At 51.4% G+C, this 56,174-nt stretch carries 63 protein-coding genes (2 of these 63 only partly in view); 17 read left to right on the top strand and 46 right to left on the bottom strand.

All coding sequences use genetic code 11. The features are described from left to right. The 3 genes in view from BO53_RS0106240 to BO53_RS0106230 are tightly spaced (at most 45 nt apart) and all read right to left on the bottom strand, a layout consistent with a single transcriptional unit that may run on beyond the window. Positions 1–257: the 5' portion of an ATP-dependent nuclease gene (locus BO53_RS0106240; RefSeq protein ID WP_031546627.1), read on the bottom strand. It extends 1,561 nt beyond the left edge of the window; 257 of the gene's 1,818 nt are visible here — the first part of the coding sequence; its start codon is at positions 255–257; its stop codon lies off the left edge, out of view. A gap of 45 nt (positions 258–302) precedes the next feature. Next, on the bottom strand, positions 303–1,667 hold the full coding sequence (rlmD, locus tag BO53_RS0106235) for a 23S rRNA (uracil(1939)-C(5))-methyltransferase RlmD (protein WP_031546625.1): 1,365 nt from the start codon (positions 1,665–1,667) through the stop codon (positions 303–305). After that, positions 1,645–3,462 carry a 5'-nucleotidase C-terminal domain-containing protein gene (locus BO53_RS0106230; protein WP_169738732.1) on the bottom strand — a complete coding sequence of 606 codons (1,818 nt, stop codon included), beginning with the start codon at positions 3,460–3,462 and terminating at the stop codon, positions 1,645–1,647. Before BO53_RS0106230 ends, rlmD begins: the two co-directional genes overlap by 23 nt. A 117-nt stretch (positions 3,463–3,579) precedes the next feature. Here BO53_RS0106230 and BO53_RS0106225 point away from each other — a divergent pair, with 117 nt between their 5' ends. Beyond that, positions 3,580–4,371, top strand: a complete 792-nt coding sequence (locus BO53_RS0106225; RefSeq protein ID WP_031546623.1) for a glucose 1-dehydrogenase — start codon at positions 3,580–3,582, stop codon at positions 4,369–4,371. Between the two features lie 39 nt (positions 4,372–4,410). On the opposite strand, the gene BO53_RS0106220 is transcribed toward BO53_RS0106225, so the two are convergent. The 4 genes from BO53_RS0106220 to BO53_RS0106205 form a co-directional block, all read right to left on the bottom strand. Further along, positions 4,411–5,076: a hypothetical protein gene (locus tag BO53_RS0106220; protein ID WP_037341841.1), complete on the bottom strand. Its 666-nt coding sequence runs from the start codon at positions 5,074–5,076 to the stop codon at positions 4,411–4,413. A 125-nt stretch (positions 5,077–5,201) separates the two neighbouring features. Next, positions 5,202–6,125 (bottom strand): diacylglycerol kinase, encoded by a 924-nt coding sequence (locus tag BO53_RS0106215; protein WP_031546620.1) that lies wholly within the window; start codon positions 6,123–6,125, stop codon positions 5,202–5,204. Further along, positions 6,122–6,289: a hypothetical protein gene (locus BO53_RS14050; RefSeq protein ID WP_169738731.1), complete on the bottom strand. Its 168-nt coding sequence runs from the start codon at positions 6,287–6,289 to the stop codon at positions 6,122–6,124. Before BO53_RS14050 ends, BO53_RS0106215 begins: the two co-directional genes overlap by 4 nt. Further along, positions 6,282–6,788: a GrpB family protein gene (locus tag BO53_RS0106205; protein ID WP_031546619.1), complete on the bottom strand. Its 507-nt coding sequence runs from the start codon at positions 6,786–6,788 to the stop codon at positions 6,282–6,284. Before BO53_RS0106205 ends, BO53_RS14050 begins: the two co-directional genes overlap by 8 nt. 122 nt (positions 6,789–6,910) lie before the next feature. Between BO53_RS0106205 and BO53_RS0106200 the strand changes: the two genes are divergently transcribed. Beyond that, on the top strand, positions 6,911–7,666 hold the full coding sequence (locus BO53_RS0106200) for a hypothetical protein (protein ID WP_031546618.1): 756 nt from the start codon (positions 6,911–6,913) through the stop codon (positions 7,664–7,666). Positions 7,667–7,720: 54 nt separating this feature from the next. On the opposite strand, the gene gatB is transcribed toward BO53_RS0106200, so the two are convergent. Genes gatB through gatC form a run of 3 tightly spaced genes read right to left on the bottom strand, consistent with a single transcriptional unit; the run spans position 7,721 to position 10,928 of the window. Further along, positions 7,721–9,151, bottom strand: coding sequence for an Asp-tRNA(Asn)/Glu-tRNA(Gln) amidotransferase subunit GatB (gatB, locus tag BO53_RS0106195; RefSeq protein ID WP_031546617.1), 1,431 nt, complete (start codon positions 9,149–9,151; stop codon positions 7,721–7,723). Then, positions 9,151–10,626: an Asp-tRNA(Asn)/Glu-tRNA(Gln) amidotransferase subunit GatA gene (gatA, locus tag BO53_RS0106190; protein ID WP_031546616.1), complete on the bottom strand. Its 1,476-nt coding sequence runs from the start codon at positions 10,624–10,626 to the stop codon at positions 9,151–9,153. Before gatA ends, gatB begins: the two co-directional genes overlap by 1 nt. An 11-nt stretch (positions 10,627–10,637) precedes the next feature. Beyond that, positions 10,638–10,928: an Asp-tRNA(Asn)/Glu-tRNA(Gln) amidotransferase subunit GatC gene (gene gatC / locus BO53_RS0106185; RefSeq protein ID WP_031546615.1), complete on the bottom strand. Its 291-nt coding sequence runs from the start codon at positions 10,926–10,928 to the stop codon at positions 10,638–10,640. A gap of 307 nt (positions 10,929–11,235) precedes the next feature. On the opposite strand from gatC, the gene putP reads away from it, so the two are divergent. Beyond that, complete coding sequence (putP, locus tag BO53_RS0106180) at positions 11,236–12,795, top strand: sodium/proline symporter PutP (protein ID WP_031546614.1); 1,560 nt, start codon at positions 11,236–11,238, stop codon at positions 12,793–12,795. A 51-nt stretch (positions 12,796–12,846) separates the two neighbouring features. Here putP and BO53_RS0106175 read toward each other — a convergent pair whose 3' ends face one another. The 10 genes from BO53_RS0106175 to BO53_RS0106130 all read right to left on the bottom strand — a co-directional run bounded on the left by BO53_RS0106175 (position 12,847) and on the right by BO53_RS0106130 (position 24,361). Further along, entirely contained in the window at positions 12,847–14,055 is a 1,209-nt protein-coding gene (locus BO53_RS0106175) for a CamS family sex pheromone protein (RefSeq protein WP_031546612.1), read from the bottom strand. 2 nt (positions 14,056–14,057) lie between these two features. Further along, a complete protein-coding gene (ligA, locus tag BO53_RS0106170; protein ID WP_156956105.1) occupies positions 14,058–16,037 on the bottom strand; it encodes an NAD-dependent DNA ligase LigA in 1,980 nt (659 codons plus the stop codon). Next, positions 16,038–18,203: a DNA helicase PcrA gene (pcrA, locus tag BO53_RS0106165; protein ID WP_031546608.1), complete on the bottom strand. Its 2,166-nt coding sequence runs from the start codon at positions 18,201–18,203 to the stop codon at positions 16,038–16,040. A gap of 15 nt (positions 18,204–18,218) precedes the next feature. After that, positions 18,219–18,887 carry a heptaprenylglyceryl phosphate synthase gene (pcrB, locus tag BO53_RS0106160; RefSeq protein ID WP_031546607.1) on the bottom strand — a complete coding sequence of 223 codons (669 nt, stop codon included), beginning with the start codon at positions 18,885–18,887 and terminating at the stop codon, positions 18,219–18,221. Positions 18,888–19,019: 132 nt separating this feature from the next. Further along, the gene (locus tag BO53_RS0106155; protein ID WP_031546606.1) at positions 19,020–19,706 is read right to left on the bottom strand and encodes a M15 family metallopeptidase; all 687 of its coding nucleotides are present in this window, start codon (positions 19,704–19,706) and stop codon (positions 19,020–19,022) included. A gap of 71 nt (positions 19,707–19,777) precedes the next feature. Then, a complete protein-coding gene (gene purB, locus BO53_RS0106150) occupies positions 19,778–21,073 on the bottom strand; it encodes an adenylosuccinate lyase (protein WP_031546603.1) in 1,296 nt (431 codons plus the stop codon). A gap of 120 nt (positions 21,074–21,193) precedes the next feature. Continuing rightward, a complete protein-coding gene (locus BO53_RS0106145) occupies positions 21,194–21,379 on the bottom strand; it encodes an NETI motif-containing protein (protein WP_031546601.1) in 186 nt (61 codons plus the stop codon). Beyond that, the gene (locus BO53_RS0106140; RefSeq protein WP_156956104.1) at positions 21,357–22,001 is read right to left on the bottom strand and encodes a DUF2179 domain-containing protein; all 645 of its coding nucleotides are present in this window, start codon (positions 21,999–22,001) and stop codon (positions 21,357–21,359) included. Before BO53_RS0106140 ends, BO53_RS0106145 begins: the two co-directional genes overlap by 23 nt. Positions 22,002–22,056: 55 nt before the next feature. Then, entirely contained in the window at positions 22,057–22,902 is an 846-nt protein-coding gene (gene nadE / locus BO53_RS0106135) for an ammonia-dependent NAD(+) synthetase (protein WP_031546598.1), read from the bottom strand. Between the two features lie 7 nt (positions 22,903–22,909). After that, positions 22,910–24,361 carry a nicotinate phosphoribosyltransferase gene (locus BO53_RS0106130; RefSeq protein WP_031546596.1) on the bottom strand — a complete coding sequence of 484 codons (1,452 nt, stop codon included), beginning with the start codon at positions 24,359–24,361 and terminating at the stop codon, positions 22,910–22,912. A 94-nt stretch (positions 24,362–24,455) separates the two neighbouring features. On the opposite strand from BO53_RS0106130, the gene BO53_RS0106125 reads away from it, so the two are divergent. From BO53_RS0106125 to BO53_RS0106110, 4 genes are all read left to right on the top strand, one after another. Next, positions 24,456–25,634, top strand: a complete 1,179-nt coding sequence (locus BO53_RS0106125; RefSeq protein WP_031546594.1) for an MFS transporter — start codon at positions 24,456–24,458, stop codon at positions 25,632–25,634. A 37-nt stretch (positions 25,635–25,671) separates the two neighbouring features. Next, positions 25,672–26,223: a cysteine hydrolase family protein gene (locus tag BO53_RS0106120; protein ID WP_031546593.1), complete on the top strand. Its 552-nt coding sequence runs from the start codon at positions 25,672–25,674 to the stop codon at positions 26,221–26,223. A gap of 65 nt (positions 26,224–26,288) precedes the next feature. Next, positions 26,289–27,212 (top strand): manganese-dependent inorganic pyrophosphatase, encoded by a 924-nt coding sequence (locus BO53_RS0106115; RefSeq protein WP_031546591.1) that lies wholly within the window; start codon positions 26,289–26,291, stop codon positions 27,210–27,212. Between the two features lie 12 nt (positions 27,213–27,224). Further along, complete coding sequence (locus tag BO53_RS0106110) at positions 27,225–27,488, top strand: GNAT family N-acetyltransferase (protein ID WP_031546589.1); 264 nt, start codon at positions 27,225–27,227, stop codon at positions 27,486–27,488. Positions 27,489–27,629: 141 nt separating this feature from the next. On the opposite strand, the gene BO53_RS0106105 is transcribed toward BO53_RS0106110, so the two are convergent. After that, complete coding sequence (locus BO53_RS0106105; protein WP_031546587.1) at positions 27,630–27,923, bottom strand: hypothetical protein; 294 nt, start codon at positions 27,921–27,923, stop codon at positions 27,630–27,632. Continuing rightward, positions 27,924–28,943: a lactonase family protein gene (locus BO53_RS0106100; protein ID WP_031546585.1), complete on the bottom strand. Its 1,020-nt coding sequence runs from the start codon at positions 28,941–28,943 to the stop codon at positions 27,924–27,926. A 144-nt stretch (positions 28,944–29,087) separates the two neighbouring features. Between BO53_RS0106100 and BO53_RS0106095 the strand changes: the two genes are divergently transcribed. After that, positions 29,088–29,468 (top strand): YolD-like family protein, encoded by a 381-nt coding sequence (locus BO53_RS0106095; RefSeq protein ID WP_051683037.1) that lies wholly within the window; start codon positions 29,088–29,090, stop codon positions 29,466–29,468. A gap of 45 nt (positions 29,469–29,513) precedes the next feature. Here BO53_RS0106095 and BO53_RS0106090 read toward each other — a convergent pair whose 3' ends face one another. Both BO53_RS0106090 and rpmG read right to left on the bottom strand, forming a co-directional pair. After that, a complete protein-coding gene (locus BO53_RS0106090) occupies positions 29,514–30,386 on the bottom strand; it encodes a bifunctional 5,10-methylenetetrahydrofolate dehydrogenase/5,10-methenyltetrahydrofolate cyclohydrolase (RefSeq protein ID WP_031546581.1) in 873 nt (290 codons plus the stop codon). 118 nt (positions 30,387–30,504) lie between these two features. Continuing rightward, positions 30,505–30,654 carry a 50S ribosomal protein L33 gene (gene rpmG, locus BO53_RS13720; protein ID WP_084184929.1) on the bottom strand — a complete coding sequence of 50 codons (150 nt, stop codon included), beginning with the start codon at positions 30,652–30,654 and terminating at the stop codon, positions 30,505–30,507. 341 nt (positions 30,655–30,995) lie between these two features. Between rpmG and BO53_RS0106080 the strand changes: the two genes are divergently transcribed. Beyond that, positions 30,996–31,967 carry a metal ABC transporter solute-binding protein, Zn/Mn family gene (locus BO53_RS0106080; RefSeq protein WP_031546579.1) on the top strand — a complete coding sequence of 324 codons (972 nt, stop codon included), beginning with the start codon at positions 30,996–30,998 and terminating at the stop codon, positions 31,965–31,967. A 69-nt stretch (positions 31,968–32,036) separates the two neighbouring features. Here BO53_RS0106080 and BO53_RS14045 read toward each other — a convergent pair whose 3' ends face one another. Together BO53_RS14045 and BO53_RS0106070 are read right to left on the bottom strand one after the other, a co-directional pair. After that, entirely contained in the window at positions 32,037–32,207 is a 171-nt protein-coding gene (locus tag BO53_RS14045; RefSeq protein ID WP_169738730.1) for a hypothetical protein, read from the bottom strand. 198 nt (positions 32,208–32,405) lie between these two features. Further along, positions 32,406–32,804, bottom strand: a complete 399-nt coding sequence (locus tag BO53_RS0106070; protein WP_031546578.1) for a secondary thiamine-phosphate synthase enzyme YjbQ — start codon at positions 32,802–32,804, stop codon at positions 32,406–32,408. Between the two features lie 68 nt (positions 32,805–32,872). On the opposite strand from BO53_RS0106070, the gene BO53_RS0106065 reads away from it, so the two are divergent. Beyond that, a complete protein-coding gene (locus BO53_RS0106065; RefSeq protein ID WP_031546576.1) occupies positions 32,873–33,289 on the top strand; it encodes a DUF2188 domain-containing protein in 417 nt (138 codons plus the stop codon). Positions 33,290–33,333: 44 nt separating this feature from the next. On the opposite strand, the gene BO53_RS0106060 is transcribed toward BO53_RS0106065, so the two are convergent. The 3 genes from BO53_RS0106060 to BO53_RS0106050 all read right to left on the bottom strand — a co-directional run bounded on the left by BO53_RS0106060 (position 33,334) and on the right by BO53_RS0106050 (position 35,320). Next, entirely contained in the window at positions 33,334–34,398 is a 1,065-nt protein-coding gene (locus BO53_RS0106060) for an NAD/NADP-dependent octopine/nopaline dehydrogenase family protein (RefSeq protein ID WP_031546574.1), read from the bottom strand. 101 nt (positions 34,399–34,499) lie between these two features. Then, positions 34,500–34,904: a (deoxy)nucleoside triphosphate pyrophosphohydrolase gene (locus tag BO53_RS0106055; RefSeq protein ID WP_031546572.1), complete on the bottom strand. Its 405-nt coding sequence runs from the start codon at positions 34,902–34,904 to the stop codon at positions 34,500–34,502. A gap of 236 nt (positions 34,905–35,140) precedes the next feature. Further along, positions 35,141–35,320 (bottom strand): hypothetical protein, encoded by a 180-nt coding sequence (locus BO53_RS0106050; protein ID WP_031546570.1) that lies wholly within the window; start codon positions 35,318–35,320, stop codon positions 35,141–35,143. A 109-nt stretch (positions 35,321–35,429) separates the two neighbouring features. On the opposite strand from BO53_RS0106050, the gene BO53_RS0106045 reads away from it, so the two are divergent. After that, entirely contained in the window at positions 35,430–36,311 is an 882-nt protein-coding gene (locus tag BO53_RS0106045) for a helix-turn-helix domain-containing protein (RefSeq protein ID WP_031546568.1), read from the top strand. Positions 36,312–36,330: 19 nt separating this feature from the next. Here the strand turns inward: BO53_RS0106045 and BO53_RS0106040 are convergent, their stop codons facing one another. The 4 genes from BO53_RS0106040 to nagE all read right to left on the bottom strand — a co-directional run bounded on the left by BO53_RS0106040 (position 36,331) and on the right by nagE (position 39,800). Continuing rightward, positions 36,331–36,825, bottom strand: coding sequence for a GNAT family N-acetyltransferase (locus tag BO53_RS0106040; RefSeq protein WP_031546566.1), 495 nt, complete (start codon positions 36,823–36,825; stop codon positions 36,331–36,333). A gap of 5 nt (positions 36,826–36,830) precedes the next feature. Next, complete coding sequence (locus BO53_RS0106035; RefSeq protein ID WP_031546564.1) at positions 36,831–37,124, bottom strand: hypothetical protein; 294 nt, start codon at positions 37,122–37,124, stop codon at positions 36,831–36,833. A gap of 10 nt (positions 37,125–37,134) precedes the next feature. Further along, complete coding sequence (locus tag BO53_RS0106030) at positions 37,135–38,244, bottom strand: iron-containing alcohol dehydrogenase (protein WP_245608204.1); 1,110 nt, start codon at positions 38,242–38,244, stop codon at positions 37,135–37,137. Between the two features lie 89 nt (positions 38,245–38,333). Beyond that, entirely contained in the window at positions 38,334–39,800 is a 1,467-nt protein-coding gene (gene nagE, locus BO53_RS0106025; protein WP_031546561.1) for an N-acetylglucosamine-specific PTS transporter subunit IIBC, read from the bottom strand. 135 nt (positions 39,801–39,935) lie between these two features. On the opposite strand from nagE, the gene nagA reads away from it, so the two are divergent. Further along, a complete protein-coding gene (nagA, locus tag BO53_RS0106020; RefSeq protein WP_051683036.1) occupies positions 39,936–41,072 on the top strand; it encodes an N-acetylglucosamine-6-phosphate deacetylase in 1,137 nt (378 codons plus the stop codon). A gap of 119 nt (positions 41,073–41,191) precedes the next feature. Here nagA and BO53_RS0106015 read toward each other — a convergent pair whose 3' ends face one another. Then, complete coding sequence (locus BO53_RS0106015) at positions 41,192–42,808, bottom strand: BCCT family transporter (protein WP_031546558.1); 1,617 nt, start codon at positions 42,806–42,808, stop codon at positions 41,192–41,194. 109 nt (positions 42,809–42,917) lie between these two features. Further along, entirely contained in the window at positions 42,918–43,262 is a 345-nt protein-coding gene (locus tag BO53_RS0106010; RefSeq protein WP_245608203.1) for a TIGR04104 family putative zinc finger protein, read from the bottom strand. Positions 43,263–43,366: 104 nt separating this feature from the next. Between BO53_RS0106010 and exaC the strand changes: the two genes are divergently transcribed. Continuing rightward, positions 43,367–44,887, top strand: coding sequence for an acetaldehyde dehydrogenase ExaC (exaC, locus tag BO53_RS0106005; RefSeq protein WP_031546555.1), 1,521 nt, complete (start codon positions 43,367–43,369; stop codon positions 44,885–44,887). After that, positions 44,888–45,223, top strand: coding sequence for a DUF779 domain-containing protein (locus BO53_RS0106000; protein ID WP_031546554.1), 336 nt, complete (start codon positions 44,888–44,890; stop codon positions 45,221–45,223). A 42-nt stretch (positions 45,224–45,265) separates the two neighbouring features. On the opposite strand, the gene BO53_RS0105995 is transcribed toward BO53_RS0106000, so the two are convergent. Next, the gene (locus BO53_RS0105995) at positions 45,266–45,565 is read right to left on the bottom strand and encodes a thiamine-binding protein (RefSeq protein WP_031546552.1); all 300 of its coding nucleotides are present in this window, start codon (positions 45,563–45,565) and stop codon (positions 45,266–45,268) included. 97 nt (positions 45,566–45,662) lie between these two features. On the opposite strand from BO53_RS0105995, the gene BO53_RS0105990 reads away from it, so the two are divergent. Continuing rightward, complete coding sequence (locus BO53_RS0105990) at positions 45,663–45,842, top strand: hypothetical protein (protein ID WP_031546551.1); 180 nt, start codon at positions 45,663–45,665, stop codon at positions 45,840–45,842. Positions 45,843–45,905: 63 nt separating this feature from the next. Here BO53_RS0105990 and BO53_RS0105985 read toward each other — a convergent pair whose 3' ends face one another. The 6 genes from BO53_RS0105985 to BO53_RS0105960 all read right to left on the bottom strand — a co-directional run bounded on the left by BO53_RS0105985 (position 45,906) and on the right by BO53_RS0105960 (position 51,439). Further along, positions 45,906–46,781 carry a DNA-3-methyladenine glycosylase family protein gene (locus BO53_RS0105985; RefSeq protein ID WP_031546550.1) on the bottom strand — a complete coding sequence of 292 codons (876 nt, stop codon included), beginning with the start codon at positions 46,779–46,781 and terminating at the stop codon, positions 45,906–45,908. Continuing rightward, complete coding sequence (locus BO53_RS0105980) at positions 46,778–47,653, bottom strand: M23 family metallopeptidase (RefSeq protein WP_031546549.1); 876 nt, start codon at positions 47,651–47,653, stop codon at positions 46,778–46,780. Before BO53_RS0105980 ends, BO53_RS0105985 begins: the two co-directional genes overlap by 4 nt. A 14-nt stretch (positions 47,654–47,667) precedes the next feature. Next, positions 47,668–48,585: an ABC transporter substrate-binding protein gene (locus BO53_RS0105975; protein ID WP_031546548.1), complete on the bottom strand. Its 918-nt coding sequence runs from the start codon at positions 48,583–48,585 to the stop codon at positions 47,668–47,670. A gap of 111 nt (positions 48,586–48,696) precedes the next feature. Next, the gene (locus BO53_RS0105970; RefSeq protein WP_031546547.1) at positions 48,697–49,098 is read right to left on the bottom strand and encodes a PH domain-containing protein; all 402 of its coding nucleotides are present in this window, start codon (positions 49,096–49,098) and stop codon (positions 48,697–48,699) included. Between the two features lie 13 nt (positions 49,099–49,111). Further along, on the bottom strand, positions 49,112–49,675 hold the full coding sequence (locus tag BO53_RS0105965; RefSeq protein WP_031546546.1) for a VanZ family protein: 564 nt from the start codon (positions 49,673–49,675) through the stop codon (positions 49,112–49,114). An 18-nt stretch (positions 49,676–49,693) separates the two neighbouring features. Then, positions 49,694–51,439: an ABC transporter ATP-binding protein gene (locus BO53_RS0105960; protein WP_031546545.1), complete on the bottom strand. Its 1,746-nt coding sequence runs from the start codon at positions 51,437–51,439 to the stop codon at positions 49,694–49,696. Between the two features lie 93 nt (positions 51,440–51,532). Between BO53_RS0105960 and BO53_RS0105955 the strand changes: the two genes are divergently transcribed. Beyond that, entirely contained in the window at positions 51,533–52,429 is an 897-nt protein-coding gene (locus tag BO53_RS0105955; RefSeq protein ID WP_031546543.1) for an ABC transporter ATP-binding protein, read from the top strand. Continuing rightward, the gene (locus BO53_RS0105950) at positions 52,426–53,670 is read left to right on the top strand and encodes an ABC transporter permease (RefSeq protein WP_031546541.1); all 1,245 of its coding nucleotides are present in this window, start codon (positions 52,426–52,428) and stop codon (positions 53,668–53,670) included. The genes BO53_RS0105955 and BO53_RS0105950 overlap by 4 nt, the downstream gene beginning before the upstream one ends. Positions 53,671–53,725: 55 nt before the next feature. Here the strand turns inward: BO53_RS0105950 and msrA are convergent, their stop codons facing one another. The 4 genes from msrA to BO53_RS0105930 form a co-directional block, all read right to left on the bottom strand. Continuing rightward, entirely contained in the window at positions 53,726–54,400 is a 675-nt protein-coding gene (msrA, locus tag BO53_RS0105945; protein ID WP_051683035.1) for a peptide-methionine (S)-S-oxide reductase MsrA, read from the bottom strand. A gap of 17 nt (positions 54,401–54,417) precedes the next feature. Further along, complete coding sequence (nagB, locus tag BO53_RS0105940; protein WP_031546538.1) at positions 54,418–55,134, bottom strand: glucosamine-6-phosphate deaminase; 717 nt, start codon at positions 55,132–55,134, stop codon at positions 54,418–54,420. 28 nt (positions 55,135–55,162) lie between these two features. Next, positions 55,163–55,759, bottom strand: coding sequence for a pyroglutamyl-peptidase I (locus BO53_RS0105935; protein ID WP_031546536.1), 597 nt, complete (start codon positions 55,757–55,759; stop codon positions 55,163–55,165). A gap of 84 nt (positions 55,760–55,843) precedes the next feature. Further along, positions 55,844–56,174 carry the 3' end of a glutathione ABC transporter substrate-binding protein gene (locus BO53_RS0105930; protein ID WP_031546533.1) on the bottom strand. The gene runs 1,238 nt beyond the window's last position, so 331 of the gene's 1,569 nt are visible here — the last part of the coding sequence; its start codon lies beyond the right edge, outside the window; it ends in the stop codon at positions 55,844–55,846.

Raw genomic sequence — 56,174 nt, 5'->3', positions numbered from 1 at the left:
TAAATACAATCTTCGTCGATTTCAGCAAAGTACAGTAATATTTCAAAAGTATCACAGTTATTAAATGCACAAAAATCTTCATCAGCTGGCTCAAGATCATTTTCAGATAAATTTTTATCTAGCAATATTCTTATAGCATCAATAAGGTTAGTTTTCCCTACATCGTTAGCTCCAATAATAAGTGATTTTGAGTTAAGTGTAATTTCCGCATCAGCAAAGTTACGAAAATTTTTTAGAACTACTTTCTCTAATTTCAAAATCATACCCCTTTCAATACATTCTTTCGAGATTAACTATCCCTTTTAAAATGTTTTTTTGCGATGTAATCCCACTACACTCTCGATATGGTTCGTCTGCGGAAACATATCTACGGGTGTGACAGGACTGATGTCATAGCCTTCTGCGTTCAGATACTTCAGATCACGCTGAAGGGTACTCGGGTTGCAGGATACATAGATGATCTTCTCGGGCTTCACTTCGACGAGCGACTCGAGGAATTCTGGGTGGCACCCTTTTCTCGGCGGGTCGACAAAGACGATGTCGGGATTGACCCCTTCGCTGACGAGCTTCTTCATGACCTGCTCGGATTTGCCGAGATGGTACTCCGCATTGTCCACACCGTTGAGCTTCGCATTCTCCTTCGCATCTTCCACGGCGGATTGGACGACTTCGATGCCGATGATCTTCCTGGCTTTATCGGATGCGCACAGACCGATGGTGCCGATGCCGCAGTACGTATCGATGATGGTTTCATCACCTTTCAGGTCGGCGACTTCGATGGCCTTTTGGTACAGCTTTTCCGTCTGGGCATGGTTGACCTGATAGAATGATTTTGCGCGGATGCGGAAGTCCTTGCCAAGCAGCGTGTCGGTGATGTAATCCTTGCCGCGGAGTGTGATGGTCCTCTCCCCGAAGATGACATTGGTCTTCTGGTCATTGATGTTCTGGACGACACTGGTGACCATCGGGAACGCTTCGATCATCTCGTTGATGATGTTTGAGAAGATGTTCTTCTTGCCGTTGGTGACGAAGGCCACCTGCACTTCACTGTCATCATGATTCGACCGGATGACGACATGGCGTACAAGTCCCTTGTGCAGTGCTTCATCATATACGGAAACGTGTTCCCGGTTGAACTGTTCCTTTATGAAAAGCATCAGTTTATTGTGGATGTCCTTCTGTATGATGCAGTTGTCTATATCGACGATGTTGTGGCTGCGCGGGCGGTAGAATCCCATCTCGATCCTGCCATCCTTGAACTGGACGGGAATCTGCGATTTGTTGCGGTAGTTGAATGGGTTCTCCATCGCCATGACATCCATGGTCTCGCGGTCGAGCCTGCCCATGCGGTTGATGCTCTTGTCCACGGTCCCCTTCTTGAAGGCCTGCTGCTCTTTGTAGTTCAGCGGCTGAATCTGACAGCCGCCGCATTCATAGTAGTACGGGCATGGTGGCGTAATGCGGTTTGTGGCAGGAGCGAGCAGCTTCTCGCTTTTACCGAAGCCGAATTTCTGGTTTACCTTCAGCACCTTGAACTCTATCTCCTCCCCCTTCAGTACATTGGGGATGAAGATCGGATAGCCGTCCACTTTGACGACTCCCTGCCCTTCATGTGTATAGTCTTCAACGGTTGCGGTCAAATAGTCATTCTTCTTGACTGGGGTCATGTCCTTCCTCCTTGGTCAGATCGATTTCGTACCAGCTGAATCCGTCCCCGATTATCTCCAGGTGGCGGATGTTGCTGTCATTCTGAATATATTCTTTCGCCTTCGTGGCGGTTTTCATTCTGTATCTCCCGCTGGGGATGATGGTCATCGGATTCTTGTACTCGAAGTCGGGGCCTTCCATCATGTACTCCGTCACGATATCCCGTACACTCTGCTGTGATTCATGCACGACCTCCGCTTTCCTTAAAAATGAAGTATAGGCGGCCCTGTAGTTGTTCGCCGGCACGATGAAGCAGTCATCCGGCCGGACAGGTTTTCCATTATACATCATTTCGACGACCCGTTCTGAATCATTGAGCTTTTTCGCCTTACCGCTGTACTTTGGTGGCTGTGAAATATCGAAAGTATACTCAAGGTCGAAGAATGTATCGAAGTTGTAGCTTGGAAAGCCGTTTTTTGAACTGTTCGGCTTCAGCAGATCATCGCTTTCAGCAGGCTGGTTGAACTGGGAGGCGCTCCATTCCAGCCATTCCTTCAATATCCGGCCGTCGACCTTGATGAGCACCATCGTATTGGTGTGCTTGTAGAGGTCGATGGCTGAGGACAGTGTGACCTCCCCCGCTTCAATCACGGTGAAGTCATGGGCGCCATCCCGCCCCGCCTTGGTGGCTGCATTGAAGCCGAGTACCGGCAATGCTTCAACCTCTCCCCTGTCCATCAGTTCCAAGGCATACTTTTTTCCCGCTTCAGCAACCGCCTGCACGGCTTTCGACGGCACCACCCTGGAAAAATAGGTGTGCCACGTCTCTTCTATATGACCGATCGGCTCCGATAGGTAGTCGAGCACCTTCTGGTGCATCGGGAGATAGCGGGCCTTCAGCGATGCATCCATCTCTATGGAGTGGGCTGCAATGAGCTGTGCCCCGGCATCCCTGATGTGCCATCCCCCATCATATTCAAGTTCGAATGTAAGCTGGCCGAGATGGCTCGCAGAAACACCCGGCTGAACCATCGGTTTGCCGTTCACCGCCCCCCGCCTGAAGTCGATATTGTCTATTTCCGCTTCAAAATCGGGGTCGGGGAAGAATTCGTGGGTATGCCCGAATACGATGCCGTCGATATCGCGGATCATGGTCATGAGGAATGTCTGGTTTTCACCATAGCTTCTGACATGCTCCGGATCCTTGCTCATGCCGGAATGGGACAGCAGAATGATGATGTCCGCCCCCTGCGCCTTCACTTCTTCGGCAATCCTCTCGACGGTCAGGCGCATATCGTCGACAGTGACCTGCCCTTCAAGGTGGAAGGCATCCCACTTCATGATCTGTGTGGGCACGACACTCAAAAAGCCTATCTTCAGCGGCCCGTGCGGCGTCTCCGCTTCAACAATCACATAGGGTGTGATGTGGTCTTTTAGAGGGTGCTGCCTGAAGTCCACATTTGCATTGATGATTTCTGTCCCGACCTGACTGTAGACGGTCTCGAGGTAGTCGAGCCCGAAGTTGAATTCATGGTTGCCGACGCCGATGACATCATAGACTTCATTAATCATCTGCGGTGCAAAAAGCGGATCTTCACCATCCCTGTGCCTGTAGTCATAGTCGCTCCAGACATCCCCCTGCAGCATGTCCCCGTTATCTACAGTCAGAACAAGCGCTTCAGGATGGTCTGCCCGATACCTTTTAATGTGCGACTGCAGATGAAGCAGGCTAGACGATTTCTCCGAGCCGTCAAAATAGTCATATGGATAGAATGCGCCATGTATGTCTGTTGTTGCAAATATCGTCAGTTTCATAAGCCACCTCTGATTCATTAGTTCATTCCATTATATCAAATGCATCCCTCCTTTAGGCTTGAAGCGGAAAATTTCGGGTATACATAGTAAAGAAAATCTAATGGGAGTGGTGAATTTATGTATGAAGACCTGAAAGGCAAGACAGCACTGGTTACAGGCGGATCGAGCGGAATCGGCAAGGCGATCGTCGAGAGATATCATGAAGAGGGCATGAATGTAATGTTTACTTACCATAGCGGGGACGATGAAGCGAATGAGATCGTCGATGCACTGAATGATGGCGGCACAGAGTCCGTGGCGACGATGAAGTGTGATGTCACAGAGGAGCAGGAGGTCGTCGATGCAGTGAAACAGACGATTGAAAAGTTCGGCGGGCTCGATGTCATGGTCAATAATGCGGGCATCCAGAACGATGTGCCAAGCCACGAGCTCTCGGTCGATGAATTCGACAAGGTCATCAATACGAATCTCCGGGGCACATTCATCGGTGCCCGCGAAGCTTTGAAGCACTACCTGGATACGGACAAGAAAGGCAGCATCATCAACATCTCAAGTGTCCATGAAATCATCCCTTGGCCGCACTATGCCCACTACACCGCAAGCAAGGGTGGCGTAAAGCTGCTGACGCAGTCACTCGCCCTCGAATATTCCGGGCTCGGCATACGGGTCAACAACATCGCTCCGGGCAGCGTCAATACACCGATAAACAAAGACTTCTTCTCCACACCGGAAGAGAAGGAAGGTGCCGATGACTTCGTTCCCATCGGCTATGTTGCAGAACCTGAGCACATTGCCAACATCGCAGCCTTCATGGCTTCCGAACAGTCCGTATACATCACCGGACAGTCGATCGTGGCGGATGGCGGACTGAGCCTGTATCCGTCCCATAAGAACCCTGAATATGATTAGCCAAAAAGAAAGCTGGATGGTCCACTTGAACTGGACCATTCAGCTTTCTTTTTCCGCTTCCTTGCGCTCTTCCTTTTCTTTTTGGGCCTTTTCCCTTGCCCGTTCCTTCTTCTCTTCCTCTTCCCTGCGCTCCTGCTTCTCCTCTTCGACTTCCTCCTCCAGCTCCTGCATCTCTTCCTGATACTCCTGTTCCACCTCGGACGTAGATGGCAGGAACGGTTCCTTGTTGTGGTCGGTCCGCTTGCCGTAGCGGATCATCTCATAGATCAGCAGCCCGTTGTTCGGCATACCGTTCACCGTCTTCATCGGTACGGCATCAAACAGGACGAAATAGAATATATAGAAGATGAACCGGTTCCAGAAGGTCGCCTGCTCCTCCATATAGCCATTCGCAAGCAGTGCATTGATGGTGAGGCCGAGTATCGCATTGACCAGGATCGGGCTCGCATAGACCATGACGTACGCGAACCTGCTCTGGTTCGTCAGTTCATCATAGGAGAACCAGCTGTACAGATGGTAGTGCTTGCGGACATCCAATACCCCTATCTTGAATAGTCTGGGGCCTGAACCCAGCGTCAGACGGCTGTTCTTCGCACCGAAGATGAAGCCGGCGACCACATACCCCGTCTCCCTCAGAATGACGACGACGGGCAGTATGATGAATGCGGAAATGATGAGTGATATCAGGTCGGGTATGCCAAACATGAAATGAACCTCTCTTTATAAGACTTTGATTATTTTCGCACGTGCAAAGCACTTGGCATATCCTTCTACCCACTCCTGATGATCCAAAGCGGAAGTAACGAAAAAGTAATCGGAATGAAATATTCTCAGATCTCTTCCTGCCCCGCGATATGCTGGTCATAGAATGCCACTGGCACCCGGATTTCCAGATGCTCCTTCAAATTGGTGAAGTGGGCGGGCAGGATGCCCCCGAACTCCCCATCCAGGTTGAGCTGGACCTCTTCAAACGAAGAGATGTTCACTTCCTCCGCCTTGAAGAAATGTACTTTAGGATGCTTCAGGTGCTCTCCCCGTGTCGCCAGGGTCATGATGTGGCCGATTTCCGCAATGCTCGCCTCTTCAACGATGATCAATGTGAACTTCCCATCATTCAGCCGTGCGTCGGGCACAAGCTTTTCGAAGCCGCCGATGGAATTCGTCAATCCGAGCAGGAACAGCATCACCTTTCCTTCGAATACCTTGCCATCATATTCTATCTTCACGTTGCTGCTTCTGATTTTCGGCAGCATCTCTATCCCCTTTACGTAATACGCCAGAGGACCGATGATGGACTTCAGCTTGCTTGGGGCTTCATAGGATACTTCTGTAATCTTCCCGCCCCCTGCAATATTGATGAAGTACTTGCTGTTCATGAGGCCGATGTCGATGCGGGCGGACTGGCCGCTTATGATTGTTTCCAAAGCTTCACGTATCGTAGGCGGGATGTGGAGTGCTTTCGCAAAATCATTCACCGTCCCCATCGGAATGATGCCGAGCGCCGGTCTTTTGTCATATGTGGCCATGCCATTGACCACTTCATTCACAGTACCGTCGCCGCCTGCCGCAACAATCAGGTCGAATCCAAGCTCACATGCCTTTGCTGCAGCGCGGGTCGCATCACCAACACACGTCGTAGCGTGTGTACTTGTGATATAGCCATTGACCTCCAGACGCTCCAGCACTTCTGCCAGCGATTCCTTGAATGCTTCCCGTCCCGAAGTGGGATTGTAGATAATTCTCGCAGTTTTCATTTCTTTCTCCTATTGTTGTGTTTTGTATATGAATAGAACAGATAGACACTCAATAAAAAAACGACGACCTGAAGTGTCCGGATCAGTGTCCAGTACCCGGTCGTGGAAACAAGGATCATCAATGCAATCAGCACACAGTTCAGAATAAAGAGGAACCTATACAATATCCATGTCCCCCTCCCGGTCCATGATCGCATTGAACAGCCCGGCTTTTCTCAGCTCGTACTCCGCCTGGTCCATCCTCTGCTCCAGATAGGCCTTTTTAAGCTTGCGGAACTGTTCGATATACCGTTCATTCTCATTGAGGCAGTCCCTGCAGTAGAGGATTTCGTCCTTTCTTTCCGATTCATGATGCATCAGAATGAAATTCACCTCGAAATCGTCCTGATTGTCACGCAGGACGACCTCTTCGATATAGTCGGAAGAAAAGCCGCTCACTTTGTCATACCCCTCCTGGACCATACCGTTTGCCAGCATATTTATATTTTCTTCATATTTCATCAATAATAGGACATCGACTTCCCCGGGCAGATCCATCCTCTGGATGCTCGTGGACCCGACATGGTGGATCTCCTTCACACTCGTCCTGAAGTGGTTCAGGATATCCAGTGATGCCTGGATATAGCATTCCGATGCCTTCTTGTATACAGTAGTTGTAGTCATCAATAATCATCCTAAATGTGTCATTCATTAAGTATTTTGTGTATAATAAATTTGAAAAATTTAATTTTCAACATTATATCACATTTGACGTACAGTATGTGCAGACATTAAAGGAGGGCATCATGAAAAAAGCACTGATAACCATACTCATCATCATCTTCGGCATCGGAATATACATGAATTTCGGTATGAATCAGGGTGCAGGGGAGAACGCATCCATCGCAGGCGAATCTGCATCAACAGCAACCGATGAACCACCATCCGAAGAAGCGTCCGCTGAGGAAGCGGCCGAACCAGCCGAGGAGCCCACTACCGACAGCAGCGAAACCGTCTCATTCAGTCAGGAGGCGCTGAACGAAATCCATGAAGCGGCAGTCGCAGAGAATGAGCCCGTAATCATCGATGTGGTCGTCCCTTCATACTACACCGGGGACTTCATCAATGTGCTGTCACAGCAATTCGGCACCAGCCACATCGAGTTCAACCGGATCGACCTCGATTCCGCATCCCCTGAACTGGAGACGCTGACAGTGAGTGAAAACAGTGATGCTGTCATCATCGATGCCCTGCAGATCAGCGACTATAACCGGGAGGTGCTGCCTGAGCGGGATGCCGACCGTCTGGAGAATGCATATATGAACCTATATGATGCAGGCAAGGTCGTCTACCTGCTGGGGAATCCCGACGCCCACCAGCATGAAAATCTTGCCCAGGTCCTAGAAGAGGAAGCGGAATATTTCCCGCAGAATGACTACTACTACATCGACAACCGGGGCATCGAGGTCGAAGACGCGTACTACGACTACGATTCGGAGATGCTGACAGCACCGGTTGAAGCGCGCATCGCGCAGAATATCCATGAATATATGACCGAATAGAAAAACCTTGGGTGGCTGCACCCAAGGTTTTTTAAATTGCTGAAATGAATGATTCTATCTCTTGTCGATCTCTTCAAGCAGTATCTGGTTGACCATCTTCGGATTCGCCTGGCCTTTTGATTTCTTCATAATCTGGCCGACGAGGAAGCCGATTGCACGGTCCTTCCCGTTTTTGAAGTCTTCGATCGACTGCGGGTTGGCATCCAGCACTTCCGTCACCATGCCGGTGAGTACTGCCGGGTCGGAGATCTGTTCCATGCCGAGGTCCTTGACGACCTTCTTCGCATCCCCGCCTTTTTCGACGAGTACGTTGAAGACCTTTTTCGCCTGTTTGCTTGAAATCGTGCCATCCTCGATCAGTTTGATCATGTCGGACAGGTTTTCCGGCGTGAGTGCCGTCTCACCGAGTTCCACCTGCTGCTTGTTGAGGTATTCATTCACCCCGCCCATCAGCCAGTTGGAGGCGAGCTTCACGTCCGTCTGATGCGACTCCACCATCTCGTTGAAGAAGTCGGAAGTCTCCTTCTTGAGCGTGAGCACATGGGCATCATAGGCAGGAAGGCCATATTCATTCACATACTTCTCCTTCAGGGCATCAGGCAGGAGCGGGATGCTTTCCTTGATCCTGTCCTTCCATTCCTGGTCGATGTGGATTTCCACAAGGTCCGGTTCCGGGAAGTACCTGTAGTCATCGGACCCCTCCTTGACACGCATGAGGATGGTCTCCCCGCTCTTTTCATCGAAGCGGCGCGTCTCCTGGGGAATCTCCCCGCCTTTCATCAGCACTTTCTCCTGGCGCTTCTCTTCGAACTCCAGCCCTTTTCTGACATAGTTGAAGGAGTTCAGGTTCTTCAGCTCCGTCTTTGTGCCGAATTCCTCCTGGCCATACGGTCTCAGGGAGATGTTGGCATCACAGCGGAGTGACCCCTCCTCCATCTTGCAGTCGGAAACGCCGGTGTATTGAATGATTGCCTTCAGCTTCTCGAGATAGGCATACGCCTCCTCAGGCGTCCTGATGTCCGGCTCGGAAACGATTTCGACAAGCGGTGTCCCCTGACGGTTCAGGTCGACCAGTGAATGGTCATCCTTATGGGTCGACTTTCCGGCATCCTCTTCGAGGTGCAGGCGGGTGATGCCGATGCGCCTTGTCTCCCCGCCCACTTCGATTTCTATCCAGCCATTCTCACCGATCGGCTGGTCGAACTGTGAAATCTGGTATGCTTTCGGGTTGTCCGGGTAGAAATAGTTCTTCCTGTCGAATTTCGTCACGTCCGCAATATCCATATTGAGTGCCATCGCCGCCTTCATGCCGAAGTTGACCGCTTCCTTGTTCGGAACGGGCAATGTACCCGGGTAGGCAAGGTCGATGACGCTCAAGTTCGTGTTCGGTTCAGCACCAAAGTGTGCAGGTGCATCCGAGAACATTTTCGTGTTCGTTTTAAGTTCAACGTGGACTTCCAGTCCAATGACCGTTTCAAAATGCATTATTGCACCTCCAGTTGCAGCGACTTCAGTTCTTCTTGAAGATTGAACTGTTCTTCGAATTTCAATGCCGCATTATATATTTTCTTCTCATCAAAGTGATTTCCTATGAGCTGCAGCCCGATTGGACGGCCGGATGCACTCAGGCCACTCGGGATGGAAAGTGCCGGCATTCCTGTCAGGTTTGCCGGGATGGTCAGGATGTCATCCTTGTACATCTCCAGCTGATCGTCGGACTTCTCTCCGAGATCATATGCAGGCGTCGGCGTTGTTGGACCGATGATCAGATCATATTCATTGAAGAGATCCTTCATCTCACGCTCTATGACACCGCGCAGCTTCTGGGCACGGATGTAGTGCTGATCGTAGTGGCCGGCACTGAGTACGAATGTTCCGAGGAGTATGCGGCGTTTGACTTCTTCACCGAACCCTTCTGCACGCGTCTTCTTGTAGTGCTCTTCTAGTGTTTCGGTTCCTTCAGCCTTGTAGCCGTAGCGTATGCCGTCAAAGCGGGCAAGGTTGGAACTCGCTTCACTGGAGGCGATCAGGTAGTACGCACTGACCACATATTTGGTGTGGGGAATGGATACTTCCTCCACTGTCGCACCGAGGGATTCGAATGTTTCAGCCGCCTTCCTGACGGATGCCTCCACTTCGTCGCTGATGCCTTCCCCGATGAATTCCTTCGGGAGGGCGATCTTCATGCCGGAAAGGTCCTTGTCGATGCCGTCGAGGAAATGGTTGTCCATGCCCGGCTTGCTTGTCGCATCCTTGGTGTGGGAACCTGAAATCAGTTCGAGGATCTTCGCATTGTCCCTGACATTCCTTGTGATCGGTCCGATCTGGTCAAGGGAAGAGGCGAATGCGACGAGGCCGTACCTGGACACACGTCCGTATGTCGGCTTCATGCCCACGACGCCACAGAATGCTGCAGGCTGACGCACGGAGCCGCCTGTATCGGAACCCAGGGAGAACGGCACGAAACCCGCCGCCACTGCTGCTGCGGAACCGCCCGAGGAACCACCCGGAACGGCATTGAGATCCCATGGGTTGCGTGTCTTTTTGAAGTAGGAGTTCTCTGTGGAACCTCCCATCGCAAACTCATCCATGTTCTGTTTTCCCATCATGACTGCATTCGCATCGTTGAGCTTTTCCATGACCGTTGCATCATATACCGGATTGAAGTCTTCCAGCATGCGGCTTGCGCATGTCGTCAATACATCCTTGGTGCAGATGTTGTCCTTGATTCCCATCGGAATGCCGAACAGCGGCCCTTCCATCCTATCTTCCGCCTGAAGACGGTCGAGTGCTTCAGCCTGCTTCATCGCATCCTCTTTATTGACAAACAAAAAAGAACCGATTGTCTCATCAGACGCCTCGATTCTATCGAATAGCGCACCCATCACTTCAGAAGGTTTGATTTCTTTGGATTGTATCTTTTCATACAGTGTCTCCACTGTCATTTCATGAATGTTCACACTAGCCCTCCTTATAACATTTTTGGCACTTTGAAGTGGCCGTCTTTTGTAGATTTGGCATTGCTCATCGCTTCATCCTGTGACAAAGGTTCACTCGGTGTATCGTCACGCATGACATTCGTCAGGTCCAGTGCATGGAACATTGGTTCCGTCTCACCAAGATCCACTTCGTCGAGAAGGTGCGCGTAGTCCACAATCTTGTCCAGTTCCTTCGTGAAAGCTTCTGCCGCCTTCTCATCTTGTATTTCGATACGTGCAAGATTTGCCACGTGTTTTACCGTATCCAGATTAATCTCAGACATCCTGTTCCCTCCATTTCTAATAAAGAACATATAAATTTTATCAAACATTGTCCTAAAAATCTATTCCATCCGCCTTTTTACGGTTCATTACTGTAAAAATGGAAAAATAGTGTAAAATTGTTTTCTTTATTTTCTAAATATTCTTTTTAATGTGTTGCCTCTATAGTATAATTAAACCGTGTAAATTTATACCTGGGAAATTCCCTTCGCCACGGGGGTTGAGTCCGTTTCAGGACCGTAATTTCACGAAATCAATTTGCAATGCAAGTCCAGGTTTTGTATTGTGTCTAAGGGGAGGAGATAAAAAATGATACTGAATTCAGCACAATTTACATTCACGGCTGGATGGCAGGAGTACATAATGATGGCACTGTACTTCATCGTTCTGATTATTATAGGGCTGTATGCCTATAAACAATCAACATCGGACCTGAGCGGTTACATGCTCGGAGGCCGTAACATCGGTCCTTGGGTTACTGCACTGTCCGCAGGTGCATCGGACATGAGCGGTTGGATGCTCATGGGTCTGCCAGGCAGCATGTACAGCGTAGGTCTATCCAGCATCTGGATCGCCATTGGTCTCACAATAGGGGCATACATCAACTACTGGGTGGTCGCACCGAGGCTGCGTGTCTATTCGGAGGTTTCCGAAGACTCAATCACGCTTCCGGACTTTTTCGAAAATCGTTTCAAAGATAACCGCCACATACTGAAGATCGTTTCTGGTCTCGTCATTGTAATATTCTTTGCAGTCTACACAGCGAGTGGAATGGTATCCGGCGGAAAGCTTTTCCAAAGTGCATTTGACCTGCCTTACCACTGGGGACTCTTCGTCACCGCTGGTGTGGTCGTCATCTATACGTTCGTTGGGGGATATCTGGCAGTCAGTCTGACCGACTTCTTCCAGGGTACAATCATGTTCATCGCAATCGTACTGATTCCAATCGTGGCATGGTTGAACCTTACAGGACAGGGCGTCGAGCCTTTCGTCAGAATCGAGGAACTCGGTGGCCTGGCAGATGTCAACTATCTGTCATTCATCAGCGGGGTTTCAATCATCACCATACTGAGCAACCTGGCCTGGGGCTTTGGCTACTTTGGACAGCCGCACATCATCGTGCGTTTCATGTCCATCAGATCCCACAAGCTCATCCCGAATGCCCGTCGCATCGGCATCATCTGGATGTCCATCGCTCTCGTTGGTGCATGTCTGACTGGTCTTCTCGGTATCGCATTCACTGATGCGACAGCCAACGATGTGTCGGACCCTGAGACAATCCTTATTCTCATGAGCCAGGTGCTCTTCCATCCGTTGATCGGTGGATTCTTCCTGGCAGCAATTCTTGCCGCAATCATGAGTACGATTTCTTCACAGCTTCTCGTTACTTCCAGTTCACTGGTGCAGGACTTCTATAAGATCATGCGCCGCAAGACGGTTGGTAAAGAGACGAAATCAAAGGAAGAACTCGACAAGCACTTCGTGCTTCTTGGACGTCTGTCCGTCGTACTCGTCGCAATTGTGGCAATCATCATTGCATGGGATGATGAATCCGTCATCCTCAACATCGTCGCCAATGCTTGGGCCGGATTCGGTGCAGCATTCGGACCGCTCGTCGTCCTTTCACTTCATTGGAAAGGCCTGACACGGGCAGGTGCAGTTGCAGCGATCGTCGGTGGTGCCGCCACTGTAATCATCTGGATTGCAGCAGGCACTTTCGGTACCGGCCTTTACGAAATCATCCCTGGTGTCATCGTATCCACGCTTGCAGCAATCATTGTAAGTAAGATGACCCAAGGTACGGGCATCTCCAAAGAGATGGAAGCCGAATTTGATGAAACGACAAATATCCTTAAGCAGCGCAGATAAGATCATATGAAAAGGAGCATCCCATCGAGGGATGCTCCTTTTTTGTCGATGCTAGTCGTAGATGTGCACGCTGATCTCCTCTTCCTCGTCTTTGGTGATCAATGCGTATGACTGGTTCTTATCTTCGATTGAAACCTCGACCTCAATGTTCCTGAAATGCTCAGACACGAGGTTCCTGACATACTGTGTCAGGCCGATGACCTCGCCCCTGCTGCTGTACTCCAGGGGAATCTCTATCGTAAGCTGCTCAAGTGTCCCATCCACGAAGTATCCGTGGCCGATTGAAGTCGTGAAACTGTCGAAGTATGATTCCAATTTCCTGTTGAAGTTCTGGTATTCACTGTTGATCTCTTCACTGATTGCACTCGCATCAGAAGAAGGGAGGAGCACATAGTTCTCATTGACCTGCTGGAAGCTCGATATTTCGTCCTCCCCGCCTTCCACTACTGCTGTCGATACGAAGTTGCCTGGAGTGATGGCCGTGTCGGTGGACTGTATGAAAATGCCGAAAACGATCCTCATGTCCCTGTAGTCTTCATTGGCCCGTATGCGCTCAAGAATTTCCTCGGCCATCTGCTCCCCTTCCTGCCTGACTTTCTCCGGATCGAGCGCTCTTGTGAATGTCGGTCCATACTGCTCTTTCTGATACTGGTATTCACTGTTCATCGCCAGCCCGATCGTCATCCCACCGAATTCAAGCGCCTCTTCATCTTCGGTCTGCACCATATAGTTCTGTTCCAGTATATGGGACAGGTACAGCGGTGCCTCCTCGGCAATCACTTCCGGATCTGTTTCCCCCTCAACCGAAGGGTTGAGCCCAAGGTTGCTGAATGCATTGTTCTGTGCCTTCTCCTCCTCGGACATCTCCTCGATCTCTTCCACAGTGTAGCTGCGGCCAAGATAGCCGCGTACCATCTCTTCTGTGAACACCTGTCCCTCCCGGAATACATATTCGTCCGGGCTGAATGATCCTTTGCTCAACTCAAAAAGGCCCTTTTCGAATGCTTCAATGTTGTAGTTCGACACCATGTTGGAACTGGTGAGTCCGCGGGATGGTGAAAGTTCGTAGGGGATGACTGTGCGATAGTGTTCCACTTCATCGCTCGAAGTCACCATCTCCTCCTGCTCTTCCACCGGCACCGTTTCCACTTCGCCATCGCGTTCCCCCTGATCCTGGTTCTGCTGCACGGCCTCCTCAGAGCCGCACGCTGCCAGAAGGAGCATTAGAGACAACAGCGATACTATATGTTTTTTCTTCATGGCTACTGCCCCATCTTCTCTATGAATTCATTTTCGTTCCAGACCGTCACGTCAAGGGACTGTGCCTTTTCAAGCTTGCTGCCGGCTTCCTCCCCTGCAACGACGACATCCGTCCTGCTGGAAACGCTGCCGGTCACTTTTCCGCCAGCGTTCTCTATCATCGACTTTGCTTCGTTCCTTGTCAGCTCTGAAAGCTTTCCGGTCAGAACGAAAGTCATTCCCTCGAACGCGCCGCCTGAGGCTTCCTGCATCTCCTCCGTCATATTGACGCCGTAGCGCTCCAATTTGCCTATCAGATCCTTGAAATCCGGGTGCTGGGTATAGGTGACGATGGAGGCTGCAATCTTCTCACCGATTTCCGGGATTTCTATGAAGCGTTCTTTCGGCTGCTTCATGATCTCCTCCATCGATCCGAATTCCTGTGCGATGAGTTCGGACGCCTTCGTGCCGAGAAACCTGATGCCGAGGCCGACCAGGAGCTTCCTCAATGGGTTGTCCTTGGAGTCCTCGATTGCTCCGAGCAGATTTTCAACCTTCTTCTCTCCCATCCGCTCGAGCGGAATGAGCTCCTCATATGTCAAAGCGTAGATATCACCGACATCCTTAATGAGTTCGGCCTCAAACAGCTGGCGGACCACCTTTTCACCGAGGCCGTCGATGTTCATGGCGCTTCTCGAGACGAAGTGGATCATGCCTTCGACGAGCTGGGCCGGGCAGCCGGGATTAATGCAGCGGATGGCGACTTCATCCTCCAGCTTGACCGTATCATGACCACATCCCGGGCACTTGGTCGGTGCTTCATAGACCGCCTGATCCGTCCTTTCCTCAAGTATCGGCCGGACGACTTCCGGAATGATATCCCCTGCCTTCCGGATGATCACCTTGTCATTGATGCGGATATCCTTCTCCTCTATCAGTTCATGATTGTGCAGGGAGGCTCTTGCAACGGTCGTTCCGGCCACCCTGACCGGCTTTAGTATCGCAGTCGGTGTAATTGCACCGGTGCGTCCCACCGTCAATTCGATGTCGATCAGATCCGTGACCACCTCTTCGGCGGGGAACTTGTAGGCGATCGCCCATCTCGGCGACTTCGCCGTGTAGCCCAGTTCATCCTGGCTGCTGAAGGCATTGACCTTGATGACGATGCCATCGATATCATACTCAAGGTCATTGCGGTGGTTCTCCCAGTATTCTATGTACTCGAGAACGTCGTCGATGCTTTCGACGAGCTTCCTTTCCCTGTTGGTCTTGAAGCCGGCCGCGTCCAATTCATCCAGCGCTGCACTCTGCGTCTCCGCCTCAAGCTCCGTCAGATCATTCACGCTGTACAGGAAGACCGAAAGGTTCCGCTTGGCCGCAAGTTTCGGATCAAGCTGCCGCAGCGATCCTGCCGCCGCATTCCTCGGGTTCTGAAATGGTGTTTCCCCATTCTTCTCCTTCTCTTCATTGAGCTTTTCAAAAGATGATTTCGGCATATATGCCTCTCCCCTGACTTCAAAGGAGAGCGGCCGATCCAGGGTCAGTGGAATTGCACGGATGGTCCGGAGGTTGGAGGTAATGTTCTCACCAACCGTCCCGTCACCACGGGTCGTCCCCTGTACGAACCGTCCCGATTCATATTTCAACGAAACGGCAAGACCGTCTATCTTGAGCTCGCACATGTATTCCACTTCCCCCACAGCTTCCCGGACCCGCTTGTCGAACGCCCTGAGACCCTCTTCATTGAAGGCGTTGGCCAGGCTGAGCATCGGTGTATCATGGGCCACTTTCTCAAATCGACTGAGGACTGCACCGCCCACCCTTACAGTCGGGGACGTATCCGTCTTGTACTCCGGGTATTGTTCCTCCAGGGCGATGAGTTCATGCAGCAGCCTGTCATACTCGCTATCAGGAATGGTCGGATTGTCGAGCACATGGTATTCATAGTTATAGCGGTTCAGCTTATCCTGCAGTGCCTTGATTTTCTCTTCCATTGGATCCACCTACTCCTTCTTTTCAATCGGTGCAAAATTCGCAAGCAGTCGTTTGACGCCGACTTTGGTGAAGATGATGTCCAGTTCCTGGCTGTCGCCTTCCCCTTTGATTGCCGAGATGATGCCATCTCCAAACTTTTTATGCTCGACCTTGTCTCCGATGGAGAAGCTGACGCCGCTGTTGTTCGTCACTACACGGCTTCTTTTCGGCGCCTGTTTCTTCCGGCTATTGCTGGTGAAGAAACCATTCTGTTCGAATGAACTGCCGCCATCCATCAGTGTTTCCGGAATCTCCGCCAGGAAGCGGCTCTGCATGTTCGTCTCCGTTTTGCCGTAGATCATGCGGCTGTTGGCCCGTGAGAGGAACAGCTGGTCTTCAGCCCGGGTGAGTGCCACATACATCAGACGTCTTTCCTCTTCAAGTTCCTTGTCATCGTAGGCGACCCGTCTTGAAGGGAAGATGCCTTCCTCGAGGCCCACGATGAAGACAATCTTGAACTCGAGACCTTTTGAAGCATGCATCGTCATGAGTGTCACCCCACTGTCGTCTTCGACACCGTCCTGGTCGGACACAAGTGCCATGTCACTCAGGAATGTGAAGAGCAGATCATCAGAAATCTCATTATCCCTGTCGAATTCGCTTGTGACCGTCTTGAATTCCTCGAGGTTTTCGATACGGCTTCTCGACTCGATCGTCTTCTCCGCCTCAAGCATTTCCATATAGCCTGTCGTTTTCAGCACTTCATCCACCAGTTCGGTGATGGTGATGAATCTGGCCTTCTGCTGCAGCTTCTCAAGCAGATCGACAAGACCCATCAGCTTGACGACAGCCGTCTTCGGGATGCCGATGAAGTCGGATTCCTTGATTGCCTCGAAGATGCTGATGCCGGTATTTTGTCCATGTGCCTTCAGTTTATCGACCGTCTTCGGCCCGAGGCCCCGCTTCGGTGTATTGACGATGCGCTCGAAACTGATATCATCGTTCGGATTCAGGATGACCTTCAGATAGCTCATCAGATCCTTGATCTCCTTGCGGTCGTAGAATTTGATGCCGCCGACCATCTTATATGGGATGTTCGATTTGACAAGTGTATCCTCTATGGCCCTCGACTGGGCATTCGTCCGGTACAGGATCGCCATGTCGCTGTAGCTGTATTTGCCTGAGAGATCCAGTATGTTCCTGACGACCTCCTCGGCCTCGCCACGTTCCGAGTCGGCAACGAGGTTCTGAAGCTTCGGTCCGCCATCCCGGTCGGTACGGAGCGCCTTCGGCTTGCGCTCCGTATTGTTCTTGATGACGGCATTTGCCGCATCCAGGATATTCTTGCTTGAACGGTAATTCTGCTCCAGCTTGATGACGACCGCTTCCGGGTAGTCATCCTCGAAGTTGAGGATATTGGTGATGTCCGCACCCCTGAATTTATAGATGGACTGGTCGGAATCCCCCACCACGCAGATATTGCGGTATTTCGCCGCAAGCTGTCTGATCAGACGGTACTGTGCATGGTTCGTATCCTGGTATTCGTCCACATGGATGTACTGAAAACGGTTCTGGTAGTACTCCAGAACCTTAGGCTCCTTATCGAACAGCTCGATTGTAAGCATGATCAGGTCGTCGAAATCGAGGGCACTATTGCGGTAGAGGATCTGCTGGTAGTCATGATAAATTTCACTGTACAGCGTATCCGGGTAGGCCGCTGCATCCCTGATGCTCTCCTCCGGCCGGATCAGCTGGTTCTTCTTGTCGGAGATGAAGCCGATGATGCCTCTTGGATTATGCTGCTTTATGTCCAGATTGCGCCGCTTCAGTATATCTTTGACGACGGATTTCTGGTCCGTCGGATCGAGGATGGAGAAGCTGTTCTCATATCCCAGGTGGTTTATATTGCTTCTCAGTATCCGCACACACATGGAGTGGAAGGTGGAGATCCACATATTCTCCGCACCTTCCGATACCAGTGCAGCGACACGGTCCTTCATCTCCCTTGCCGCCTTGTTGGTGAATGTGATGGCCAGTATGTTTCTTGCCGGCACTTCCTTCTCGCCGAGCAGATAGGCGACCCGGTGCGTCAGCACCCGGGTCTTCCCACTGCCTGCCCCTGCCATGATGAGCAGCGGCCCTTCGGTCGTCCGGATGGCTTTCTTCTGTTCTTTATTCATCAAACTTAGATCCATTATAAAAACTCCAATTTATTTAATGATTGTCCTGAGTGCTTTCTTCGGGCTGTCGTAGATGACATTCCCCACGACGATGGTGTCGGCGTACTGTGCCATCTCTTCGGCTTCCGCCTTTGAGGAGATGCCTCCCCCATAGATGATGTGGGAGTGCTCTGCATTTTCACGCACGGTCTTCATGATCTCCGCATCTCCGTAGGTGCCACTGTACTCAATATATATATACTCGGTCTGATAGAGCTTGTCCATCATATTGATGTAGTGTGGAAGCACCTCAGGCGCCACACGTTTCCCTTCCGCCTTTTTGAAGGCCTTGCATTCCGGGTTCATGATGATGTATGGAAGCAGAGACACCTCATCATAATCAAGCAGATGCCCATACTCCGACAATGCCTCGAGCATCAGTCCATGCTGCCACTTGATGTCGTCCGTATTGAACACTGCCGGAATGAAATAGTGGTCGAATCCGGGCATAACGGCTTCGGTCGATGTCACTTCCAGTGCGACCGGTACAGAGAATCGCCGCACCCGCGCCATCAGGTTCAGCACATTGTCCTCCGTGATGCCGTCAGTGCCGCCGATGATGACGGCGTCCGTATCCGACTCGCAGATCCGGGTCAGGTCTTCGTCGCTGATCTCCTTTGCAGGGTCCAGCTTGAATACATGTTTGCAATCTTTAAGCATTTATAAAACTCCCATCAGAATTCATAAGGATATTATAGCATTTTTAGCATGCTGCTGTTTTATTATATATGCGATTTTTACAAGACTTCAAAAGCAAAAATGACCCGCCCGGCTGATGCCGGTCAGGTCATTCTAATCGATGCCCAGGTATTCCTCAAGGGACAGGCCGCTTTCATATATCGCTTCTGCTTCGTCACCGACATATCTCAGGTGCCACGGCTCATACATGTACCCCGTGATATGCTCTTTCCCTTCGGGATAGCGGACGATGAACCCGTACTCATGGGCCACATCCTTCATCCATTCGTACTCCGGCGTATCACCGAACTCGACGGTAAGGTTGGAGGCACTGTCAGCGGAGCCGACATCGACGGTAAGCCCGGTCTGATGCTCCGAATGCCCGGGCCTTGCGCTGTACTGGTCGGCCGCTTCCTGCCCGTCACGGGCGACATACCTGTTGTACAGCTGCTCCTGATACTGGTAGGTTCTGAAATCGCTGACCAGCACAAAGTCGAGCCCACGTTCCGCCCCGTCACGGAACATCTGCTGGTAGGCCTCTATGACTTCCGGCTGGAGCCCCGGGTTGTAATCGGCCGGCAGAGGAATTTCCTTATTGACGACCAGAATATCATCAACGTAGGTGACGCCATCGATGACCTCGATATCCGGGAGTGCCTCGAGCTCTCCTATTTCAGCCACGGCATACCCTTTTTCAAAAGTCCCATGCGCCTGTGTTTCTGTTTCATCCAGGGTGATGCCACACCCGGCCACAACAAGGACCAGTACAGGCAGCAGACCCAATTTCATACTTTTGTACATTAAACCGCTCCTTCAGCAATCGGTAGATTCATCTTATCACATTCCCGCCTGCTGTTTTAAGAGAATTGCGGCTATTCCAGTCCTGCCCTCTGGAAAATGATGTCCACGCGTTTCAAGTGGTGGTTTTCATCGAAGCACTCCTCTATCTCCTCTGCAGTCAGAAGGTCCTGGATGCGCGCGTCCTCTTCCACCAGTTCCCTGAATGGTACTTTCGTCTCCCACGATTCCATCGCCTTCGGCTGGACGAGATCATATGCCTCTTCACGCACAAGACCTTTGTCGATCAGCGTGAGCATGACACGCTGGGAGTAGACGAGACCGAAAGTCTTGTCGATGTTCGCCCTCATGTTGTCCTCGAAGACCGTGAGGTTTCTGATGATGTTGGTAAACCGGCTCAGCATGTAGTCGAGCCCGATCGTCACATCCGGCAGCATGATCCGCTCGGCCGAAGAGTGCGAGATGTCCCGCTCGTGCCATAGCGGCACATTTTCATAGGCCGTTGTGATGTAGCCGCGGATGACGCGGGAGAGCCCCGTCACATTTTCACTCCCGATCGGATTGCGCTTGTGCGGCATGGCACTGGAACCCTTCTGCCCTTTGCCGAACGCCTCTTCCACTTCCCGTGTTTCGGTCTTCTGCAATCCGCGTATTTCCACCGCAAACTTCTCGATTGATGTCGCAATCAGGCCGAGTGTCGCTATGTAGTAGGCATGGCGGTCACGCTGCAGCGTCTGGGTCGATACTTCAGCCGTGTCGAGTCCGAGGTGTTCGCATACATAGCTCTCCACTTCCGGTGGAATGTTTGCGAATGTGCCGACGGCACCGCTCATCTTGCCGACCTCAATCTCCTTCCTGACATTTCTGAAGCGTTCGAGGTTGCGTTTCATCTCAGTGTACCAGAGCGCCATCTTGATGCCGAAGGTCGTCGGTTCCGCATGGACACCGTGTGTACGTCCCATCATCAATGTCGTCTTATGTTCCCGCGCCTTGTCGGCCAGAACTTCAATGAACGCCTCAAGGTCGCTCTCCAGCAGCGCATTCGCCTGCTTGACCAGATAGCTCTGGGCGGTATCCACGACATCGGTGGAGGTCAGTCCGTAATGCACCCACTTCTTCTCCTCACCGAGCGTCTCGGACACCTGGCGTGTAAATGCGACGACGTCATGGCGCGTCTCCGCTTCAATCTCCTTGATGCGGTCCACGTCGATCCGTGCATTCTTCCGGATTTCCTTTACTTCATTCTTTGGTATGTAGCCGAGCTCCGCCCATGCTTCTGACGCAAGGATCTCCACTTCCAGCCATGCTCTGAATCTATTTTCTTCTGTCCATATCTTTGACATTTCCTCACGGGAATAACGAGAAATCATGCATACACGCTCCTTAGTTTTATTTCCTTTCCATTATAACAAAACGCATGAAAAAACGAACAATTTTTTGAAATAAAATAAAATTGTTCGAAAAAATAGGTGGATAAATGAATTATCCGCCTATTCCTCAATCTTTTTTCCTTCAAATACAATTTCCTGATGATCGACGATGCGCTCTCCATTCTGCTCGATGAACACGGGACGCTCCATGCGCCGGACGGGCTGGTAGCCTTCCTCCCGCATCCGGGCAAGGCACGCCTCCAGGGATTCGCCATCTTCCACTTTAAACTTTTTCTTTTTCGACATTTCTCTCACTTTCCGATTCCTCAGCTTCGGAAATTTCCTCCAATACTTCTTCTACATTTTCAGGCTCATAGCTTCTGAGGCGTCTGCGTCTGACACCCTTCGTCCAGAAGCCGCCATTGATGTTCTTCGGTTCATGCGTGATGATGAACGCCCGTTCGTCGAGCTCCTTGATCGTCGCAATGAGCTTGCGTTCATATTTTCTTGGCGTAAGTATCTGCAGCGTCATCCGCTCTCCATCCCGGCCATATTGATAGCCATGCGTGACCCCGTAGCCCAGATCCCTCAGGTTCTTCGGGAGATCCTTGTCTATTTCGGATGTGATCACGTTGACGACCAGATAACCGAGGGCGAGCTTCTCCTCTATCCTGAGGCCGACGAGTATGCCGACCCCGAAACCGAATGCGTACGCGACGACGTTCTGGAACTGGTCCAGGTTCTCAAGCACCAGGCCCAGTCCAATGACGTACACGAAGGTTTCCAGGATGCTGAATATTGCTGCTGTATAACGGTATCCCTTGAGTGTAGAGATGGTACGCAATGTCAGGAAACTCACATAGACGATGTTTATGACAAAGATGACGAGCACCATCAGCCACGGGTTTTGTGATATGGCTGTTATCATTCGATTCTACCTTTCTTTCTGCTTGAATATAGCTGTTCTGCCCAGCAGGGAGATCCTAGTCCTCCTGCTTTTCTCCATAGGCGGGCTTGTTGTAGCGGTGATAAGGAAGATCCCGTTTATGCTGGGTCTTCTTGTACCATCCGATGATGGTCTCGTAGTCTTCGTCCGACACTTCCCTGCCTTCGAGGAAATCGTCAATCGCCTTGTAGCTGACACCAAGCGCCTCTTCGTCGCTGAGCATCGGCTTGTCATCCTCAAGGTCGGCTGTCGGTATCTTGTTGGCGAGGTGCTCCGGTGCTTCAAGATATTCAAGAAGCATCTTGCCCTGACGTTTGTTCAGGCCGAACAGCGGGACGAGGTCGGCTGCACCGTCGCCGAACTTCGTATAGAAGCCTGTGATGGCTTCGGCCGGATGATCCGTCCCCAGCACGACACCATTCGTTGTTGCAGCCACGGCATACTGCGCCTTCATCCGTTCCCGCGCCTTTTCATTGCCCTCGAGGAAGTCCGTCAGTTCGTACCCGGCTTCCTTCAATGAAGCGATGCTGCGCTCCACATTCGGACGGATATCGATGGTCGCGGACGCTGTCGGCTGGATGTATTCAATGGCATCAATGGCATCCTGCTCATCGTTCTGCTTGCCGTACGGCAGGCGGAGCGCATGGAACTCATAGCCGCCCCCTTCGACTTCCTCATTCAGTTCATCGACTGCCATCTGGGCCAGTTTTCCGAGCAGGGTCGAATCCTGGCCGCCCGAAATGCCGAGGACGAATGATTTGATGAATGTATAATTTTTTACATAATCCTTCATGAAATCGATGATTTCCCTGACTTCTGTTCCAGGATCGATTTCCGGCTTCACATTGAACTGCTCAACAATTTCTTTCTGTAATGTTCTCATTCCTACATCACTCCAATGTTTTATTACTTGATTCCTCGATGAGGTCCTGCTTGATCTGCCACAGTTCCCTTGAGAGATCGACCGGATACTCCTCCGGATTGAGGAAACGCTTGTACTCCTCCCACAGCAGACCGAGGCGCTCTTCATGGCGCCGTTTTATCGTGTCGATGTTCTCCGGCTCATACACGCACTCCCCATCAATGAAGATGTCCTTCATCAGCTCCACCGCTCTATAGGAGCGGATGAGCTTCCTTTTCATCGTATGGATGGGGTGGAACATGAGCAGGGGCTCATCTTCCTTTATCTCTTCCCCAAAATGCGTAATGTATTCACCTTCCGACATCCCTGTATTTTTGTTGATGATCCGGTGGATGTTCTTTTTGCCCGGTGTCGTCACCTTTTCCGGGTTGCCTGAAATTTTTATTCTGTTCTCAAGCTCCCCTTCAGCGTTTTCGATGGCCACAAGCTTATAGACCGCGCCGAGCGCCGGCTGGTCGTATGCTGTAATCAGCTTGGTGCCGATGCCCCAGCTGTCGACCTTCGCCCCCTGCGACAGGAGCGACAGGATCGTCACTTCGTCCAGGTCATTCGAGACGATGATCTTCACGTCATGGAAACCGGCATCATCGAGCATCTTCCGCGCCTCTTTGGAAAGGTATGCGATATCGCCGGAATCGAGGCGGATGCCGATGAAGTTGATCCTGTCGCCATACTCTTTGGCCACCTTGATCGCGTTCGGCACGCCGGATTTCAATGTATCAAACGTATCGACGAGGAAGACGCAGTCCTCATGGGAATCCGCGTAGGCCCTGAAGGCATCGTAATCGTCGCCATATGCCTGGACCATGGCGTGGGCGTGTGTACCGCTGGCATTCAGGCCGAAGAGTTTCGCCGCCCTGACATTGCTTGTGCCGTCGAATCCACCGATGATTGCCGCGCGGGCGCCCCACAGTGCAGCATCGAACTCATGGGCCCGGCGCGTACCGAACTCCATCAGTGTGCCGTCAGGCACAATCTGGCGGATGCGGCTCGCCTTCGTTGCAATCAGCGTCTGGAAGTTGACGATGTTGAGCAGTGCGGTCTCGATGAGCTGGGCTTCGATGATCGGCGCCTCCACCTGGACGAGCGGCATATTGGCGAAGACGAGCTCCCCTTCCTGGATGGCGCGCACTTTCCCTGTGAAGCGCAGTTCCTTCAGGTATGCAAGGAAATCCTCCTCATAGCCGATCGACCTTAAATATTCTATGTCCGATTCCGTAAACTTCAGGTTCTTCAGGAAATCGATGATGCGCTCGAGCCCGGCAAAGACGGCATATCCATTGCCGAACGGCATGCTTCTGAAATACAGGTCGAACACGGCGGTCCGGTTCTCCAGGCCCTGCTCCAGATAGGTCTTGCCCATATTGATCTGATACAAATCGGTGTGCAGCATAAAACTGTCATCTTCAAATTGATACATTTTTTACAGTCCCTCCATGAAGTGCTCCAAATCAGTTATAATCATTCTAACACAACCAAATTCTATACCAACATAATATCATTGGAGGAATATCATGAAATTTGCAAGTTTCAGGGCACGCTTCATCATCCTGTCCCTGATCGTCTGCATATCCGGCTTTTCACAGGGGATGCTCCTCCCGCTGATCTCCTTCATCCTGGAGAACCGGGAAGTGCATGCCACACTCAATGGACTGCATGCCTCAGGTCTCTACATAGGCGTACTCGTGTCCGCCCTATTCATCGAAGCCCCGCTCAGGAAATACGGCTTCAGACCCATGATCATCGCCGGAGGCATCATCGTCGGCATCTCCATGCTGCTGTTCCCGGTGCTTGATTCGATATGGATATGGTTCCTGCTCCGCCTGCTTGTCGGCGTCGGCGACAATGTGCTCCACTTCAGCACCCAGACGTGGCTGACACAGAGCACTCCGCAGCACAAGCTCGGCCGTGTCATCGCCTTCTACGGCCTGTTCTTCTCGTTCGGCTTCATGATCGGGCCGAAGGTCAGTGAACTCGTAACCATCTGGGAACCGCTGCCGTTCGTCGTCTCCGGTATACTCACCATGATGGGCTGGCCGCTCATCTTCCTGCTGAAGGGGGCTGAAGACGCGATGCCGGTCGATTCCGGAGTGCCCATCACGCTATTCAACACCTTCCGGAATTTCAGGGCTGTGCTCGCAACGAGCTGGATCGCTTTCCTTTTCCCGATGCTGTTCGGCATCTTCGAGTCGTCGCTCAACAGCAACTTCCCCGTATTTGCAGTCAGGAACGGCTTCGCCCTTTCCGACATCACCTGGATCCTGCCGGCCTTCAGCTTCGGTGCGATTCTCCTGCAGGTGCCGATCGGTGCGCTCGGGGACCGGATTGGCCGCAGCCGGCTCATCACGGTACTTCTCGTGCTCGGGGCTGTGACTTTCCTGTTCATGGAACTCTACAGCAGTTCGTTTGCCATGCTGGTGCTGCTGTTCATACTCGCCGGCGTCTTCGTCGGCTCCATGTATTCTTTAGGCATCAGCTATATGACGGACATTACACCAAAATCGAACCTCCCGGCCGGCAATCTGATGGCCGGCATCCTGTTCAGCCTCGGCAGCATCATCGGCCCGGTCATCGGCGGATACATCATCACCGTGACGGATGGGAACTACTACTTCAGTTTCTTCACCATCATCATCGCCATCATCACCCTGCTGAATATATCATTTATGTATAGGCGGCGGGATATGGCATAATGGATATGAAGAACATAAAACGGAAGGGGGATTATAAATGAACAATGCACTGCTCGTGATCGACTATTCCTACGACTTTGCTGCACCCGACGGCAGGCTGACCGCGGGAGGTGCCGCCCAGGCGATCGAGCCGGCCATCGTGGATCGGATCCGTGCCGCACATGAAGCCGGAGAACCGATATTCTTCATGATGGATCTTCATTTTGAACAGGACACGCTGCACCCGGAAGCGAAACTGTTTCCACCGCACAACATAGAAGGCACGGAGGGCCGCGCGCTGTACGGCAAAGTCCGGGACGCCTATACGGAAATCATGGATGCACCGAACGTCTTCTTCATCGACAAGCGCCGCTACAGCTCCTTTGCAGGTACACCGCTCAACCAGCTGCTCCAGGAGCGGGACATCGATACCGTGACTCTGACCGGCCTTGTGACCGACATCTGCATCATGCATACGGCGGTCGATGCCTACAACAATGGCTATGGCATCGTCGTTCCCGCCTCATGCGTCGCCTCGTTCAACGGCCCGGCACATGAGAGCGCACTCGATCATTTCAAAAATGCACTTGGTGCCACCGTAGAACCATAGAAGGATGAATACTTCAATGGTAAAATGGGAAAAGTAATAACATACCAAAAGGAGAATGAAAAACCATGAGCCAGACCAAAATTTTCGGACACCAGAACCCGGACACCGACACGATCACTTCCGCACTCGTCACAGCGGACATCGAGCAGAAGCTCGGCAATGATGCTGTTGCCTGCCGCCTCGGTGAGATCAACCCCGAAACGCAGTATGCACTCGACCATTTCAGCGTCGAAGCGCCTGCACTGCTTGAATCGCTCGAGGACGATGCACCTGTCATACTGGTGGATCACAATGAGTTCCAGCAGTCTGCAGAGAACATCGAGAAGGCCAACATACTGAAAGTGTTCGACCATCATCGTATAGCCAACTTCCGTACGGAATCACCACTCTACTATCGTGCAGAGCCTGTCGGCTGCACTGCGACAATCCTGAAGAAGGTATATAAGGAGAATGACCTCGATATCTCCAAGGAGATGGCGGGACTCATGCTTTCTGCGATCATTTCGGATACGCTGCTGTTCAAATCGCCGACAACGACCGAGGAGGACAGGAAAGCTGCCGAAGCGCTCAAGGAGATTGCAGAAATCGATCTTGAGGCGTACGGCATCGAAATGCTGAAGGCCGGCGCATCCACAAGTGACAAGTCTGCCGAGGCGCTCATCACCGGAGACGCCAAGACGTTCGAGATGGGAGAACGGACGACACGCATCGCCCAGGTCAACGTCGTCGATGTGGACGAAGTGTTCGAGCGGAAGGAAGAACTTGAATCCGCCATCAATGAACAGATTGAGAAGGACGGCTACGATCTTTTTGTACTTGTCGTCACGGATATCCTGAACTCGAACTCCAGGGTTCTCGCACTTGGTGCACATGCAAACTCCATTGAAAAGGCGTTCGATGTTGCCCTGGATGAGAATTCAGCGGTTCTGGAGGGTGTGGTATCACGCAAGAAGCAGGTAGTGCCGCAGATTACAAAAGCATTGTCATAAGGAGGCATCAATATGCTGAAAAAGGAAGATGGCAGACTTTATCTGGAAGAAGGACATGAAGTGGTTGCAGAACTCATCTACAATGACCATGAGGAGTACTATGATGTGACCAGCACGTATACGAAACCGAGCCACCGCAACAGGGGGCTGGCGAAAGACCTTGTGGATGAAGTGGTCGAAATGGCCCGCGAGGACGGCAAGAAGGTACAGCCGACATGCCCTTATGTGGCCTATGCCATCCGCGACTCAAAATATGATGATATAAAAATAAAATGACATCAGAAAACCCCGCCACAATCAAATGTGGCGGGGTTTTCCTATGGAAGGCAATTCCAAAAAATAGTTGAAAGAATGAAAAAATGGTATGAACAAATAATAGCACCAGTTTTCTGAAAAATCAATATTATCAGCATAATTTTATCGATTAAATATTTTACTTATTACACTCTCTTTTCCTTCCGCAAGACGTTCGCTTGAACATTCATCTTCGATACGATAGTCCAGTTCCTCCGTCGCCCTTGAAAATGATACCTCATCGATATAGTTCGTCAGCTCCGCCTGGTCGTAGCATCCGGGATGGACGATTTCCTGGAGTGTGTGATCGACGATCACCCGCTCAGAACCACTCGTCCGGTCCGCCAGGGGCAGAAACAGCAACGCTGCCGCAATCAGTATCAGAGCCAGGACAACCCATAATCCTTTTCTGTTCATTTAGATGAATCCGACAAAGACGCCTTCCGGTGCTTCCAGTTCGCCTTCCTGCCGTTCGATGGTGCCGTCTTCATTCACCTTGAACAGTACAAGGTTATGTGAGCGTTCATGGGCACATACCAGATATCCCCCGTCCGGTGTAAGGTTGAAATCCCTTGGCCAGTCCCCATTTGTAGACTCGATCTGGAGGCGTTTCAGCGCCTTGCCTTCCTCAATGATTTCAAATACAGCGATGCTGTCGTGACCGCGGTTGGATACATAGATGTACTTTCCATTCGGATGCTTGCGGATGGCAGCCCCCTGGGAATGTCCATCAAATGATTCCGGAAGTGCGGAATACGTTTCAACCGGGAAGAATTCCCCAGCGTGATAGTTGGCGACGATCACTTCATTCGAAAGCTCGGTGAAAATATATGCATAAGTCCCGCTGTCATCGAAGACAAGATGTCTTGGGCCACTGCCTGCGGCCACTTTGCATTCCGACACCTTCTCCAATTTGTCATCCTTGATCTCAAGCGTTACAATCTTGTCCGCTCCGAGATCCACTGCTGCGATGTATCTCCTGTCCGGCGTCTCGGTGACGAAGTGGGAATGAGGGTTGTCCTGGCGCTCATGGGGTCCATCCCCCTCCACCTGAAAAATATCCAGACGCTCTGACGCTACGCCGCGCTCATCCACACGATACAGACGGATTTCCCCGGACAGATAGACCGCATCCACTATATAATTCTGATCTGAAGTGAGCGTCAGGTGGCATCCTGAAGCACCTTCCTCCAGACAATCCTCGATGAAGCGCAGTTCCCCCGTCTCCATGTCGCTGATTTCGAACGTGGCGATTCCCGCCTTCGTTTTTCCTTTCTTTATTGCATATATACGATCGTTTTCAATATCCAGATAGGTGGCATTCGGAGATTCCGCCGCCTCTTCTACGGCAGTCAGTTTCCCCGTTTCCACATCCAGATTGAACTTGTATATTCCTTTGCCATGCTCTTTGGTATAAGTGCCGACATATCCGATCATGCTGATTCCTCCTCCGTCTTTTTTCTATTATAGTAGCACACCATCTACCATACCCTAAATGAAAAGATTAAAGCCCCTTGAAAAAGCGAACATATGTTCGTATAATTGATGGTGACAGAGGAACAGATCAGGGAGGGGATGCAGATGGACTACCGGGATATGCCAATGGACGAACTCGACTCCAATATTCCACAGGGGCGCGGGATGATCAAATGGGCACCTTTCGCCACCATGCCCGAACAGTTTGAAAGGGTGGCGCAGATGGTGGAGGACCAGACCAGGATTGAGCGGCCGGTCCTGTCCGATGACCGCCTGGATGAAATGAATCGTGTCCTTAAGAAGGCACTTCATGAAAAAAGATGTGTGACGGTCGAATACTACTATGACGGATTCCGTTTTCAGGTCGATCTCAGGCTCGTCCAGGTCGATACATGGAGCATGGTACTGATCGGACATCATCCGGAGGATGACACGGAAATGACTTTCATTTCATTCATCGATATTCTAAATATCGTCATGCTGTAGCGTGACATCAAAAAAAGCCATGCAGAAATTTCTGCATGGCTTTCTCTAGCGTTCCAGGAAGAGGACCGGCTCCTTCTGGTAGTCGGTTGCCATCATCAGATGATAGGCAAGCACTGTGGTCGTTATTGCCCCGACGCCGCCCGGCACGGGAGTGATATAGGAAGCCTTGTCCTTCACCGCTTCATAATCGACATCACCGACCATCTTCCCTTCATCATTGAAGTTGATGCCGACATCGACGACGATTGCCCCTTCCTTCACATGCTCGGCCCCGATCAGGTTGATCGCCCCGGCTGCACTGACGATGACATCCGCCTCCCGGCATTTGGCGACCAGATCATCCGTATACAGGTTGCATGTCGTCACTGTCGCATCACGGTTCATGAAAAGCAGTGACAGCGGCTTGCCGACTACCGCACTCGCCCCGACGATGGTGACGTTCTTCCCTTTCAGGTCTATATCATAGAAATCGAGCATCTCCATCACACCTGCAGGTGTGCATGGCTCAAGCCGATTCTTTTCATCGGTCAGGACCTGGCCGAGATTGAAAGGGGTCATTCCGTCAATATCCTTCATCGGGTTCATCAGTTCCACCACCCGCTTCATGTCTATGTGCTTGGGAAGCGGCTGCAGCAGAAGAATGCCGTTTATAGAATAGTCCTCATTGATCTCCCTGAATTTTGTCAGAAAAGCCCTGGCTGAAACATCTTCCGGAAAATGGAACTGTTCCATATCGATCGACAGTTTCTCGAAACGTTTCATCGCCGCCCGCTCATAGGAGATGGAATCCGACAGGCCGCCCACCCTCACAAAAGCGACTTTCGGTTTGATGCCATGCTTGTGTGATTCCTCAAGCGCATATCGAATTCCTTCAGATAAATGTGCTGCAACTGCTTTGCCATCCATAATCGTTGTCATAAAAAGCGCTCCTTTTTACCCTTTTTATCCCAATATACCACAATCCAATATGAATCATGTACTCAAAACCATGGCCTTTCCGACAAAATAAAAAGCCGCCCGATGGGCGGCAGATCCGTTACTTGGTTTCACGGTGGATTGTATAGCTATTGGATCTTGGGCAGTATTTCTTCATTTCAATACGCTCAGGATTGTTTCTTTTGTTTTTAGTCGTAATATAGTTACGATCTCCACAATCAGTGCAAGCCAAAGTTACATTTACTCTCATCAGTTACGCCTCCTTTACTCATTACCTGTTCCGCTTTGCGGTGAGGAACATCCAAATCGGAATAATGTTGCTATTATACCATGTCCAGGGACGTGTTGGAAGCTGTCCCGGACTCCATTTCAACTGGCCAGTTGATCATCCCTAAACGGGATGAAACGATGGTATTCAATGATAACAGGTTCCTCATCAACATTGAACCGCCTTAACCATTTTAAAGGTTTATCGATATTTTTTCAACACTTTTATAGATGGACGGCCAAAATTTAAGATTGCACTTGCCTAATCGAAATCATTACGATATAATTTTAAATCGTAATCATTACGCTATGAAGGAGCACTTTATGAAAAAATACCTATTCTTGGGGCTTATGTTCGTTTTTACAATGATTCTCGGAGCATGCGGCAACTCAACTACGGAATCCAATGAAACAGACAGCAGTTCCCTCACAGTCTATACGACCGTCTTCCCATTGAAGAGCTTTGCCGAACAGATTGGCGGAGATGCGGTCACAGTCGAGACCATCTATCCGAATGGCGCCGACATCCATACTTATGAACCGACGCAGAAGGATATGCTCGAATATGCAGAAGGCGATCTTTTCATCTATACGACCGACACACTCGATCCCGTTTCGGAAAAGATCAGGGGCGCAGTCGAAGAACACACTGTATTCTTCTCTGCTGCCGACGGCATATCCGAGGAAGCATTTGAGCATGACCATGCGCACGAGCATGAAGATGAAGCAGGTCATGAAGACGAAGATGGACACGACGATGAGCATGGACACGAACACGGGACAGACCCCCATATCTGGCTCGATCCTGAGCTCTCTGTCGAAATGGCAGAAGCCATCAGGGACCAACTTGTGGAAATGGACCCGGACAATGAGTCGGCCTACACCGAAAACTTTGAAGTACTGAAAGAGGAACTGACGGCCATCCACACGGAACTCGGGACCATTACAGAAGACCCTGTCCGCGATACCGTCTACATCTCCCATGAATCCATCGGCTACCTTGCCGACAGATACCACTTCGAACAGGTCGGCATATCCGGGCTGAACAACCAGGAGCCTTCCCAGCAGGAGTTGACACAGATCATCGAGGATATAGAAGCGCATGAAATACCATATATCCTATATGAACAGAACATCACTTCAAAAGTGACGGACACGATACGTGAAGAGACCGGCACCGAACCACTCGAATTCCATAACCTGGCGGTATTGAATGATGAGGATGACCCTGAGGCAACATATCAGTCCATCATGCAGGATAACATCGAAGTACTGGATCGTGCGCTGAACGAATAGCACAGGGACAGTTGACGCCATACCACAACACCAAAAAAGGTGACCCGAGGGTCACCTTTTCTCATGCCATTACGTATTTTCCGCTTCTATCTCATGCTTGAGCTTCTCAGTGAATTCCTTGATCTCATCGACATCCTTTTTCAGGAAGAAGGCGAGGATGGCCACCCCGACTGTTCCGACCACAATAAGTACAAGAATCAATTTAAGCAGAAAACTGAATAAAGATTTTATGAATTCCATATTGACCTCCATGAAGTGTTTTATTCACTCTACCCCGGGACTAAAAAATTTATGCAAAAAGTTCAGAAACAGGGTTGCTATTTATCTGAAAATTCAGTATTATAAAAATTAGTTAATCACTATTAACTAACCTATTCCATTTCCTTAAAAATTTCTCCTATTTTTCCTGCATCCACCCGGGTGCAGGTTTTTTGTTTTCTAGCCTTCAATCACTTTGATATGCACCTTCCGGTCCCTCGGTCCGTCGAACTCCGCGAAATAGGTGCTCTGCCAAGTGCCATAAACGACCTCGCCGCCCTCTATGATCAGTGTTTCACTGGCACCCGTCAACGAGGATTTCATGTGCGAATCCGAATTGCCCTCTGCATGCCTGTACTCCTTCTTGTTATCGAATGTCATATTCATCCCATAGACGAGATCACGTGTCACATCCGGGTCGGCATTCTCGTTGATGGTAATGCCTGCTGTCGTGTGCGGGGTGAAAATCGTCATGATGCCCTGCCTCACTCCGCTTTTCGCGAGCGCTTCTTCGACAAGCGAATCGATATTAATATACTCTTCTCTTACCTTGGATGTTACAGTAAATGTAAATAGCATATTATCACCTTTAACTTTCTTCTGTATGGGTACTATAATACTAAAGATTGATGAAAGGGGAAATGCAAATGCCTTATACAATGAATGACTATCCGGATTCTTTGAAGAACATGGAGAAGCTGGAGCGTAAAAAGGCGATTGACATCATTAATGCCCTGCTTGAGGAGGGCTATGACGAAGGGCGTGCCATTCCCATCGGTACCGATCAGGCGAAGGAATGGTATCAGGATGCCTCCCAGAAGGAACTGGATGAACTCAAGAATGAAAAGGTCACCGACCATGAAGATGATCCGGGCAAGCAAGGCGGCAAGATTGCCGACAACGACGTGGAAGTCTTCTTTGAGGATGATGAATGGAAAGTCCAGACCAAAGGGGCAAAGCGTCCGAGCAACACGTATGACAACAAGAACGACGCCACCAGACGGGCGAAGGAGATTGCCGAAAACCGCGGTGCGGAAGCGATCATCCATAATAAGAATGAATAGAATAAAAGTCCTCGGCACCTCAAATAGAGGTGCCGAGGACTTTTCTATACCTGCCGATTCAGATCCTGTCCGCCATCGAGGCCGACCTTCTCCAGAGTCAGCCCCTCTCGGGTGAAATCGACGTCCAGCATCAGTGAGGTCAGATGGATGATGGAGTCGATCGATGGCGTCTCTACATCCACCGCTTCCGCAATGCTCCTCCACAGGACGAGGCCGTACCCCACATCTTCCACAACATAGCGGTTGTTCAGGGTGACCGGTCCGACGAGATCCTTCAGTATGGGACTTTCGTTGTACTGCTCCTTCAGTGGCTTGTCCGGTTCGAAATAGGTACTCCTTTCGGAACGTGCGGATTTATCCAGCACCTCGAATCCCAGTGCATCACATATCCTCTGGCGCTCCCCATCTATCGCCTCAATCACTTTGACCGTATGGTGCGTCACCCCATCACGATAGAGATAGAACTCGTCACCATGATTGTCTATGAACCCCGTATTCAATATGGAAGGAGCCGGATGGCTCTCCGGGTTTCCATTATTCAGAGCCGTTTCGATGATGTTCTCGGCTGGTACGAGCGTATCGTAGAGTACTGTCAGCTTTTTCATCATCTGTTCCGTGTCACGGCTTGGATATGCACTGAAAAGATTATGCTTGCTCCTCAATATGATATCCGCATCATTTTCTTCATAGTCATATCGTGCAGCGTATGTCAGGGACATCGATTCGCCCATCAGAACGGATGCGTCCGGGCGTTTTTCCTTCAATAGATTGCTCAGCACCATGCTGTTCATTGCACTCGCGCCATTGATGAAGACCATCTGCCCATCTTCCAGGTATGGAATGAGCTCTTCGAACATCTGAGCGAGAATATGGGTCGGCAGGCAGGTCATGATCACTTCCGCACCTTCCACCGCTTCGAGCGGATCCTGGGTGAATTTATGGAAATAGAGTGCCTCCCCCTTAAAATTGACTTTACCCTGCATGATGTCTTCATGAGGATCCTTCAACGCCTGCAGAGAGTGATACAGCGTCACTTCATGACCTCTTGAAGTCAAATCCGCCGCGGCAACAACTCCCCCGTTACCTGCACCAACTATGGAAACTTTCATTTAATTAGAACACCCCTTAATTTGTATAGGGGATATTATACTGAAAATTCCGATATTAATCCACTATAAAGGCCCGGTTCCGAAAGAACCAGGCCATATCTCTATTTTGCAGGACTGCCATTTTTGATCAGTTCGATGGCCGGAATATCAGCAGGGGCCCAGTCGAGGGCCTCTATATCCCTGCGCGGCAGCCATTTCATGTCAATGTGTTCGAGCAGCTGGATGTCACCCGACAGCTGTTTCGCATAATAGGTCGTCAGTTCGACCGTGCCGAAATCATATTCATGCACTGTCGTGGTGATCCGTTCCCCCACTTCTATTTCACAATCCATTTCTTCCATCAGTTCGCGTTCCAAGGCTTCCGCCGGTGCCTCCCCCTCTTCGACCTTGCCTCCTGGGAACTCCCACATCAGCGCCAGGTTCTTGCCTTCCGGTCTCTGGGCACATAATATCTCATCCTTTTCGTTTACTATGACAGCGCCAACGACTTTGATATATTTCTTCATGATATCCTCCAAAGATTTTATAATACGCCCATTATAACAAAAAGACTGCGCGGGTTCCCCCTTCGCAGTCGAATTTCACATATAGTATATGGTATTATTATCTTGTCCTAAAAAAGGCCCGCCTTAAATTTGCACAAAAAAAAGACCCTCTGCCCAAAATTATTAAGAGGTCGGGTGCATTCAGGGCAGAGGTAATCCAATTAAGGGTAAGGAAAAAATGAACTTACTAGAAGTTGCTAATAAACACCGATAGGGGCTGGCCTGCCATCAGGAAGATAACCGGAACCTTTACCAAAAGTTCCAACTTCTTCATAGCCACTCTTTACAACACTCGCTTCTGCTGTAGGAGTATTGACTGCCGATAATGAGCCTAATAGAATAGTACTCACAATCACAGCGCTGATAATCTTTTTCATGCCATCACCACCTTCGATGTTTATATATATAGTATGCACCATTCTAAATATTCTATCAATATTCACATATGCAAAAATTGTGAACATTTACTTATTCGGGAGGATACTTATGAGATATTACGAACGCTTCAAGGAAATCCGACAGCAAAAAGGTCTGACCCATAAGGAGTTATCAGAAGGAATATGCGGAATGACGACGATATACCGGTTTGAACGGGGAGATACTGCGATTGCTGCAGAAGTACTTTACAAGCTGTGCCAGCGTCTCAGTATCAGCATGCAGACCCTGTTCATAGATGAGGACTCGGAATATGCGCTGATCGACTACTATCTCGAAAAACTGCGGGACTATGTCTACTTCAAGCATCCGGAGATGCTCAAGCTGACGCTTCAGGATGCAAAGAAGACAATCAACGAAAGACCCGGTTTCGATCTGAAATACCGCAACTACGACCGGCTCTATCGAACATATACCGCAATCGACCTGAGGAATGATGACAAGTATGCACAGGCTGAAAAAATTCTCCTCGAACTGGTTGAGGAAACCAAAAATGTCCAGTCTCTGGAACTTGAAGTCATTAACACGCTCGGGGATCTCTACCTCATTATGGACCGCTATGAGGATGCCCTCACCCTCTACCAGAAACACAGGAACCGGATTTTCGACTTCCCACGTGTGGATGGTTTCGAGAGGTACATGATCAAGCAGCTCCATTACGGCTATGCAATATGTCTCTACAACAGCGCCTCATATGTGCAGGCATTGGAAGTATGCTACAAGCTGCTCATCAGAATCCAGGAGAACAACTCCATGTTCTATCTGGGCAGGACACATCATCTGATGTCACTGATTTATGTTGCACTGAAAGACCCTGAACCGGCAAAGGAGCACCTTGCCAAATGCGAAGCTGCCTTCCTGCTGGAAGACCTGGACGATAGTATGGCGTATCATATACAGATTGCCAAAGAGGAAGTAAAAGCGCTGGAGTAGACATCTACTCCAGCGCTTTTCATATGGAGCGCCTGAACCTGAGTGAAGTCTGTACTTCCCCAGTCCCCGTCCTCCGGGATTTCTGCTCGATATACTCGAATCCCCTGGTTTCGTAGAACGGCTGGCCATGCACATTGCCTTCCTGTACAGACACCCACTGCTCCACCAATCCTTTATTCCTGTGGTCCTCCGTCAGACGATGAAGAAGCATTCCACCGATGCCCATGTACCTATGGTTTGCATCGACATAAAAGACATATATTTCTCCGCTGCGGACAGACGTCCTGCCGCCGCCGATCACACCGACAACTGCGCCATCCAGCTCGGCAACGTAGCTGTAATGGCCTCTGGCGATATCCTGCATGACCTTTTTTTCGTTATACCAGAAACTGACGGTTTCATGCTGATGGCTTTCAGAGATCAAGCCCTCCACCGTCTGCTTCCAGCCGGTGCGGCAGATCCGGGCAATGGCCGGAGCATCCTGTGTTTTGGGCCTGCGGATACTGGGTTCCATGGAAATCACTTCTCCCCCGGAGGGTCGGGCACATGTACTTCCTGGTCCACTTCGACATAGTTCACTTTATCCAAACCTTCCATCTTCTCCGCCTCGGCTTCCGACATGGATATGACATACACCTTCATCAATGAAAACCGCTGCTTTATATCATCACGCTCCAGACCGACCTCATCGAGATCCGCTTCAGTCAGCTCCCCACTGACACCGACCAGGTAGTCCGTCTTTTCTTCCATGCCATCACACCCCACCATCATAAGGATTGATATGAAAAATACCAAGCGGATGCGCTTCTTCATGGCACCACCCCTATTTCTTTTCGAGCATCTCCACAATTTCATCTTTGGACAGCTGTGCGATATTATTCTGCATGTTTGCAGGCTGCATGCTTTTCTCGGCAATCTCCGGAATATCCCCACGGCTGATGTCGAGGTCCTTGAAAGTCATCGCAAGCCCCATCTGACGCTTCAGTGCATTGAACGCCTCGCTCAGTGCCGCTGCATCATCAAAACCGATGTCTCTGGCATGCTGATGAAGTTCAGGGTTCGCTTCTGCGTTGATTACAAACCATGCATCCATCGTAAATGCACACGCCTCCCCATGCGGCACGCCGTAATGGGAGGTCAAGTAGTAGCTCGTTGCATGCGAGCCGGAAGTGCCGGTCTGGCTGAATGCCATCCCTGCAAGCATGCTTGCGAGTGACAGGTTCTTGCGCGCCTCCCTGTTGGATGATTCCGTGTATGCAGCAAGCAGGTTTTCAAATGCGAGCTTAGATGCACGGATCGCCAATGCATCGGATACGGGATTGTGCTTGACCGAACCCAGGCAATCGAGCGCATGGCAGAGGATGTCTATCCCCGATACCGCAGTGACGCCCGGGGGACATGTCAGTGTCAGCTCGGGATCGACCACGGCCGTCTGCGGATAGAGTGCCGGGCCAATCAATGGCACTTTGAGTTCCTTTTTCTTGTCACTGATGATGCTGGCTGCAGTGACTTCGGATGCTGAACCGCTCGTCGTCGGTATCGCTATGACCGGCAGGGCCCGTGTAAAGTCATCATGTTCAAGCAGATCTTCCATAGCGATATCCTGCATGTATGCAGCCGCCGCCGCCTTGGAGGCATCCATCGCGGATCCGCCCCCAATCGCCACTACCGCATGGGCATTGTGCTCATTCATCGCCTCGACGATCGCACTGACATTCTCAAGACTTGGATTCGGCTCGATATCCGAAACGAGCGCTTTGACCCGTTCTCCAAGCTGGGTGTTGATGAACTCCGTCGTTCCATTTTTTATCTGGGAGTTTGACGATACGACTATGAGGCGCCTGTAACCTTTGGCCTCTGCGATTTCATTAATCTGGGAAATGATCCCTTCTCCGAATTTGATCTCGACTGGATGGTGAAATGTAAACATCATGCTCCTCCTCCTATTCATTCTCTCCCCCATTATATACTAAACTGGTAGAGAATATAACAGGGCACCTCCAAGAGGTGCCCTGTGTGAATCTATAGAAGACGCTTCATTTCTTCAGCCACATGTTCGACTTCCGTACCGACGACGACCTGGATGTTGTTCTTGCCAGGTTTCGCGACGCCATGGGCACCTGATGATTTGATCTGTCCTTCGTCGATCAGGGACTCATCATGGACGTTTACCCTGAGGCGTGTCGTACAGTAGTCAATCGTATCGATATTATCTTTTCCACCAAGGCCGATGAGAATCTGGTCGGCCTTGCGGGAGTACCTGTCGTCATGGGAGGTCTTGAGGTCCTCCCCTTCTTCGGCTCCAGCCGGTGCTTCCGCGGAAAGTACCGCATCATCGCGTCCTGGTGTCTTGAGGTCCATCGCTTTGATGATGACCCTGAAGATGAAGTAGTAGAGGACAAAGAACACCAGACCCTGGACGAGCAGCATATATGGCTGGTTGGCGATCGGCACCTGTGTACTCAGCACAAAGTCGATGAGTCCCGCGCTGAAGCCGAATCCGGCCGTCCATTCGAACAATGCTGCAATGAACAGGGAAAGCCCTGTCAGCAGTGCGTGCACCAAGTAGAGCAGTGGTGCAAGGAACATGAATGAGAATTCAAGCGGTTCCGTCACACCTGTGAGGAATGCCGTCAGGGATGCAGCAAGCAGGATTGAACCCGCCGCCTTCTTGTATTCCGTCTTCGCCGTATGGTACATGGCAAGCGCCGCACCCGGCAGGCCGAACATCATAATAGGGAAGAACCCGGCCTGATAACGTCCGGTGATGCCTTGTTCACCGGCATTGTCCCAGAAGTTGCCGATGTCGTTGATGCCCACCGTATCGAACCAGAACACCGAGTTCAATGCGTGGTGCAGGCCTGTCGGAATCAGGAGACGGTTGAAGAACCCGTAGATGCCTGCGCCAAGGGCCCCCATTCCACTGATCCATTCACCGAAGCTGAACAGTCCGTTGTAGAGCAGTGGCCATACGAAGTAGAGTATGCCGCTGAGCAGGATCATGACAAACACTGCGATGATCGGAACGGCACGCCGTCCACTGAAGAATGCCAGATAATCCGGCAGTTTCGTACCACTGAAACGGTTGTAGAGCGCTGCACTGATCAGCCCTGTGATGATTCCGAGGAATACGTTGTTTTCAATGACGCCAAAAGCTTCCCCGACCTCTTCGACTTCAACACCACGCAGCAGTGCCACAGAATCTGCACTCAGGAGATTCGTCACGACAAGGAATGACACGAGGCCTGCGAGTGCCGCCGCCCCGTTCTTGTCCTTCGACATGCCGAAGGCGAGCCCCACTGCAAAAAGAATCGCGAGATGATCGAGAATTGCACCGCCTGCATTGATGAACATACCAGCAATGGCGCTGCCTCCTCCCCACCCCTCAGGGTCGATTGCGTAACCGATGCCGAGCAGTAGTGCTGCAGCCGGAAGCACTGCGACCGGAAGCATGAAAGCACGTCCCATATTCTGTATATAACGTAACATGTAAATCCTCCTTCACCCTTTTTATGTAAATGCTTACATCCAATATAGCACATGCTTATGCATCAATGTATAGGAATTTATTTGGAATATACTATAATAAGATTACAAATGGTTATGGAAAGGATGAAAAAGTTTATGCAACTCCTGATTAAAAATGCATGTCTGGCAACACATGAAGAGATACTGGAGGACCACTGGCTGCTGAGCACTGATGGGAAGATAGAAGATTTCGGCCCGATGGACAGCTGCCCGGATATCGGGGAGGCCCTCGATGCCAAAGGAATGAATGTACTGCCCGGTGCCATAGAGATGCACATCCACGGGGCGAACGGTGTGGATGCCATGGACGCTGACATGGAATATATCGAAAAGATTTCCGAACATCTGCCCCGGACCGGCTCGACATCCTTCCTCGCCACCACCATGACCGCACCGATCGAGGATATCGAACGGGCGCTCATGAACCTTGCAGACTACAAATATGTTTCCGGTGCCAGAATGCTCGGCATCCATCAGGAAGGCCCGTTCATTTCGATGAAGCATCCCGGTGCCCAGGACCCCCAGCATATACTCGCCCCGGACAGCGAAGCCATCCATCACCTCCAGGATATTTCCGGGAATCAGGTCCGGCTGATCACCTATGCACCAGAAGAGGATGCGGGAGAATTCCTCGATGCATTGAAGGCGCTCGACATCATCCCTTCCGCGGGCCATACCGACGCCACATATGAGGCGCTGAAAAAGGCGCAGGACAATGGCCTCACCCATGTGACCCACCTCTACAACGGCATGCGGGGACTGCATCACCGTGAACCCGGCGTCGTCGGATTCTCCTACATGGAAAACGCCTATGTCGAACTGATCGCCGATGGCATCCACTCGAGACCGGAGATGGTGAAGCTTGCATTCGACGTCATCACATCCGACCGGCTCGTCATGATCACCGATGCCATGCGCGCCCAGGGACTGCCGGATGGCGAATACGACCTCGGCGGCCAGACCGTCCATGTGGCTGGTGACGAAGCCAGGCTGTCCGACGGTACACTTGCCGGCAGCGTGCTCACCATGAAGCAGGCGGTCAGAAATATGCGCGCATTCACAGGGTGCGGATGGCAGGACATCGTCAGGATGAGCGCCTACAACCCTGCAGCAGAACTCGGCCTGACGGAATCAAAGGGCGTCATCAGGAAAGGTGCCGATGCCGATCTTGTCATCTATAATGAAGATGCCGAGCTGAAGCATACCATCATTGGTGGAGAGGTGTATGTCTGATTCGATTGGGGGTAACGGGCTGAAGTAGTTTCCAGTCGCAGCATTTCCGATTGTGAGGCGACATCTACCACCCCCGCTCCATAGAAAAGGCTCCGGAATATCAAATCCCGGAGCTTTTCCTATTCCCACCACTTGTCGCGTTTTGCATATGAAATCGAAAGGGTTCTTCTTTCCTTTTCCTTGTGTGCCCTGTGCCTCTCCTCGAGCTTGACCCGATCATCACTGAGCGTCCGTATGAACGATATCATCAGCATGATGAATATGACAATCAGCGGTGCGCCGGCTACAATAGAAGCCGTCTGCAGCAGTCCGAGTGAATCCTCACCGCTGATGAGCATCAGTGAGAATGGCAGCACGGACAGTGCAAACGCCCAGAACAGGCGGTTCCATCTGTACGGCTCCCCGTCGACTTCGGACTGCGTCGTCGCAGAAAGGATATAGGAACCGGAGTCGAATGTCGTTGCCAGGTAGATGAGTGCAGTAATCACGAACACCGCCGTCGTCAACTTGCCGAATGGCAGCTGGCCGATGACCGCCATGATCGCCGCTTCCCCGCTTTCGTTATTGAGCACTTCCGTGACGGAGATTGTACCCGAGAGTTCAAGCCACAGGCCGTAGTTCCCGAGGATGCCGAAGAAGAGCGCACAGCCGAGCGTGCCATACAGCAGTGTGCCGAGCACGACCTCCTTCAGTCTGCGGCCTTTTGAAATCCGCGCAATGAATAATCCGACGAATGGTGCATAGACGAGCCACCATGCCCAGTAGAACACGGTCCAGCTCTGCGGGAAGGATGTTTCCGGCACATCACCATAGCCGCCGAACGGCTCAAGCCATGTAGCCATCCTGAAGAAGTCCTGGATCATGAGCCCGACGCTCGAAACCGTCGTCTCCATGATGAACACGGTCGGTCCGACGATGAAGACGAACCCGAGCAGTATGAAGGTCAGCCACAGGTTGATGTCGCTGAGCACCTTGATGCCGCGCTTCAGTCCCGAATAGGAGCTGACCGCAAAGATTACAGTGGCGGCAACCAGGATGCCAAGCCGCAGGGCCGACCCTTCCCCATCGATGCCGAACAATGATTCCATGCCTGCTGCAATCATCGGTGTCGCAAGGCCGAGTGTCGTACCGGCACCCCCGAGCAGACCGAAGATGAACAGCACATCGATCAGTTTCCCGGGCCACCTCGTCGTGTATTTTCCGAGCAGCGGTTCACATGCCAGACTGATCTTCAGAATCGGCCGCTTTTTGACATACAGGGAATATGCGATCGGCAGGGCCGGCAGCACATAGATCGCCCATGCAATCGGTCCCCAGTGGAATATTCCGTATGTAGTCGCGTAGTTGATCGCCTCTTCACTTGCGGGAACCAGGTGGAACGGGGGTGCCTGATAATAGTAGACCCACTCGATGACACCCCAGTACAGGATGCTCGAGCCGATGCCTGCACAGAACAGCATGGCAGCCCAGCTGAATGTGCCGAATTCCGGGTCATCGGATTCCTTTCCAAGCGTCACCTGTCCATATTTTCCGAATGCGATATAGAGGACAAAGAAGAATACCGCAAGACCGACAGCCAGATACACTGCGCCGAGCCCCGTCGTCACCCACTCATTCATCTGCAGGATGGTATTGCGGCTTGCCTCGGGAAATGCAATGAGCGGGATGACGACCGACAGCAGAATCAGCAGTGATGCGATGAACGTCGGCCAGTCCATCAATCTAAATTTCTTCACATTTTCACCTCGTGTAATTTTATACTACCGTCTGAAACGACTGTATTATATTAACACACTGATGAATAGAAGCAAGTCGACAAAAAAAAGATGGACCCGTAGTCCATCCCTACTCCTTCATATTATAGCGGTATCTCTTGAAGCGGATCGTCAGCGGCAGGAAGACTGCCATATAGATGACCAGCAGCAGAATGCTCAATGCGACGGATATGGGTACCGGCCACCCCATGATCGGAATCAGCAGGAACACCATCATGGCCAGGCCGATGATCGCAATATAATCATACAGGATCGTCAATGTCGACGGCTCCAGATATTCCCGGCATCTGGGACATCTGATCCGCGTGCGCGGCTTCAGCGCATATCCCAGAAGCTTCTCCCTATACGTCCATTCATGACTGCAATACGGACACTCGCCCATTTCCACCACTCCGCTCATAAACTGTAGATCCATTATAAATGAAAGTATCCCAGCAGACAAACCCTATAAATGTAAGCGCTTGCAAATATCTCAATATTGGAATAAAATGAAGTTACATTAAACAGGGGGTATGCATAATGGTATATGAGTTTCCAAACAAAGAGAATGCACAATACAAAATCAAGGAGCAGTATGAGAACTTCATCGGCGGGGAATGGGTGTCACCGGTAAACGGAAAGTACTTCGACAACGAGTCTCCGGTCATCGGCAAGGTCGTGTCGAAAGTGCCACGCTCCACAAAGGAGGATATCGACAAGGCGGTCGAGGCGGCCCATAAGGCGCAGGAGGAATGGGGAAAGACCTCCCCGACTGAGCGGAGCAACATCCTGCTCAGAATTGCGGACCGTATCGAACAGAACCTCGAAGAACTTGCCGTACTTGAAACATTCGAGAACGGCAAGGCCGTCAGGGAGACACTGAACGCCGACCTGCCGCTCGTCGTCGACCACTACAGATATTTCGCCGGTGCGATCCGTGCCCAGGAAGGTGGCATATCACAGCTTGATGATGATACGGTGGCCTACCATTTCCACGAGCCGCTCGGTGTCGTCGGCCAGATCATTCCATGGAACTTCCCGCTTCTGATGGCGACATGGAAGCTTGCCCCTGCACTTGCTGCAGGGAACTCCGTCGTACTCAAACCGGCGGAACAGACGCCGACGACGATACTCCATCTGATGGAGCTCATCAGTGACATCCTTCCGAAAGGCGTCGTCAACGTCGTCAACGGCTTCGGTTCGGAAGCCGGCCAGGCACTGGCGACACACGATAAGATCAACAAGCTCGCCTTCACCGGAGAGACGACGACGGGTCGGATCATCATGCAGAACGCCAGCCAGAACATCATTCCGGTCACACTTGAGCTTGGGGGCAAATCACCGAACATCTTCGCCAAGGATGTCATGGACGAAGATGATGGGTTCCTTGATAAGGCAATCGAAGGGCTCGTCATGTTCGCATTCAACCAGGGGGAAGTATGTACCTGCCCTTCCCGCGCGTTGATTCATGAGGACATTTTCGATGAATTCATGAAACGCGTCGTCGAAAGGGTCGAGAAAATCAAAATCGGCAACCCATTTGATGAAAATACGATGATGGGCGCCCAGACATCGAAAGAACAGAAGGAAAAAATCAGTTCCTATCTCGACATCGGCAGAAAAGAAGGTGCCGAAGTGATGACGGGTGGAAACATCAAGGAAGTGGATGGGGAGATCGAAGGCGGCTACTATTTCGAACCGACCATCTTCAAGGGTGATAATAAGATGCGGATATTCCAGGAAGAGATTTTCGGGCCTGTCCTTGCTGTCGCAACATACAAGGATGATGACGAGGCGATCGCCATTGCCAACGATACGCTGTATGGTCTCGGCGCGGGTGTATGGACCCGCTCCCAGAACAAGGCATACAGATTCGGGCGTGCCATCCAGGCAGGCCGCGTGTGGGTGAACACATATCATGACTATCCTGCCCACGCTGCATTCGGCGGTTATAAGATGAGCGGTATCGGCCGTGAAAACCATCTTATGATGCTCAGTCATTATCAGCAGACGAAGAACCTTCTCGTCAGCTATGGCGAGTCAGCAAAAGGATTCTTCTAAATGGAAAAATTAAAGGCCGTTGACGCGACAGAAGCGGCCAGATCCCTCATACGGGATCTGAAGGAAGAGCACGGGAATCTCATTTTTCACCAGTCCGGCGGATGCTGCGATGGGTCCAGTCCGATGTGCCTGAAGGAAGGCACCATGATCATCGGTGATGCGGATGTAAAGCTCGGGGAAGTCGAAGGCGTCCCCTTCTACATGCACCATCGCCAGTATGAGTACTGGAAGCATACGCGCCTTACCCTGGATGTCGTCGAGGGGATCGGCGGCATGTTCAGCGTGGAAGGGCCGCGCGGCGTGCGTTTTCATATCCGGAGTGAACCCATCAAATGAAAAAGGGTCTGTACACTTGTACAGACCCTTTTTCAATGTCAATTACTCATCGAATTCATAGTAGTCGGAAAGGATGTCCTTGATTTTGATTTCGTCCTCGGACTGGATCAGCTTGATGTTTGAAACGACCTTGTCGCACCCTTCACTTGCCAGTTGGCTGTTCAGTTTCTTGATCAGGTTCATCAGTTCATCGATGCTGCCTTCGACTGTCGTCTCCATCGGTCCTACGAAATGTGTCAGACCGCTCTCTTCAATGATTTCAATCGCACCGCCCACATGACTGTAGAGGTCATTCGTTTCCGGATGGTGAGGAAGTAGCTGTACACTCATAATATAGTTCATCAATAAGCCTCCTCTTTTAAATTTAGTTCACTATTATGATACCATTATAAAAAGTGCTTTTAAAGAAACTCGGTACTTAGACAAAAGGAGCAGTTGGATGAACCGAAATACAATCAAATGGTTGAACTTTACGCTGACAGTCATTGCCCTATTCGCAATATATGTCTTTCTTGACGGCATCATCGACCCATCCATGCACGGCCTGATGATTGTCGGTCTGATCATCATCGGCATGGTTTCCCTCGTTCTTGTCCTGCGGAAGGAAGGCGGGGGGTGACACCACTCCATCAGCAATAAAGCCCACCATAATCATATGGTGGGCTTTATTGTGCGATCATTGCTAGCCGAGTACACGCCACATGTAGAGCGTGGCATATGCACCATGTCCACCCCACTCATCCGTAACAGCCTGGATATATGCACGGTCCGGCTTTTCCTCGAGGTTGTCAGTCATCCGGATGGCATTCTTCAGGCCTGCGTCCCCTATCGGCACGGCATTCCTGAATTTCAGGGTACGCATCAATACCGAATTGGCACTCCACGGCCCGATGCCCTTGATGCTTGTGAGATGGGCGAGCGCCGACTCGTAGTCATCCATTCGTTCCAGGAATGCTTTCGACAGTGTCCCCGCCTCAATGCCATCGGCACATCGATGGATATATTCCGCTTTCCTGTAGGATATCTGCATGCTGCGCATCGATTCCGTATCCAGCGCCAGGATTTCTGCGGGTTCAGGCATCAGCCAATAGCGTTCCCCTTCGAACGCGATATGGTGACCGAAGTGCTCGACGAGCCTCCTTTTCAGCGTGAAGGCAAACCGCATGTTGATCTGCTGGCCGAGCACCGACCAGAGCAGCCCCTCCATCATGTCTACAGTACACGTCATCCGATAGCCGTACAATGTTTCGACAACAGGACCAAGGCGGCCATCCTGACGGGCAAAGCGATAGAAGGCATCCAAGTCATATTCAAGGTCGAACCATTCGATGACGTAGTTCCGAACAGTAGATTCCGGCACACCTTCATTCATGAGGATGGCCACCTCGACCGAGTTCGCCTCCGATCCTTCCGAAACCTCAAACAGCACACGCAATCCATCAAGCACCGCCGCTTTCCTGATTGTCCCCGCCTGTGCACGGTACAGGCAGTCATCCTGCTGGGCCATGAAGTCATAGGCCAGTCCGTAATCGAACGGCCCGTTTGCCCGAATCATCATTGGCCGCTTCTCCCCCAGACCCGGTCCCCCTGCCTCGGTTCGCCTGAAGGGGAAAACTGGATGCGTATCGATTTCGATGTATAGGGGTCCCTGCCATCCATGACATGGAAATGGAGGTGCGGCGTATCGGATGCACCACTGTTGCCGCATTGTGCAATGCGCTCCCCTGTTTCAACCGTATCCCCTTCCTTCACTGTGATTGAATGCTTCCTCAGATGGGCAAGCAATGAATATTCATTGTAGCCATGGGAGATGATGATGTGATTGCCTTCAGGTACCGACATGTTCGGATAGTGCGGCATATTATCCTCTATATCATCCACCACCTTAACGACTTCCCCACCTCTTGGTGCAACGATACTCGCCCCGAATGCATGGTAGGCCTCAAGCATCTCCTCGTCCCCGCCATGGGCGGCGCCATCCACCTTCCGGATGAAGTCATAAGCATACCGCTGGTGTTCATATGGATAGTGGTAGTTCAGGAAGGCATCGTTCCCGCCCCACAGCACAAACCACTCACCTTCAAAGGGCAGACGGTACGTGTTGATCGTCACTTCCCGGTCGGAAGTGAACCGTTCATACACATCAAACTGGATGCCGATGATCTCCCCTTCACTGTTGTAGGCGACGGTGATCATCCTGTCGTCCCCCGCATTCACCCACTGGTATCTTTTGATGCCCGGTTCGAGCTGGTTGGAATGCTTCAGATTAAAGCTGCCGGCGTCGCGGCCAAACTCCGCCGCCGCCTCCCGGAATGCATCCACCCCCATCTGAAGCTGGAAATCCTGTACCGTCTGTCTGTAAATCCGTTCAAAGTTTCCATTGGAAAAATGATAGCCGAATTCCTCCGGAAATACGCTCTCCTGTGCCATAATGATTCTCCCCCTTACGGTTTGATGCGCTCTATGATATCCTCCGTCTGCATTTCAATTGAAATCAGATCGTTCAGGCGGTAATCGTCATAATCCTGCATGATGACATGCGCTTCATCAATGCCCATCGCGCGGGCAATCTCCCTGTCCATTCCACTGTCCGGCTCCCTAGTGCTGACGAATACGTAATCGGCCTCGTAATCCTCAAGCTCCCCGAGCGAGACTTCGACGGGCCCTTCCTGCAGCTCTTCTTCAAGCGGATCGTCCATCTGGAAGCCAAGGACATCATATACCGCTTCCGTGCCGAATGCCGAGTGCCTGCCATATATGTAATATGAGTCCGGCCCTTCCACCAGCACCAGCGCCTTCTTGTCCATCGTCAGACTGCCGACTTCACGCTGCAGCCGGGTCGTCTCCTCCAGCCATTCATCCCCGAGCGCCTCCGCTTCCTCCTGTCTGTTGAGTATGACACCAAGGTTGTACAGGTGGGCCAGGTAAAGCCTGTCCCTGAAGGGGCTGAATGCAGAGGTGCTGTAGTTGATCTGCACAGTCGGTGCAATGTCCTGGTATTCGAACAGATATTCATCCGGCGTAAACGTGATGATCAGGTCCGGATCCAGTGTCTTCAGCGCCTCAATGTCCCCATGCTCGAGATATGCCACATCCTCCCCGAGGGCCTCCTCGGCCAGACGCGTGCCGCGGACGACATCGGTCACACCGGCAACATTGCCACCGAGTAGGCTGGCATTGCCGGCATCAATCGCCCGGAGCAGCACCACGCGCTCGGGTTCGGCTGGTATTTCAATCTCCTCCGTATGCTCCGTCATGACCTGCCGCACTGAGCCGTCCTCGGAAACACCGGTTTCCCTGAAGCTGCTGCATGCCGACAGGATGCCAAGGAGCAGCACCATCAATACAAGTCTTGTTTTCATCGATTCATCCTCTTCCTCTGATTCCTCCCCATTATACACGAATGGATTTTCCAAAGAAAATGAACCGGAACGCAAAAAAATCAGGCATACACCTGATTCTTCGCTTTCACATTAGACGACCTGCTGGTCATGGTTGATCGACGCCTCGGAATCCAGCTGCAGCCGGCGGGCTCTATGTTTATAGAGGAAATTCAGGAACTTGTCCAATTTCCCGTCCGAGACGCTCTTCATGCTAATGACGATTTCCTTGCCGATCCATATATGGATGATGTTCCCCACCATCAGCAGGTTTTCAGTGCTTATCCCTGTAATCTCCTTGTATTCCACCTGGTGGTGTTCCACTTCATCCGCTTTTCTTATATTGACGAACAACCTGTGTGTGGTTGGAATGATTGCACCATAGAAGGAATGTTCCCCGTCCTTCTCATATTCAACGGTACCGACCAGTTCCGGTCCGATGACTTCATCCTTATACAGCTCCACATCTTCCAGACTCTTCAATTTTCTATGCATGTACCATCCCCCCTTAATCCTTATTATTTCCCTTACCCGCTCCAAAGAAATAATAAACAATTCCCAATTTTGAGAATATCAGACCAAGGATCATGCCGATGATGCCGCCCATCGTGTTCAGAATGACGTCATCCACATTGGATATTCTGCCGATCGGCAGCATATACTGCAGGAATTCTATGAAAATGGAGAACAGACAGGCAATCACCGTCGTCAGGAATTCACTCTTCGTAAAAATATACAGGAACATGCCGAGCGGGACGAAAAGGAGGATGTTCATTCCTATGGAATTGATGATTGCATAGTCCGTCGCATACTCGAACGTATCGATGATGCTGTAGAACGGGACGAACTGGGTCACCTTCTCGGGATTCGAACTCGGCAGCAGTGTGAGCAGCAGAATTCCGATGACGGTCATCATCAGCCCCAAATAGAGGATGAAGTCCATCCGCCGCTTCATGCTGTCGAGTCTGTAGCCCGACTTTCTGTGGATGATGAGGGCCATCGCAATGACCAGTATAAAGAGCAGTATGAACACCGGGATGACCGGCTGAAACGCTTCGTATAATTGACGCATAATAAATTCCTCTTCACTTTATCCAAATTGTTGTTCCGTAAATATCCGGTACATCGCATGCTCCGCCATCAGTTCCTGGTGTGTGCCTTCACCGGTGATGTGGCCGTTGTCCAGAAAGAAGATGCGGTCCGAATTGACGACGGTCGACAGCCTGTGGGCGATGACGAGCACCGTCCGGCCCTCCATCAGGTCATCCAGTGCCTCCTGCACAAAGCGTTCGGATCTTGAATCGAGGCTTGCCGTCGCCTCATCAAGCATCAGCAGCTTCGGGTTCTTCAGGAAGGCGCGCGCAATGCCGATGCGCTGCCGCTGGCCGCCGGACAGCTTGATGCCGCGCTCCCCGACCTCCGTATCGAGCCCATCTTCAAGGGCGCCGATGAATTCATGCGAATAGGAGCGTCTGACTGCCAGCTCGACGTCCGCCTCCGTATATTCATCGGGTGCCAGGCCATAGGTGATGTTGTCACGGATCGTTCCGGAAATGATGGCACTCTCCTGGGCCACATAGCCGATGTGCCGCCGCAGCAGGGAAAGCGGGATATCCCGTATGTCGATGCCATCCACCATAATCCGGCCGGCATCAATATCATAATACCGCTCGATCAATGCGAATATGGTCGACTTTCCGCTGCCGCTCGGACCGACGAACGCCACTTTTTCATTATTCCGCGCTGTGAAATCGACATGATGCAGGACCCTGTTTTCAGCATCATAGCCGAATGACACGTCCTCGAACTCAAGTGTGTTGAAGTCGAGTCGCTGATCGAAGGCCGGATTCCCGCCCTGCTCCTCCTCTTTGCCGAGGATCATGATGAGGCGTTCCGTGGCGCCGAGCGCCTTGTTGTATTCCGTAAAGAACATGGCGAACATCGTCATCGGCATGATGATCTGGAACAGGTAGAGCAGAAAGGCCACCATCGTGCCGATCGTAAGCGTCCCCTCCGAAACCCTGAGTCCGCCGTACGCGATGATCAGTATGATGACAAACATCATGATGGTGCTCATGATCGGTGACAGGAAGGCGTTGATCGCCGCCTCCTTCATTCCATATCCGTAGAGGGTGCGTATCCCCTGCCTGCCCTTCTGCCGTTCGAACGCCTCCCCATTGAAGGACTTCACGAGACGCATCTCACTGAGCGTCTCTTGGATGATGCCCGTAAATGCTGCGGTCTCATCCTGCAGCACCCTTGAAATCCGGCTCATCCGCCTGCCGAGCGGGAGGATGATGACAATTGAGACCGGCACAGCAATAAACATGATCAGCGACATGCGCCAGTCGAGGATGAACAGTATCACCACTGCACCGATGACGGAGATGATGCCGCTGATCAGCTGTGGGAAGTGGCGGGTGATCAGGTCCTTTATGATGGCTGTGTCATTGACCACCCGGCTGACCGATTCGCCGCTTTTCGTCTGGTCGAAGTATCCGATCGGCAGCTTCAGGAACTTGTCCCACACATTCTCCCTCAGCTTCAGTATGATCGTCTGCCCGATCTTTGCCAGAATATAGTAGGCCACACCGTCCAGGGCGGCGCTGAGTACGAACACCATTATAATCAGGGCAATGAGCCCTGTCGAGAACATTTCCGTGTCGTATCCATCTATGAAACTCTGCGTCAAAAGCGGTACGATCAGCGAACCGACGGTCCCCACCAGGGTCAGTATAATCCCTGCCACAAACAATCCGCGATTCAGTTCGGTCCGCTTCAGGAGACCCATGAAATCATTGAACGAAGCTTTTTCGTCCATATTGCCTTTATCCATCAAATCGCACTCCCATTTTCTTTACAGTATATAATATCGCACGATAATGCTCTATGGTAAAATAAAATCATAATGACGAAGGGGGACACACCTATGACACTGGAACTGAACGGCCTGTCCAAAAGCTTCAACGGACAGGTTGCCGTAGACGACATCAATCTTAAAGTTCCTGCAGGCAGCATGTACGGATTCCTTGGAGGCAACGGGGCCGGAAAGACGACGACATTCCGGATGATTCTCGGCCTGCTTCAGCCTTCAGCAGGCAGCATTACCTACAACGACAAGAAAATCAACTATGACGTCACGAATGAAATCGGATACCTCCCCGAAGAACGGGGATTGCATCCGAAACTGAAGGTCGATGAGCAGATCCGCTATCTCGGACAGCTGAAGGGCATGTCGAAGCGTGACATCGATACGAAGCTCACCGAGTGGCTCGAGCGGTTTGAAGTGCCGGAAAACCGGAGCAAACGCATAGAAAAACTATCAAAGGGGAACCAGCAGAAGATCCAGCTGATCGCCTCGATCATCCACGACCCGAAATTGATCATACTCGATGAACCATTCAGCGGTCTCGACCCGGTCAATGTGGAAATCCTCAAGACCGCAGTCAAGGAGCTGAACCGGCGGGGGGCGACCATCATCTTCAGTACGCACCGCATGGAGCATGTCGAGGAGCTGTGCGAATCACTGTGCATCCTGAACAAGGGGAAACAGGTGGTCAGCGGCAATATCGACCAGATCAAAAGCGACTTCGGACAAAAAGAGATCATCATCGAAGGCGACCATGACGTCGAATTCCTGCGGAACATGCCCGGCGTCCTCGACATGAAGCAGATACGCAGGAAAAGCATCCTCAAGATCGAGGATGAAAAATATGCAGAGCCGATCTTCAATGAAATCGTCAAGCTCGGCTATTTCAAAAGGTTCCAGGTCAATGAGCCATCCATCAATGACATATTCATTTCGAAGGTGGGACATGAACTATGAGTAAATTTCTAGCCACTTTTTCACAGACCTACCTGTCCAAAGTACGCGCCAAATCATTCATGATCAGCACCGCAATCATCGTCCTGCTGATTTTCGTCGGGGCGAACTTCGACAAGATCATCAATATTTTCGATTCGTCTGAAGAGATCACCACACTCAAGGTCGAAAGTGACGATGCGTTCTATGCCCAGTTCGAGGCGGTGATGGAACCGATTGAAACGGATTTCGACGTCGCACAAAACGACGGGGAGATCGGTGATGCTGAAGCGCTGCTCCGGGTGGACGGGACAGAACCGCTCGCCGTCACGCTCGAAGCCGACCAGGAAATTCCCGGCGACCAGATGACCGACATCGAAATGGCACTCGGCCAGGTGCAGAGGATGATGACCATCCAGTCACTGAATCTGACGCAGGCGGAGGCGGAACGTCTGAATGCATCACCGGACATCACCTATGATATCGCCGGACAGGACGCGGAAGACGGAGAAGCTTCCGAAGAGGCCTCCGAAGCCGGCGGTGAAATGCCGGACATCAATCCACTGAATACGGTCATATTCTATGTAACGGTCATCGTCATGTTCTTCATCATCATCAACTATGCGAGCCAGATCGGTACCGAAGTGGCCATGGAGAAGACGTCAAGGGTCATCGAGATGATCGTCTCGAGCGTGGCCCCGGTCACCCACCTGCTGGCCAAGATCAGCGCGATGATTTCAGTCAGCCTGACACAGCTCGCCATTTTCATCGCTGCGATCCTCATTGCGATACAGCTCTTCGATTTCAGTGAAATCATCAGCGATTTCGGCCTTGAGGCAAATGACCAGACACTCACCATGATCATCTACTCGGTCATCTTCCTGATTCTCGGCCTCATCCTCTACCTGTCGATTGCCGCGATGCTCGGTTCATTCATCAGCCGGATGGAGGATCTGCAGCAGGCACTGCTGCCGGTGACCATGTTCTCTCTCATCGGGTTCTACATTGCCATCTTCAACATCTGGGGCAGTGCGGACAGTCTCCTGGTCAGAATATCCAGCTACTTCCCGCTCTTCACCCCATTCGTCATGCCGCTCCGTTCGATGCATGAGGAAACGGGACAGGCGCCGCTCCTGATCGGAGTCGCCATACTCATCGTATCGATCATACTGGCCATACTGCTTGCAGCAAGCATCTACCGCAACAGTGTGCTGTCGACATCGAACGGCATCTTCAAGAACCTGAAGCGGATACGGAAGGAATAATCGCAGTCACATACCAAAAAGGCATGTCCCCTCCTATAGGTGGACATGCCTTTTTTTACCATTTCATATGCTTGAGCTTCCCCTTTAGCCGGTCTCTTGCCTCCGGCGGAACCGGCCACTCTGAAATTTCCTCCAGCAGCGCATCCCGGCTTCCGTGCCCTTTCACAAAACCATTCAGGCGTGCAGCGAAGGTGGAGCCGGTCAGGAGTGACGCATCAGGCGCCAGGTCCCAAAGCTGTTCGAGCGCTTTCGGGTAGCGCTTCAGATAGTATTTCTGATGGCGTTCCTCCGCCAGGGTGAACCCATCGAACGGCGCGATCTCCGTTTCGATGGAGAAGCCGAGTTCCTCCTCCATCTCTCCTTTGACCCGCTCCACTGCAGCTTCCTGCGTTTCGTTATGGAAATGCAGCAGCGAAATGTATTGGCGCCCCCTGTATGCGTCCCTGTTGGGATAATGGTTGCGCCAGAAGTGGCGGAGGATCTCCCCGTAGGAAATGACGGCAGGATCGAAATCCACTTCGATCGTCTCCGTATGATCCCCCATCTGCCTGTAGGTCGGGGCTTCCGTCGTGCCGCCCGCGTAGCCCGTCCGTGTCCGGATGACGCCGGGCAGTGCTCCGAACCGTGCATCGGGCCCCCAGAAGCACCCCATGCCGAAGGTGGCCGTCTCCAGTTCCGCTGCGTCAAGGCCGGCTTCAACGGCCGGCAGCTGCAGATGCTCTCCAGTCATATGCCAGACCTCCCCTATTACAATGCTTCGTCATCCGCAATGACGGTCACGTCATGATGCCGTTGCAGGATGGTTGCCGGAAGCTCCTCGGACACTTCACAGTCGATCATGCACGCCAGCGCCTCTTCCTTTTCATCCCCGGAGACGAGGAGCACTATGGACTTGGCCTCCATGATGGTATCAAGTCCCATCGTAATCGCCTGCCTCGGCACCTCCTCTACCGTATCGAAGAAGCGTGCATTATCACTCACCGTCGTTTCCGTGAGGTCGACGACATGCGTCCGAGAATCAAACGGCGTGCCCGGTTCGTTGAAGGCAATGTGGCCGTTCCTGCCGATGCCGAGCACCTGGAGGTCGACCCCGCCAAGCTCTTCGATCACCTGCTCATACCGCTCGACTTCCGCATCCAGATCCGGCGCATCCCCATGGGGGATGAAAGTATGCTCTTTCGGGATGGACACCCGGTCGAAAAATATCTTGTTCATATACTGGTGGTAGCTCTGTGGGTGGTCATCACCAAGCCCCACATACTCATCGAGGTTGACAGTATAGACATGGGAAAGATCGACCTTGTTCTTGTTCAGCATGTCCACGAGGTAATCATACATCTTCTCCGGTGTCGATCCTGTAGCAAGCCCGAGCACCACACGCTCTGACTCCACGATTTTGTTGAAGACGGTGCGCGCCGCCCGCATGCTCATTTCATCATAATTTTCTACATGTACTATTTTCATGGCTTGTCTCCTTGTTTAAACGATGTGATTATATGTTGCCCAATATGATGCCTACTGCTTTATTTATATCATCCTGGGACCAGCTTGAAACATTGAGTTCCGTCCCGATCTCGTGATGGGCCGGAACGTGGATGAATCCGGCAGGGATGGACTGCCCCTTCTGCCTGGTATGATTCAGCGTCGTATACATCAGGTTGTTGCAGAGGTATGTGCCTGCAGAATTCGAAATCCTGGCAGGGATGTGGTTGGCCTTCAGCGCCTTCTCGAGGCGCTTGACCGGCAGCGTGGAAAACAGGCCATCCGGCCCCGCTTCGTCTATCTTCTCCCCGTCGGGGGTGAAGCCTTCATTGTCCGTCCTGCCGTCCACACAGTTGATGGCGATGCGTTCGATGTCGACCGTATGCCTGCCGCCCGCAAGGCCCAGGTTGACTACGACATCCGGTTCGAATACATCGAGGTCGCGTGTGATGAGGTCGTTGATCTTATCGAATGCGACCGGGTAGACCCGTCCGACGACCCGGTAGTCGCCGATGGTCTCTCCGTCGAATACTTTTACAGCCGTTGCGGTCGGATTCTCCTTGAACTGCAGAAAGGGCTCGAATCCTGTCAGTAGCAGCGTCTTCATGCAATCATCCTTTCATGAACCATATGTCTTTCCACTATACCAGATTATAATAAAAGCTCCCATCTAAACGATGGGAGCAAAATATTATTCCAATTCTTTCAGATACGGGAAGCTGCTCGGGTACTGGAAGTAGCCGTCCAGTTCATCATTGATGCCTGCGAGCAGCACCGAATGGTAGATCGGTACGAGCGGTGCCTCGTCTATGATGATCTGCTGCGCTTCAGCATACTGCTGCATGCGTGCCGCTTCGTCCGTCTCTGTCCGCGCCTCATCCAGAAGAGTGTCAACCTCTTCATTTGAGTATCTTGTACGGTTGCCCGGTGCCCCATGGTTGTCGGAGTGAAACATCGGATAGAGTCCATAGTCCGCATCAAGCGTCACCGTGCCCCAGCTGCCCATGAACATGTCATGCTGC

Source organism: Salinicoccus luteus DSM 17002 (assembly GCF_000712035.1).
Lineage (GTDB): Bacteria > Bacillota > Bacilli > Staphylococcales > Salinicoccaceae > Salinicoccus > Salinicoccus luteus.
This window is presented reverse-complemented; position numbering and strand designations above follow the sequence as displayed.

Bases quoted from the DNA above. Each gene is read 5' to 3' on its own strand.
- rlmD (WP_031546625.1), bottom strand. From the start codon at position 1,667: ATGACCCCAGTCAAGAAGAATGACTATTTGACCGCAACCGTTGAAGAC.
- BO53_RS0106230 (WP_169738732.1), bottom strand. From the start codon at position 3,462: ATGAAACTGACGATATTTGCAACAACAGACATACATGGCGCATTCTAT.
- BO53_RS0106225 (WP_031546623.1), top strand. From the start codon at position 3,580: ATGTATGAAGACCTGAAAGGCAAGACAGCACTGGTTACAGGCGGATCG.
- BO53_RS0106220 (WP_037341841.1), bottom strand. From the start codon at position 5,076: ATGTTTGGCATACCCGACCTGATATCACTCATCATTTCCGCATTCATC.
- BO53_RS0106215 (WP_031546620.1), bottom strand. From the start codon at position 6,125: ATGAAAACTGCGAGAATTATCTACAATCCCACTTCGGGACGGGAAGCA.
- BO53_RS0106205 (WP_031546619.1), bottom strand. From the start codon at position 6,788: ATGACTACAACTACTGTATACAAGAAGGCATCGGAATGCTATATCCAG.
- BO53_RS0106200 (WP_031546618.1), top strand. From the start codon at position 6,911: ATGAAAAAAGCACTGATAACCATACTCATCATCATCTTCGGCATCGGA.
- gatB (WP_031546617.1), bottom strand. From the start codon at position 9,151: ATGCATTTTGAAACGGTCATTGGACTGGAAGTCCACGTTGAACTTAAA.
- gatC (WP_031546615.1), bottom strand. From the start codon at position 10,928: ATGTCTGAGATTAATCTGGATACGGTAAAACACGTGGCAAATCTTGCA.
- putP (WP_031546614.1), top strand. From the start codon at position 11,236: ATGATACTGAATTCAGCACAATTTACATTCACGGCTGGATGGCAGGAG.
- BO53_RS0106175 (WP_031546612.1), bottom strand. From the start codon at position 14,055: ATGAAGAAAAAACATATAGTATCGCTGTTGTCTCTAATGCTCCTTCTG.
- pcrA (WP_031546608.1), bottom strand. From the start codon at position 18,203: ATGGATCTAAGTTTGATGAATAAAGAACAGAAGAAAGCCATCCGGACG.
- pcrB (WP_031546607.1), bottom strand. From the start codon at position 18,887: ATGCTTAAAGATTGCAAACATGTATTCAAGCTGGACCCTGCAAAGGAG.
- BO53_RS0106155 (WP_031546606.1), bottom strand. From the start codon at position 19,706: ATGTACAAAAGTATGAAATTGGGTCTGCTGCCTGTACTGGTCCTTGTT.
- purB (WP_031546603.1), bottom strand. From the start codon at position 21,073: ATGATTTCTCGTTATTCCCGTGAGGAAATGTCAAAGATATGGACAGAA.
- BO53_RS0106145 (WP_031546601.1), bottom strand. From the start codon at position 21,379: ATGTCGAAAAAGAAAAAGTTTAAAGTGGAAGATGGCGAATCCCTGGAG.
- BO53_RS0106140 (WP_156956104.1), bottom strand. From the start codon at position 22,001: ATGATAACAGCCATATCACAAAACCCGTGGCTGATGGTGCTCGTCATC.
- nadE (WP_031546598.1), bottom strand. From the start codon at position 22,902: ATGAGAACATTACAGAAAGAAATTGTTGAGCAGTTCAATGTGAAGCCG.
- BO53_RS0106130 (WP_031546596.1), bottom strand. From the start codon at position 24,361: ATGTATCAATTTGAAGATGACAGTTTTATGCTGCACACCGATTTGTAT.
- BO53_RS0106125 (WP_031546594.1), top strand. From the start codon at position 24,456: ATGAAATTTGCAAGTTTCAGGGCACGCTTCATCATCCTGTCCCTGATC.
- BO53_RS0106120 (WP_031546593.1), top strand. From the start codon at position 25,672: ATGAACAATGCACTGCTCGTGATCGACTATTCCTACGACTTTGCTGCA.
- BO53_RS0106115 (WP_031546591.1), top strand. From the start codon at position 26,289: ATGAGCCAGACCAAAATTTTCGGACACCAGAACCCGGACACCGACACG.
- BO53_RS0106110 (WP_031546589.1), top strand. From the start codon at position 27,225: ATGCTGAAAAAGGAAGATGGCAGACTTTATCTGGAAGAAGGACATGAA.
- BO53_RS0106105 (WP_031546587.1), bottom strand. From the start codon at position 27,923: ATGAACAGAAAAGGATTATGGGTTGTCCTGGCTCTGATACTGATTGCG.
- BO53_RS0106100 (WP_031546585.1), bottom strand. From the start codon at position 28,943: ATGATCGGATATGTCGGCACTTATACCAAAGAGCATGGCAAAGGAATA.
- BO53_RS0106095 (WP_051683037.1), top strand. From the start codon at position 29,088: ATGGACTACCGGGATATGCCAATGGACGAACTCGACTCCAATATTCCA.
- BO53_RS0106090 (WP_031546581.1), bottom strand. From the start codon at position 30,386: ATGACAACGATTATGGATGGCAAAGCAGTTGCAGCACATTTATCTGAA.
- rpmG (WP_084184929.1), bottom strand. From the start codon at position 30,654: ATGAGAGTAAATGTAACTTTGGCTTGCACTGATTGTGGAGATCGTAAC.
- BO53_RS0106080 (WP_031546579.1), top strand. From the start codon at position 30,996: ATGAAAAAATACCTATTCTTGGGGCTTATGTTCGTTTTTACAATGATT.
- BO53_RS14045 (WP_169738730.1), bottom strand. From the start codon at position 32,207: ATGGAATTCATAAAATCTTTATTCAGTTTTCTGCTTAAATTGATTCTT.
- BO53_RS0106070 (WP_031546578.1), bottom strand. From the start codon at position 32,804: ATGCTATTTACATTTACTGTAACATCCAAGGTAAGAGAAGAGTATATT.
- BO53_RS0106065 (WP_031546576.1), top strand. From the start codon at position 32,873: ATGCCTTATACAATGAATGACTATCCGGATTCTTTGAAGAACATGGAG.
- BO53_RS0106060 (WP_031546574.1), bottom strand. From the start codon at position 34,398: ATGAAAGTTTCCATAGTTGGTGCAGGTAACGGGGGAGTTGTTGCCGCG.
- BO53_RS0106055 (WP_031546572.1), bottom strand. From the start codon at position 34,904: ATGAAGAAATATATCAAAGTCGTTGGCGCTGTCATAGTAAACGAAAAG.
- BO53_RS0106050 (WP_031546570.1), bottom strand. From the start codon at position 35,320: ATGAAAAAGATTATCAGCGCTGTGATTGTGAGTACTATTCTATTAGGC.
- BO53_RS0106045 (WP_031546568.1), top strand. From the start codon at position 35,430: ATGAGATATTACGAACGCTTCAAGGAAATCCGACAGCAAAAAGGTCTG.
- BO53_RS0106040 (WP_031546566.1), bottom strand. From the start codon at position 36,825: ATGGAACCCAGTATCCGCAGGCCCAAAACACAGGATGCTCCGGCCATT.
- BO53_RS0106035 (WP_031546564.1), bottom strand. From the start codon at position 37,124: ATGAAGAAGCGCATCCGCTTGGTATTTTTCATATCAATCCTTATGATG.
- BO53_RS0106030 (WP_245608204.1), bottom strand. From the start codon at position 38,244: ATGATGTTTACATTTCACCATCCAGTCGAGATCAAATTCGGAGAAGGG.
- nagE (WP_031546561.1), bottom strand. From the start codon at position 39,800: ATGTTACGTTATATACAGAATATGGGACGTGCTTTCATGCTTCCGGTC.
- nagA (WP_051683036.1), top strand. From the start codon at position 39,936: ATGCAACTCCTGATTAAAAATGCATGTCTGGCAACACATGAAGAGATA.
- BO53_RS0106010 (WP_245608203.1), bottom strand. From the start codon at position 43,262: ATGGATCTACAGTTTATGAGCGGAGTGGTGGAAATGGGCGAGTGTCCG.
- exaC (WP_031546555.1), top strand. From the start codon at position 43,367: ATGGTATATGAGTTTCCAAACAAAGAGAATGCACAATACAAAATCAAG.
- BO53_RS0106000 (WP_031546554.1), top strand. From the start codon at position 44,888: ATGGAAAAATTAAAGGCCGTTGACGCGACAGAAGCGGCCAGATCCCTC.
- BO53_RS0105995 (WP_031546552.1), bottom strand. From the start codon at position 45,565: ATGAACTATATTATGAGTGTACAGCTACTTCCTCACCATCCGGAAACG.
- BO53_RS0105990 (WP_031546551.1), top strand. From the start codon at position 45,663: ATGAACCGAAATACAATCAAATGGTTGAACTTTACGCTGACAGTCATT.
- BO53_RS0105985 (WP_031546550.1), bottom strand. From the start codon at position 46,781: ATGATGATTCGGGCAAACGGGCCGTTCGATTACGGACTGGCCTATGAC.
- BO53_RS0105980 (WP_031546549.1), bottom strand. From the start codon at position 47,653: ATGGCACAGGAGAGCGTATTTCCGGAGGAATTCGGCTATCATTTTTCC.
- BO53_RS0105975 (WP_031546548.1), bottom strand. From the start codon at position 48,585: ATGAAAACAAGACTTGTATTGATGGTGCTGCTCCTTGGCATCCTGTCG.
- BO53_RS0105970 (WP_031546547.1), bottom strand. From the start codon at position 49,098: ATGCATAGAAAATTGAAGAGTCTGGAAGATGTGGAGCTGTATAAGGAT.
- BO53_RS0105965 (WP_031546546.1), bottom strand. From the start codon at position 49,675: ATGCGTCAATTATACGAAGCGTTTCAGCCGGTCATCCCGGTGTTCATA.
- BO53_RS0105960 (WP_031546545.1), bottom strand. From the start codon at position 51,439: ATGGATAAAGGCAATATGGACGAAAAAGCTTCGTTCAATGATTTCATG.
- BO53_RS0105955 (WP_031546543.1), top strand. From the start codon at position 51,533: ATGACACTGGAACTGAACGGCCTGTCCAAAAGCTTCAACGGACAGGTT.
- BO53_RS0105950 (WP_031546541.1), top strand. From the start codon at position 52,426: ATGAGTAAATTTCTAGCCACTTTTTCACAGACCTACCTGTCCAAAGTA.
- msrA (WP_051683035.1), bottom strand. From the start codon at position 54,400: ATGACTGGAGAGCATCTGCAGCTGCCGGCCGTTGAAGCCGGCCTTGAC.
- nagB (WP_031546538.1), bottom strand. From the start codon at position 55,134: ATGAAAATAGTACATGTAGAAAATTATGATGAAATGAGCATGCGGGCG.
- BO53_RS0105935 (WP_031546536.1), bottom strand. From the start codon at position 55,759: ATGAAGACGCTGCTACTGACAGGATTCGAGCCCTTTCTGCAGTTCAAG.